Raw genomic sequence first — 57124 nt, 5'->3', positions numbered from 1 at the left:
GTGTTCACCATCGAGGTGATCAACCCCAACCCGGTGAGCATTGACAACGTTGTGGTGGGGGATGCGATCTCGCCGCTGGTGGATTATCTGAGCGCCAGCGTGCCGCGCGGGAATTTCAGCTTCGACGCCGGCTCGCGCACTTGGACGCTGGCCCTGGGGACGATGGGGCCGGGCGAGCGGGTGGTTTTCACCATCACCACGCGGGTGAACGAGCGCGCCCAGCCGCCGGCGAACGTGCTGAACACCGCGGTGCTCACCAGCAGCCAGGGCGTGACACAATCGAACACGGTCGCGGTTTTGATTGTGCCGGCCGAGTTGCCGGGCACCGGGCGGCGATGAGGCCGGTCAGCAGGCGTGAGGCATTGCGCGCGCTGGCTGGGCTGATGCTGGCATGGCCAGGGGTGGGCGCTGTTGCTCCATCGCCGCCGGCGGCGTTGAGCATCCCGGCGTTGGGGCTGCGCGATGCGCCGGTAGTACTGCTGCCCATCGTCAATGGGGCGTGGGATGAGAGCCGGCTTGGCGCGCGCGAAGTGGGCCTGTTGCAGACCACCGGTCGCTGGCCGGGAGATGCGCTGGCCATGGTGCTTGCGGCGCACGTCACGCTGGAGGGCGGCGCGCATGGCCCATTCTACGGATTGGCGGCGTTGCCTGTCGGCGCGCGCGTGATATTGCAGACGCGCAGTGGTCAGGTGTGGCGCTATCGCACCGTGAGCCATCAATTGTTGCAGCCGAGCGATGTAAAAGCCATCTATCGTCGCGATGGCCGTCGCCTCTTCCTGCTCACTTGCGCCACCTGGAGCCAGAGCAAGCAGGCGTATGTGCGTCGGTTACTTGTAGAGGCCAGGTTGGACACTAGGCCGGCCGAGCAACCCCGGTTAATCCTCGCTTTAAGTGGAATCTGAGCGTAATCTAGCCATCTTCGTAGGTCACAAGGGGGCTAGCTCGCGTTTATCTGCTAATAAGCGAGGATCACGGTGAAATGACCAGCGAAGGACGACTGAATAAACCCAGCATACACCAACCGGTCATTAATCATGCGACATTAGGTTGGCTCAAAGTGAAGTTCGAAGTGAGAGAAAAGTGGGATGCGGTAAACGGCCATAACCGATATCGCGTGGCGATTAAAAAGAGGTGCTGAATAGCGCACTGGTGGTTTACCCATCCTGCGATGCGCTTCGTCGCAGTAGGTTGGTCATCTCTCGCAAATACTCCCAAGAGTAAATGCCGAACCGACAACCGCCTTTCCACATGATATTGATGGCGTAGTTGCCCACCGGGTTGATCGCCTCCAACTCGTATGATCGGGGACGGATGATCTTAAGCGGGTCGGGATTGTTGCGTTCCTCATTGCAGGTGGCGCAAGGGCATAAATCGCTCAGCAGCGCGAAAGGTAGCTCAGATATCTCCCCGTCGTCCCAAGTGATTGTGAGGACGGCTTTTGTCTTGTCGGCGGTAATCTGGGTCGGTCGCATACGCGGCGTGAATTCTACGCGACCTCAGATTTCGGCGCAGCAGTTCCGCTAAGTGCTTCGCGCCGACAGCTTAGTCACATACCGGCAGCGCGGGTTCCAGACGCGCGTGCGCCGTTGGCCCTTCTTTGACTTCACTCAAGCGCATCGCGCAGACGCGCCCGCGCCTTATTTCCCCGCCTACTTTTCCGCCCGGGAAGCTGTTGCCACAGTGCGAACAGCCTGTCATCCGCACAGCGACTCTGCGCAGCGCTGGTAACGACTGCCTGACCGTTTCCAATGCGTGCGGCGATCGGGCCGGGCGTTCAGGCGACGGTTGAGCTTTGCAACTGTCATGCCGGCGGCGCGCCGGAAGCCTAGCGCGATGCTCGTCTGGGGGTCTATCCCAGCGGAGTGGCATAATGGCGCGGCATGAAATCGAAAGCACCGTCCGATCGGTCTGGTGCTGCAGATGAATGGTGGGCAAAGCCCGAACTAGGTAGCCGGCGCGAATCCGATGGACTTCAAGCTGACCGAAGAGGCCGTGCAGCGTAATCCGAATCGGGTGTCCTATCCTGGCGGGGTGAAGCGATGGCCGACTAGCGCGCCATCCGCGGCTATCGCGCGCGGGCGCTGGGTGGCGGAGCGGACGGGTTCTTGGATCAACCGCTTCCGACATTTGCCGACCGGTTGGGAGAGGGCAAGCGGCCTGGAGTCCCGGGCGTTTGGTATCTTTCAGATTGAAACAGATGTGAAACGAAGAGGAGAGACGATCTAATGCACTACGACGTCAAAGACACAGACCTGGCGACTTCGGGTCGCTACAAGATCGAATGGGCCGAGCAAGAGATGCCCGTGCTCCAGCTTATCCGCGCGCGCTTCGCAAAGGAGCAGCCGCTGAGGGGTGTGCGCGTGGCGGCCTGCCTGCACGTCACCAGCGAGACGGCAGCGTTGGTGCGCACCTTGCAAGCCGGCGGCGCGGATATTGTGCTGTGCGCCAGCAATCCGCTCAGCACACAGGATGAAGTCGCTGCTTCGCTCGTCGTCCATGACGAGATCCCCGTCTTTGCCATCAAGGGCGAAGATAATGCCACGTATTACCGCCATCTGAACGCGGCGCTCGACCATCACCCGCACATGACGATGGATGACGGCTGTGACCTGGTGAGCGTGCTGCACAAAGAGCGTCCGCAGCAAGTGGGCGAGGTGCGCGTCGGCACGGAGGAGACGACGACCGGCGTCATCCGGCTGCGCGCGATGGCCAAGGACGGCGCGCTGCGCTTCCCGGTGCTGGCGGTGAACGACAGCATGACCAAGCACTACTTCGACAATCGCTACGGCACCGGCCAGAGCACGATAGACGGCGTGATCCGCGCGACCAACATCTTGCTGGCCGGCCGCACGGTCGTCGTGAGCGGGTATGGCTGGTGTGGGCGCGGCGTGGCCGCGCGCGCGCGCGGCTTGGGCGCGCATGTGATCGTGACCGAAGTGGATCCGCTGAAGGCGCTCGAGGCGCTGATGGATGGCTATCAGGTGATGCCGTTGCTCGAAGCCGCCAAGAAGGGGGACGTGTTCATCACCGTGACGGGCGACAAGAATGTGATTGATGAGCAGCACATCGCCGTGATGAAAGACGGCGCGATCCTTTCGAACTCCGGCCATTTCAACGCCGAGATCAACATCCCTGCGCTAAAGAAGCTGAGCGACGGTCGCCCGCCGCGTCAGGTGCGCCCCTTCGTCGAGCAATACACGCTCAAGGATGGCCGACGAATCAACCTGCTGGGCGATGGCCGGCTGATCAACCTGGCGGCGGCGGAAGGCCATCCGGCAGCAGTGATGGACATGAGCTTCGCCAACCAGGCGCTCGGCGCGGAATACATGCTCAAGCACGGCGCTGGCCTCAAGCCCGACGTTTACACCATCCCCGAAGAGATTGACCGTGAAATCGCCCGCCTCAAGCTGCGCAGCATGGGCGTGGAGATTGACACACTCACCGAAGAGCAGGCGCGCTACTTGGCGAGCTGGGAGGAAGGGACTTAGCCGACGCCGAGGGAACAGGCGGGGCAGCATCGAAATCGCGCGCTGCCCCGCGCCTGTGCATCCGGCCGGACGATGGGCTCAACGGCCGGCTCGGGTGAGCGCGCCGGCGGATGAGCGATCGACAGAGTAGACCAGGCCCTGGGCGTCTGCATCTACCAAGACGTGCGTCGGCGGCGCGCGCAAGGTGAGCAGATATTCGGCCAACTTCTCGCGCAATTGGCGCTGCAGAATGCGCCGCAACGGCCGCGCGCCCAAGCCCGGCTCGGTGTTCTGGGCCAGGAGCCATGCCCGCGCTTCTGGCGTCACTTCCAACACAACACCTTGCGCCCTGGCCAGCTTCGCTTCGCGAGCGATCATCAGGTCGAGTATCTTCGCCATCGCGTCCGGCGTGAGCGGCTTGAACATGACGATCTCATCGAGGCGATTGAGGAACTCCGGCCGGAAGAATGCCCGCACATCCCGCATGGCCAGCTCATGCGCCTGCTCACCTAGCGTCAGATCGTTCAAGTAAGGCGCACCAAGGTTGCTGGTGAGGATGATCACCGTCTCGGCGAAGTTTGCTACGCGCCCCTGCCCGTCGGTCAGCCGGCCCTCCTCCATCACCTGCAACAGGATGTCGAGGATGCGCGGATGGGCTTTCTCCACCTCGTCGAACAACACCACAGCGTAAGGCGACTTGAGGATCTTTTCGGTGAGCTGGCCACCGCTCTCGTAGCCTACGTAGCCCGGCGGCGAGCCGATCAGCCGGTTGATGGTGTCGTCTTTCTGATACTCGGTCATGTCCAGCGCGATCAGGTGGTCTTCGTTGCCGAAGAGGAATTCCGCCAGCGCCTTGGCGAGCTCGGTCTTGCCCACACCGCTGGGGCCGAGGAAGAGGAACGAGCCGATCGGCCGCTTGGGGTCTTTCAAACCGACGCGCGCGCTCTTCACCGCCCGGCTGATGGCGAGGATGGCATCGTCCTGTCCGATCACGCGCTGTTGCAGCGCCTGCACCATTTGCGCGTATTTGGCGCGCTCGTCCTTGCTCAGTTTGGTCACCGGGATGCCGGTCATCATGCTGACGGCGTAGGTCACATCTTCGGCGTCTATGATCGACGTCGTAAGTTGGGCGTGGGGGGCAGGAGCGCGCGACTCCCGACGCCCGACGCCCGGACCTTTCACGATGGCACACGCGCGGTGCAACACTTGCACAGCCGCGCCCGGCAACGGCATTGCGCCGATGTAGCGTGCGGCCAGCGTTGTCGCCGCTTTAATCGCGCTGTCATCCACGACAAAGCCATAGTCGCGCTCGAACTCCGGCTTGTGCAGCGACAATATCTGGAGGCACTCGTCGGGCGTCGCCGGCGGCACATGCAGCACATGCGCATGCTCGACGACCGGCGCGTTGGCGCGAATGCGCTCGTTGTATTCAACCTCGGTGGTCGCGCCGATCACAGCGCACGCGCCTTCGATCATCGCCTTGTGCAAGTCCTTCATCGCGCTCATCTGCGCGCCGGTTTCGGCGCGGCCGAAGAAACGATGAATGTTGGCGATGAACAACGCCCCCCCTTCCGCCTGGCGCAGCGCCACCTGCATGGCCAACTGCGGGTTATCTAACCATGCGCTCTCGCTCACCTCGATGATGCGCTCGAGTCCGGGTGGTCCCTTCCCCTCGGCGACCAGGAAGGCCAACGACTGGGCTAAACTGCGGCGGCCGCTGCCCGGCATGCCGACCAGGAAGGCGTTGCGCCCGCGCGCCAGCGACAGCACGCTGACCAATTCCTGCAACAGCCTCTCACGTGGGAAGAGCGGCGCAAGCCGGCCGCGTTTCACCTCCGCCACCCAGTCCACCGTTGTGGTGCGCTTGCTGACAACCCCCTCCAACATGAGCGCCGCAAGGGCGCTGGGCGTCACCCCTTTGCGCTGCAACAATCCGGCGGTGCTGACGCCGGTCTGAGAGAGCGCGCCGAGCAAGTGCTCTGTGCCGATGTAGATCTCGCCGTGGGCCAGCGCGATAGCGCGCGCCTCGTCCAGCGCAATCAACATCTCGTCGCTGAGCGTCGCCGCTGCGTTCTGGTCGGTGATGTAGTCGAACTTGGCCGAACGGCCTTCGCGCGCTCGGGCCTGCGCCTCGGTTTCGCGTTCGAGGTCGGCCGGTTTGAAACCACGACTTTCGGCCAGCTTTTGGATGGCCCGGTAGGCCGTAGATTCAGGCATACGCAGCAGCGCCAGCAAGGCGATCTCGGGCATCAGCAGCGTTTTGCCCATCTGACGCATGATGTCGCTCGCGCGGTTTAGGGCGCGGCGTGTGGTGGCGTCGAGCAAGTCCTTGTTCAACGTGGCCATGAGCAGAGATTATCGCCCATGCGGGGTATGCCGGGCCGCTTCGATGCGCGTGCGTTGCGCCCACCCATCCCCCTGACGGGCCAGCGTGCCGGCGCGCGATCCCGACCGGTAGTTGACTTTTGGCGTGCGATGTGTAAAATCCTGATTGTCTGAATAATCGGAACTATTATATTGTTTGGACTGACCACCACTCACCACCATGCTGCGCGGCATTGAATCAGACCTTTTGGAATACATCATCGCGAACGGCTTGCAGGCGGGAGATCGGCTGCCGCCGCTGGAAGAGCTGAGCGCCGAGCTGCGGATCAGCATCGGCAAACTCCGCGAACAGCTCGAAGTGGCGCGCGTGCTTGGCTTAGTTGAGGTAAAACCGCGCACCGGCATCCGCGTCAGCCCTTTCAGCTTCCTCCCCGCCGTTCGCTTTAGCCTGCTCTATGCGCTGGCTCAGAACCGCAAACTCTTCGACGCTTTCAGCGAACTGCGCAACCACATCGAATTTGCCTTCTTCCATGAAGCCGTTGCGCTGCTGACGAATGAGGACACGGCTCGCTTGAAATTACTGATTGAGCGGGCCTTTGCCAAGCTGGAGGAACATCCGCCGCGCATCCCCCATGAAGAACACCGCGAGCTGCACCTGACGATCTATCGCCGCCTCGACAACCCCTTCGTCAAAGGCTTGCTAGAGGCCTACTGGGATGGCTACGAAGCCGAGGGACTGAGCGTGTTCTCCGACTACGACTATCTGCACGAAGTGTGGACCTATCACGCGGGGATCGTCAACGCGATCGTTGCCGGCAACGCGGACGAAGCCTATCGGCTGTTGGTTCAGCATACCAGGCTGTTGCAAAAGCGACCCAAGGCGCGCGCGTTGCACGGCCGAGTGAACGACGACGCCCTAACCTCGGAGGACAAAACCATCGCCCGACCGACGATTGCCGCATGATGAATTTCAACGCCCGGCGGCGAGTTTGCCGGGCGTAGGTATCGCAAATGAGTTTGAACGAACCCAAGACGGTTCAGGAGATGAAAATGCTGAGAGACCTTACCGCGCTGACCAGCGCAGCGCCCGAAACGCCCCAACCTGCGCGTGATACGAGTCCATTGCGCTTACCCCATGAATCCATCGTGAACGACTTCGCCATCACCGTTGCCACGAAGAACGGCTCCGGCAGCCAGACATCCAATGCGATCCTGCTGCGCGCCCTCTTCAAGATGGGCATCCCGGTCAGCGGCAAGAACATCTTCCCATCCAACATCCAAGGCCGGCCGACCTGGTACACCATCCGGCTGAGCAAGGACGGCTACGTGGCCCGCCGCGAAACGACCGAGATCATGATCGTGCTGAACCCAGATACGATCCTGGAAGACCACCAGAACACCGCGCCGGGCGGCGTGTTCATGTATGCCGACGACATCAAGCTGCCGGTGCGGCGCAGCGACCTGCACTACTATGCCATTCCGGTCAAGGAGATGGCGCGCCAGCACGAGCCCGATCCTAAGCTGCGCACCTACGTGGCCAACATGGTGTATGTCGGCGCGATCGCCCAGTTGCTCGGCATTGACCTGGATGAGATCGAAGCCGCGCTGATGTTCCATTTCAGAGGCAAGACCAAGCCGGTGCAGAGCAACATGCAGGTGGTACGCGCTGCAGCCGCGTGGGCTGCCGAGCACTTGATCAAGACCGACCCCTATCGCGTGGCGCGCATGGATAAGACCAAGGGCCAGATCATGATTGATGGCAACACTGCCGCGGCGCTTGGCGCGATCTATGGCGGCGTGGGGTTCGTCGCTTGGTATCCCATCACGCCGGCCACCAGTCTGGCCGACGCGCTGAACGAATATCTGCCCAAACTGCGCATTGATCCTGAAACCCAAGCGCCGACCTACGCGGTCATCCAGGCCGAAGATGAACTGGCGGCATTGGGCATGGTCATGGGCGCCGGATGGGCCGGCGCGCGAGCGATGACATCCACCAGCGGCCCCGGCATCTCGCTGATGGCGGAGTTCGCCGGCCTGGGCTACTTCGCTGAGATCCCGGCGGTGATTTGGGACGTGCAGCGCATGGGGCCGGCCACCGGCCTGCCCACCCGCGTCTCGCAAGGCGACATCATCGCGGCCTACTGGCTCGGCCACGGCGATACCAAGCATCCGGTGTTGCTGCCCGGCTCGGTCTACGAGTGTTTCGAGTTCGGCTGGCGCGCTTTCGACCTGGCTGAGCGCCTGCAGACGCCGATCTTCGTGCTGAGCGACTTAGACCTGGGTATGAACCAGTGGATGAGCAAGCCGTTCGATTACCCGGAGGAGCCAATGGATCGCGGCAAGGTGCTTACCGAGGAACAGGTGAATGCCATGCGCGGCTTCGCCCGCTACAAGGACGTGGACGGCGACGGCATCGGCTGGCGTACGCTGCCGGGCAATGAAAGCCCGTTCGCCGCCTATTTCACGCGCGGTTCCGGCCACAACGAGCGCGCCATGCTCTCGGAGCGCGCCGACGACTGGGAGAACAACATGGATCGCCTGGCGCGCAAGTTCGAGACGGCCCGCAAGTTGATGCCGCCTCCCGTGATTGACATGGTCGAAGGCGCGGAGATTGGGATCGTCGGCTTCGGCTCCACCGACCCGGCCATCCAGGAGGCGCGCGCCATGCTCGAGGCCAAGGGCATTCGCGCTTCGTATCTGCGCCTGCGCGCGCTGCCCATGAACGACGACGTGACGATGTTCCTGGCGTCGCATCAGCGCATCTACGTGGTCGAAATGAACAGCGATGCGCAACTGTGCCAACTGTTGCGCCTGCACTCACCCAAGGACGCCGAGAAAGTGCATCCGGCCAATCACAACGATGGCTTGCCGCTAACGGCGCACTGGATCACCGAGGAGATTCTGTATCAGGAGACGCGACATTGAATCTGGCTTGCGCGCTGGGGTCTACCGCAGCGCGCAAGCCAGCAAGCAGGAGAGATCACCATGACCCTGGTCAAGAACGGAAGCGTCGCCACGAACGGCGCTCAAGCAACCACCGCGCACGGCGCTCAACCCAAGGCGCCGGTTGCAAGCGCACCTGGTGTGAACATCATCGGCCTGGTGAAGGCCGACTACAAAGGCCTGGAGTCCACGCTGTGCAACGGCTGCGGGCACGACTCGATCTCATCGCAGATCATTACCGCATGCTACGAGCTGGGCGTGAAGCCCGAGCACATCGTCAAATTCAGCGGCATCGGCTGCAGCAGCAAATCGCCGGCCTACTTCATGAGCCGGTCGTTTGGTTTCAACGCGCTGCATGGCCGCATGCCGTCGGTGGCGCAGGGCGCGCTCATGGCGAACCATACGCTGCGTGGCCTGGGCGTCAGCGGCGACGGCGACACCGGCAGCATTGGCCTCGGGCAATTCATGCACCTCATCCGCCGCAACCTGCGCATGGTCTACATCATCGAGAACAACGGCGTCTACGGCCTGACCAAAGGTCAGTTCTCGGCCACCGCCGACGTAGGGCAAGAGCTGAAACACGCCGGACGCAACGAGTTCCCGCCGATCGACCTGTGCCGCGCCGCGATCGTGGCCGACTGCGGCTTCGTCGCCCGGTCATTCGCCGGCGATCCCAAGCAAGTCGTGATGTTGCTCAAGGCCGCGCTCAGCCATCGCGGCACCGCCGTGCTCGACATCATCAGCCCCTGCGTCACGTTCAACAACCGCGACGACAGCACCAAGAGCTATACCTGGGGCAAGGCGCACGATGAACGCATTAACGATTTCGGCTTCGTCATGTCGCAGGAAGAGATTCGCGTGGACTACGCCGAGGGCGAGACGAAAGAGGTCGAGCTATTCGACGGCTCAAAGATCGTCCTGAAGAAGCTGGACGGCAGCCACGATCCGACGGACAAACAAGCGGCGCTGCGCTTGCTCACCGAGGCCCATGAGCGTCAACTGTTCATCACCGGCCTGCTCTACATCAACAACGAACGGCCCAACTTGGCCGAGACCTATCATCTGGTCAAGCCGATCGCCTCGTACCAGCAGGACAAGCTGCGGCCTTCCCGCGAGAGCTTACAAAAGATCATCAGCGCCATGTACTGATTGCGCTCCCGCGACGTATTGCACTCAATCGCCCTCCCATGCAACAGGTCAGATCTGCTGGAGCGGTCTGACCTGTTTTTGCATCATCCCGCCCCAGGGCTAACCACAGGTGAGGCAAAGCACATGCAGCGCCGAGCCGGCGCCGGGCAACCCGAAGCGCGTGGGACGTCCAAAATGCCGACAACACCCCTCCGCGGGCTTCAGCCTGCAGGGGGCGGTGAATGGATCGGGCATGTTGCGCAGATGCTGAGTAGCGGCGTTACGCCCCGCGAATCACTTTGCGCACCTCTCGCACAACCGTTTCGGTCGGCGTCTTCATCCCGTAGGCGAAGCGCCAGCGTCCCTGAGCGTCAAGCACAAACGTATCGGCGGTGTGATCCACGGTGTAGGTCGTGGAATTGCCGACGCGATTAGATCGGAAGTGCGCGCCGTATTCCAGCGCGATCAGCCGCACTTGGCTTTCCGGTCCGGTCAAGCCGATGAAGTCCGGGTCAAAGATGCGCACGTAGCGCCGCAGCACTTCCGGCGTATCGCGTGTTCCGTCCACGCTGACGAACACGAACGCGACCCGCTCCGCATCTTTGCCGAGCGCCGCCTTCACCTTGCGCATCTCGCTCAGCGCAAGCGGGCAAACGTCCGGGCAATGGGTGTAGCCGAAGAACAGCATCACCGTCTTGCCACGCAGGTCGCTCAGCCGGGTGACGCTGCCGTCGCTGTTCGTCAGGGCGAAATCCGGCATCGGCCGCGGCGGGGTCAGATAGGCGATGGCCTGTGGCGCCTGAACGGCAGCTCGATTAGCCGCGCCGAAGAGGTAGCCGCTGCCGGCGGCGGCCAGCGCGCCGAACACCACCAGGCCCGCAGTTGCTGCGCGCAGCCGGGTCACTGGGCGCAGGAGTAACGCGCCGGCCAAAATCGCGCTTAGTTCGCCTGCGATCAAGGCCAGTGGCGCGACCATTGCGTCGGCGAGCGGCTGACCGCAGATGAAGGCCCAGAAGGCCGCCGGCGCCTCAGCCAGGAGCTTCACATCCTGCAGGTAAGCGGCGCCCAGGAACGACATCACGGTGCCGAATCCGATGAGCGCCGACGTCACCATCAGCCGCGCCAACGAGGCGGAGGCAGGGGGGAATGTGGGGCGGCGGATCGGCCGATTAGAGAAGATCATGACAACTTTTCGTTCCGAGAGACTGGGGCGTCCACGGAGAGCGTGGCGACATGGGCGCCCCAGCGGACGGTCAGGGCATAGGGGCGTTGCTGGTTGGCATGTAGCGGAGGATGTTCCAGCCGAGCTGGAAGTCCAACACTTCGGCGATCACCGGGCCATAAGCGATCAACAACAGGATGCCCAGAAGGCCCAGCCAGATGCCCCACCGCTCAAACCATAGAGGTGAGGTGCGGTCACCGCTCACCGTCTCAATCGGCACCTCACCTTCTGGCATCGGTCGGCGTGAGAAGAATAGCGTGCCGATGATGTTGGCGTAGAGCAGGATGGAGCTAATCAACAAGATGACGCCTGAGACGGCCGTCACGTCAAGCCAAAAGGCGCCGGCCGGGCTGAGATACGGTGATTGGCTGGTGAGCGCGCGGCGTGGGACGCCCTGCAGGCCGGCTTCGCCCATCGCCAAGCCGAACAGGGTCATGCCGATTAACCAGGTGAACACCTGGGCGAGGGCCATGTTCTTGCTGAACAAGGCGCGGCCGCGAATGGCCGGCAGCAGCCAATACAGGATGCCGATGTACGTCAGCATCACTGCGCCGCCAAGGGTCTGATGGAAATGTGCCGGCACCCACGAGGTGTTGTGGATCGTTGCGTTGAGCTGGGCCGAAGCGTTGATCAGACCGCTGAACCCTCCGGCGATGAAAAGCAACATACCCGATAGCTGCGCCGCGACGACCGGATCGTTCCACTTCTGCTTGAATGGCCAGTCGAACAATGTCTTCGCTCCGCGGTTGCGCGCCGCGTTCTCCAGCGCTGCGCCGACGTTGAACGCAGTCATGAAGCTGGGGATGCTCACGATGAGCGTGAGGAGCGTCTGCACGCCCTTCGACGATGCGCTGATGCCCGGGTCGCTGAATTGGTGATGCACGCCGACGGGCACAGAGAACACTACGAACAAGATGAACGCCACGCGCGCCAGCGGTTCGCTGAACAGCTTGCCGCCGGCTTGGCGCGGCAACATGGTGTACCAAGACACGTAGGCCGGGAGCAGCCAGAAATACACCAGCGGGTGACCGAAGAACCAGAACAGCGTGCGCGCCAACTGTGGATCGGTCACCTTCAAGATGCCCAGCGAAGCCGGCAGCAGCATAAACACGATCTCGATGGCCACGCCGATTGTCGCGACACACCACACGATGAAGTTCACGATGAGGGCGAAGACAGCCAACGGCACGCGCTCGTTGGGATGTTCCCGCTTCCAGTCGCGGTAGGTCAGGAAGATATTCGCCGACGCCAGCCATGAACCCAGCGCCAGCAACACCAGGCCGATGTAAAACAGCGCCGGCGCGATCATCGGCGGGTAGAACGTGTAGAGCACTGCCGACTGCTGCGGCATGGTGAGCAGGACAAACAGCATCATCCCCAAGCCGACGGCCATGGCGACAAATGCGGCCCAGCCCATTGCGGTGGACTTGATCGGCCGTTGCAGCGTGCGCTCGGTGACGAAGTAGCTGAATCCGATGATGAAGAACGTGGTGAAGAACAAGGCGTTCATCACGCCATGTGCTGTCACCGCTTGGTAGTAGAACGTGAAGATCGGGATCGTCGGGAAATACTGCACGAACGTCGGCGACCGGTGGAACGTTTGGAACGGCCCCATGAAGATGCCGAACATCAGCGCGATGAGCGCCGCGATGATATGCGCGCCGATCATCATTTGCTCGCGCTTCGCCAGTTTCAGCGTGGTCGGCGTTGCCGGCGCCTCGAACGTTTGGGGAAGAGTAACGCTTGCCATAACAGTCTTCCTCATCAATGGCTTACTCAACGATGATGACGCCGTACATCACCTGATGACCGGCGCCGCAGTAGTGGTTGCAGATGATGTGGTATGTGCCCGGGCGGTTGAAGGTGGCGCTGGCGCGCGCTACCTGGCCGGGGACTAGCTCCAGGTTCAAGGTGTGCTTCTCGATCTGAAAACCATGCATCACGTCCTTGCTGGTCACGTAGAAGGTGACCTGGGAACCGCGCGGGAAGCGCAGCACGGCGGGATTGCCGGCCTCCGGCCCGGCATCGAACGCCCATGACTTTGCGACGATGACTGCCTCGTAGCGGTTGTCGGCGATCTTGCGCACACCTGGCTTGGCGAAAATGGTTTGGTCTAGCCGCTGCGGGTCTATCCGCTCCACCGGCGCCGGCAGGCGAATGCCAAACACGGTGACGGCCACGATCGTCGCAGCCACAAATGCGCCCAGCGTGATCCCCACAGCGATCAGCCAATACCGCTCAAGTTTGTTGATCTCCATACATGGATGCTCCTGAGTAGTCAGATCAACTGCCTGCCCCACGCTCGATTACGGTGAGGAACCACAGATACGCCCAATACAAGCTGTATCCAAGCAGCATGAGAAAGACGAAGAGGACGATGCCTCGCGGTTGGAAGCCGGAGTGCTCGCCATTCGGCTCGGGCGGTTGGGGGAGATTCACCGACTTTTCTTCCATAAGCGTTAACAGCCCTTTGAAAAGGTTACACCTGGCATAGCCGTTGCTACAGTGTAAAGGGAACCGGGTTAGATTGCACTCGGCGATTGGACGGGCTTGTAGGCTGGTCAGTCGGCTAGTCTTGCCGTAATGGCTCTCAGTTGGGCAGAAGCACCGGCTGTGGCGCGCGAGGGGTAATCGTCGCCGCCCGGTCGAAGCCGCGCGCGCGCAGGGCCGCCATGATTTGCGACGCGGCCGGATGCGGCGCGCGTCCGTCGCGCTGGGTGAGCACGGCGACCCTGGCAGCGCCAGGCGGGATGCCTTTCAGCCCACCGATGGGATGCGCGAGGAGTGCGATGACCAACGCCGGCGTGATGATGCTGCCCGCCGGCGTCTGCGTAAGTTGGGCGATGTGCTCCACGCGATGTGCTACACGCGCGTCAAGCGGCTGACCGATGGCGTCGAGGTTGGCCAGGACGCATACAACGTCGGCGCAAGGAGGGATCACGGGTTCGCCATCGCCCGGCGCTTTAATGCGCAGATTGCGCGCGCCGTCGGCTTCCACCAGGATCGAAACCGGTCTTTCGCGTGTCGTGGCAGCTTTCAGCTCACAGATGGCGTCCGGCGCGAAGCCGATGAGCTTGGTCTGTATAGTAGGCATACCGGCTTCGCGGGCGGGTGTTGGGTCGGGCGTGCCCTCAATCTCTGAGGCTAGGCAGGCTGCACGCCATGTGGCTGAAGCGTCGAGCGCCGGCGCAAAGTCTGCCATCGGCCCGATGTGGAGCAGATCGAACGCGCCTGATGCCGGCTGCCAAATCTTCGTCGTGGTGGTGAAGATGACGCGCGCGCTGTGTGTCACGAGCGCCTGCGACAGGCGCCAGCATAGCGCGGTTTTGCCGCCTGCGCCGACGACCGCGACGCAGTCGCCGGGGCGGATCGCCAGCGTGGTCAACAGATCCATAGGGCTTGACTAGGCCGCGCCGGGGGAGACCGCTTCTTCCCCCTCTGCTGCAAGTTTGGTCGTTGGCCACTGAGCGGGCTTGACGATAGCGCGCGCAAAGATGAGAAAACCGGTGTGGGCGACCATGCGATCCTGGGGACGTAGCCGGTCGGCCACCGGCTTGTAGCGCCGGGTCAGAATCTCCTCCACGTCAATCAGCCCAAAAGCCGCGTCTTCTAACGCGCGCAATAGGTTCACCACCTGATTGGTAGTCGGCACGAGTGCGCCGAAGAAACCGCCGTCCTTCAACACCTCGCGCGCCTGCGGCACACAGGTCTCCGGCTCCGGCATGTCCAGGAAGACGGCGTCCACTTTGCCCTCCACTCTGAAGCCTTGTGTGCTGTCGGCGTGGATGAACGTGACGTACGGATCCAGTCCGACGCGCTCCATGTTGTGTCGTGCCAGCTCGATGAAGTCCTGGCGAATCTCCTGCGAATATACGTGGCCGGTGGGCATGACCGCAGTGGCCAGCGCCAGAGTCAGCCCGCCGCTGCCGCAGCCGCTCTCCAGGATGCGTGCGCCGGGCTTGGCGTTCATCCGCATCAGGATGTAGGCGCTGTCCTTCGGAAAGATCACTTGCGAGCTGCGCTTGATGTGCTTGATGAGGTCAGCTGTGCTGGGCGGGACGATGACATAGGGGTGGCCCAGCGACGAATGAAGGACGCTGCCCCAAGGCTGGCCAATCATGGCGTCGTAGGCGATGAAGCCGTGGTGCGTCTCGAACTTGTGTCCGGCGCGCACTCGCACCAGGTGCGCTTTGTCGCGCGTGTCCACGAGCAGCGCGAGGTCTTGGTCTTGAATGGTGTCCACAGCGATCAGGATGCTATTCTATTGCACGCTAAAATCGTGTGTCGTCATGAGAGCCATCCTCGCCTGGAGAAGCCATAAACCAAACTGTGTGATCGCGTGCATTGCTGCTATCGGGCTGGTGGCATGTGGCGCGCCGGCGCCGGCGGCGCCGCTGTCTGCGCTGCGCATCGTCGAGCCAGCACAAGGCGCGCGCCTGACGATCAACACAGAGGTGCCGGTGCGCGTCGAATATCGCGGCGCGGACTACGTGCAGGTTCATGTCTGGGTCAACGGCCGGCGCGTGGGTGCGCTGCCGATGCAGCCTGGCCGCACGGACGCGTCGCTGTTGTGGACGCCGCAAACGCTTGGTAATCACGTGCTGTACCTGGAAGCGCGCGACGCAGGGGACAAGCTCATCGCGCTTTCGGATGTGATTGCAGTGCGCGTCGAAGCGCCTGAGCCGACCGCGGTGCCGACCGCAGTCCCGACGTTGGAGCCGACCTTGGCACCTACGCCGGAGCCATCACCCGCACCAGCGGAAGCAGCAGCCATGACTGCCACGCCAGTGCCTTCCCCTACGGCGACGCCTGGAGTGACTGTGTCGAACGACTTCGTCAACCTACGCGCCGGCCCTGGCACTCGCTATGACTTACTGGGCCGGCTGAGCCGCGGTCAAACAGCCCGCGTGACGGGCAAGAGCAGCGATGGGCAGTGGTGGCAAATCAGCGTAGAGGGCAGGACGGCCTGGGTATTGGGGCAATATGTGCAGGCGAACGATGCGGCGCAAACGGTAAGCCCGGTGGAGGCTCCGCCGCTACCTACGCCTGCGCTGCTAAAAGTCGCAGTGGCCCCGACCGCGGCGCCCACTGAGGCGCCGCCGATGCCTACGCCTACCGTCCTGGCTGAGCCGGAGTGCAATCCCTCGAACCCCTATTGGGCGGCTACGCTCAACAACGCGCCCGATTACACCTTTTGCACGCCGGTGCCGTTTGAGTTCGTGCCCAATGCCAGCCCAGACCCTGATGAACTGGTGATTCGCTGGCACATCTACGGCATCCAGTCGCTGGAGCTGCGCATTGATCCTAGCGGTGATGACTGCGGGATGGGATCGCGCGGCTTACGCCAGCCAGTGCCGTTCAAAGAGGATAACTTCCGGCTGAATCGTCGCGATTGGCCCCCTGGCGGCTACAAGATTGGCTTGTTTGCCACGCTTCACGATGGCCGCATCCAAGACTGGGGCGAACTACACTTCTGCGGCAAGGGATGAACGATCTCACGAGAGCGATTGTCCGGCCGCCTGCATGACAGTGTTCAAGTCCTTGTCGCCGCGGCCGCTCAGGTTGACCAGCAAGATGTGATCGCGGGGGAGCTGCGGGGCGCGCTTGAGCGCCTCGGCCACCGCATGCGACGATTCTAAAGCCGGGATGATGCCCTCAAACCGGCACAACGTGTGGAATGCGTTTAGCGCCTCGTCGTCGGTCGCCGAGGTGTATTCCGCGCGGCCGATGTCGCGCAGATAAACATGCTCCGGCCCAACGCCGGCGTAGTCCAGCCCCGCCGAGATGGAATGCGTTGCGGCGATTTGTCCATCGGCGTTTTGCAACACCACCGTCTTCATGCCTTGAAAGACGCCGACCTTGCCCTGAGGGAATTGAGAATGATTGCCATCGTCAGAGTTCTCAATTCTCAATTCTTCATTCTCAATTCGCGCGAAGCGCGCCGCGTGCTTGCCGGTCTCGACACCGTCGCCCCCGGCCTCGACGCCGATCAATTTCACTGATGTGTCGTTCAGGAAGCCGTAGAAGATGCCGATGGCGTTGCTGCCGCCGCCGACGCAAGCGATGACCTGGTCGGGCAGTCGGCCGGCTTGTTCTAGGATCTGTGTGCGCGCTTCCTTGCCGATCACGCTTTGGAAGTCGCGGCACATCAGCGGATACGGGTGCGGCCCGAGTGCACTGCCGATGATGTAGTAGGTGTCGTGCGGATGGGCGACCCAGTCACGGATCGCTTCGTTCACGGCGTCTTTGAGCGTCTTTGTGCCGCTCTCCACACCGCGCACCTCGGCGCCGAGCAGGCGCATGCGAAACACGTTCGGCTCTTGGCGGGCCATATCGACCACGCCCATGTAGATGACGCACTCCAGCCCCAGCAAGGCACACGCCGTTGCGGTGGCGACGCCGTGTTGGCCGGCGCCGGTCTCGGCGATGATGCGCCGCTTGCCCATGCGTTTGGCCAGCAGGGCCTGGCCCAGCGCGTTGTTGATCTTGTGCGCGCCGGTGTGCAGCAGATCCTCGCGCTTGAGGTAAATTTGTGCGCCGCCGAGGTGGGTGCTCAGCCGCTCGGCGTGTGTCAATGGCGAGGGACGGCCGACATAGGTCTTGAGCAGATGCGCGTATTCGGCGCGAAATCCGGGATCATCGCGCAGTTCCTCATACGCCTCGGCCACCTCGTCCAACACCGGCATTAGCGTCTCGGGCACAAAGCGCCCGCCGTAGGGGCCGAATTTGCCTTGAGCGTTGGGCACAGGAGGATAATCGGTTGCAGGTGTGAGATATGTGCTCATTGCTCCCGAATGTACACCGATTGCGCGGTTCGGTGAACGCGGCAGGCGATGGGGCCAGTTGCCCGTCATCCGCGCCTATCCGGCTGCGCCGCGGTGGCCTGTGCTGCGCGCGGCGCACATGGGCGCGGACCGACACATATCGGCGCTGCGCGAATTATCCCGGACAACGCACCTCTCATCCTAAATGCACACCATGGACGCTCACGCATTTCTTCTATCTCATCGCTTCCGACCGGCCCCTCGCTCCCGGCCTGATGATCCGGCGCCGCTGCTGATCTTGTTGCACGGCTACGGTAGCAACGAAGATGACCTGATGTCCTTGACGCCCTATCTGGATCCGCGCTTTAACGTCGTGAGCGCGCGGGCGCCATTAGCGCTTGGCGCGGCCAGCTACGCATGGTTCCCGCTCGCCTGGGACGAGACCGGCATTGCGTTTGAGCCGCGCGATGTCGTTGCTGCGGTTCAGCCGATGGTGGCCTTTATCGAACAGGTGATCACAGCCTACGGCGCGACGCCGCAGCGCACGCTGTTGTTGGGCTTTAGCCAGGGCGCGACGATGAGCGCAGCGGTGCTGCTGCATCGTCCCGCCCTTATCGCCGGCGCGGCATTGTTGAGCGGACTGGCGCCGCCCGAGGAGGTCGCTTCGGGCGAGGCGTTGAACGGCAAACCCGTGCTCATCACCCATGGGCTGTTGGATGCGGTCGTGCCGGTGCAGATGGGACGGGCGATGCGCGATGGGCTCATTGCCCGTGGCGCATCGGTGACGTATCGCGAGTATCCCATCGGTCATCAAATTGACGAGCGTTGCTTGGCGGATGTGGATGACTGGATGACCAAGTGGCTGGCCAGGCTGAGCTGAGCGGTGCATGCAGCAGGGCTGGCCGCCCGGCTAGGGCGCATTCCCTTCCTACGCCGGGTGTGGCGTGACGAGACAGCCCCTATCATCCCCTGCGTAACCCGATCTGGGTGAGGAGATTGCCATGGAAGCTCAGCACATCGCGCTGGTGCAGCAGACGTTTGCAAAGGTTGAGCCAATCGCACAAGAGGTCGGTGATCTGTTCTACAACCGGTTGTTTGAAATGGATCCGAGCGTGCGGCCGCTTTTCAAGGGCGATATGAAGAAGCAAGCCCTCATGTTGATGACGGTGATCGGCCTGGCCGTGCGCGGGCTGGATCGCCCGGAGGCTATCGCGCCCAGCATTCGGGCGTTAGGCGAGCGGCACTCCCGCTATGGGGTGAAGGGGTCGGACTATCACACCTTTGGCGCTGCGCTGATCTGGGCGTTGGAGCAGGTGCTCGGCGATGCCTTTACCCCAGAGGTGAAAGCAGCATGGATCGAGGCCTACGATGTGCTCGCCGGCGCAATGAAGAAAGCGACGCTGCCGGTCGAAGCAGCGACATGATCGCCTCAACGACGCCGCGTCTCCCAAATTTCCGGATTGAGCAGATGCGGTGGGCGCTCTCCTCGCAGCACCTGTAGCGCTTGCGTGAGCGTCGTCTCCCAGATGCGATGATGGCCGGCGACCGTGCGGCTGGCCACATGCGGCGTGACCACCACGTTGTCGAAAGCCAATAGAGGATGCGATGGGCTGATCGGCTCGCCGTCGAAGACATCCAAGCCTGCTCCACCGATCTGGCCACTGCGCAGCGCTTCGGCGAGCGCCTGCTCGTCCACCAACGCGCCGCGCGCGACGTTGATGAACAGCGCGCCGCGCTTCATCTGGGCGAAGCGTTCGGCGTTCATGAAGTGATGCGTCTCCGGCGTGGCCGGCGTATGTAGCGAGACGATGTCGGCTTCGCGCAGCACATCTTCCAATGCCGGCGCGAGCGCGATGCCCATCTCCTGTGCGCGGGCGGGTGGGATGTAAGGGTCGAACGCCAGCACGCGCATGTCGAAGGCGAGGCCGTAGCGCGCAACCCGACTGCCGATGCGGCCCAGTCCGATCAAGCCGAGCGTGCGCCCATGCAGCTCCAACCCCTTGCTTTCTTCGCGCCCCCAAAACGATTCCCAGCCGGTGATGCGCACAGCGCGGTTGGCCTGCGCGACCTTCTTGGCTACGGTCATGATCAGCGCCCAGGCGTGCTCGGCCGTGCTGATGGTCGGCGCGTCCGGTGCATAGACGACCGGGATATGCCGCGCGGTGGCTGCGGCCAGGTCAATGTTGTCGTAGCCCACGCCTAGCCGGGCGATCACTTTGAGCTTAGGCGCGCGATCCATGCGCGCGCCGTCGTAACGCACGTTGCCGGGGCAGATGAATGCCTCGGCTTCTTCGATACCTGCCAGGGTGGGGGAGGGGCCGATCGGCTCTGCGATCCCCTCGAGTAGATGCGCACACGAAGGCAACAGCGTGTCATCGAGCCAGATTTTGAACATGGTGTGTTGCGCTTTACGTTTTCGTCTGCGCCGACTCCTGACTCCCGACGCCCCATCTCAATAGATGCCGCCTGACTGCCGTTCGCTCGCCCGTCCACCGCGCAGCGCCTTCACCGCAGCAGAAGCCGCCGCCGCCAGTAAGTTGCCGTCGGAGGAGATGGTGACCAGCCGGAAGCCTTTGGCGACCATCTGGAGCGCGTAGTCTGTCGAGGCGCAGTGAATGCCGGCGATCACGCCATGCTTCTGACAGGCAGCCAAGATGACGTCCAGCGCTGCGACGACGTCCGGGTGCGAGGGGTCACTGCGCTCTGGGCGGCCCATGCTCAAGCTGAGGTCTGCCGGGCCGACATACACGCCGGTGAGGCCGGGCACGCTGACGATGGCTTCGACGTTGGCCAGCGCCTCGGCCGTTTCGACCATGGCGAAGGTGAGCACGTCGTCGGCGGCCGTTCGTTCGTAGTCGCTGCCATAGGCGACGCGGGCGCGGGTGGGGCCGAAGCTGCGATAGCCGCGCGGCGCGTAGCGACATGCACCGACGAAGCGTTCACACTCGTCCCGCGAGTTGACCATGGGGCAGATGATCCCAAGTGCGCCGGCGTCGAGCAGCTTCATGATGATGCCCGGCTCGTTCCATGGCGCGCGGGCCATCGGTACGGCGCCGGCCAGGTTGATCGCTTGCAACATCGGCAGGGTGTGTGTGTAGTCGAGCAGGCCATGTTGCAAATCCAGCGTAACGCTGTCCCAGCCGGCGCGCGCCATGAGTTCGGCGCTCCAACTGCTGGGGATGGCGCACCAGCCGTTCACGACGTAGTTGCCCTGCGCCCAAATCGTTCTCAAAGGATGAGGTTGCATGGAAGCTGTGAGCTGAGCTGTGAGTTGTGATTTCTGGCTTCTGGCTTCTGACTTCTGACTTCTGGCTTCTGGCTTCTTGGTCCCTGACCTCCATCATGCTACATGTCGCGCTTTGAAGATCAGTGAGGACATGCCGGCGTCTATATGGAAGATGCTGCCGGTTACCTGGGAGGACTCGTCGGAGATGAGATATACAACGGCGTAGGCGGCATCCTGTGGCGTCTGGTGACGGCCGAAGAGGAGCTGGGCGCCCTGCGCGCGCAGTTCGTTCACGTCCCCCCCGCGGCTTTCGGCCAACGCGATCTCGCCCTCACTCAGCACCCAGCCGGGGATGAGGTAGTTGCATCGAATGCGGTCGGCGCCGTAGGCGCCGGCCAGCGTGCGCGTCAGGTTGAGCAGCGCCCCCTTCGCGGCGCCATAGGCGACGAGGTTGGCCGAGGCCTGTAAGCCGTGGATCGAGCCGATGTTGACGATGCTGCCGCCGCCAGCGTGTTGCATGGCCGGGATGGCGTATTTACAGCAGTAGAACGCGCTGCGCACATTCACGTTCATGATGGCCTCCCAGAGTTCGGTGCTGGTTTCCTCAAGCGTGGCGCGCGGGAACCAACCGGCGTTGTTCACCAGGCCGTCGAGTTTGCCGAAGCGCTGGACGGCGATTTGCACGAGCGCGGCGCAGTCGGCTTCGCGGGTGACGTCGGCATACTGAAAGATGGCTGTGTGGCCGGCAGCGCAAATCTTTGCTGCGGCCGCTTCGCCTTTTTCTGCTTGTTTGTCGGCGATGACCACGCGCGCACCTTCTTGGGCTAGCATTTCGGCAATGCCGAAGCCGATGCCCTGCGCCGCGCCGGTGACGATGATCACTTTGTCTTGAACGCGGTGAGCCATGAGCGGGGTTCCGTGCTTAGCCTTTCAGGCTGCCGGCCATGTTCTGCACGGCTACGGTGACTGGTGCAAGGTGAGAGTTGCTCAACACGACCAGGCAACGATAAAGTCATTCCAGATGGAGGTGAACCGCCAAAGCAGCACCACGGCGAAAGCAGGCGCCGCGATCGGTAGCGGAGTGTTGAATAATCAAGCTGGGCATGGCTCGCGCTCCAACTTGGGTTTTCGTGAATCAAGTCTACGCGCAGCCATGCTTTTTTGCCCATGTCCGGTAATGTATTACAGCCCGCGCGCAAAGGCAAATAGCTCGCCGACGTCGTGAACGCAATCGTAGATCGCAAGTTCTATAATGCATTTGCCGCCTTTGCACAAGCCCGATGACAGAATTCAAGGTGCATTCCCCCTTCCAGCCGACCGGCGATCAACCGCAGGCCATTGAGGCACTTGTCGCCAGCCTGAACGCCGGCAATCGCTACACCACGCTGCTGGGGGCGACAGGCACAGGCAAAACCTTCACCATCGCCAAGGTGATCGAACGTGTGCAGCGCCCGACGTTGGTGATCGCGCACAACAAGACCCTGGCCGCGCAGCTCTACGCCGAGTTCAAGGAGTTCTTCCCGGAGAACGCAGTTGAATACTTCGTCAGCTATTACGACTACTATCAGCCCGAAGCCTACGTGCCGCGCTATGACCTCTACATCGAGAAAGATGCCTCGATCAACGATGAAATAGACCGGCTGCGCCTGGCTGCCACCAGCGCGCTGATGAGCCGGCGCGATGTGATTATCGTCGCCTCGGTGTCATGCATCTACGGCGTGGGCAATCCAGAGGACTACGGGCGGTTCGTCGTCAAGTTGGCGCAGGGGGAGGTGCGCCGTCGTGATGTGGTGCTGCGCATGCTGGTGGCGATCCAATACGAGCGCAACGACGCTAATCTCATGCGCGGGCGCTTCCGCGTGCGCGGCGACACCCTCGAGGTGCAGCCGGCCTACGCCGAGACCGCCTATCGTATCGAGTTCTTCGGCGACGAAGTCGAGCGCATCACCGAAATTGACACGCTCACCGGCGAAATCCTCAAAGTGCTGCCGGAGGTCGAAATCTACCCGGCCAAGCACTACATCACGCCTCAAGAGAAGCTGCAACGCGCCATCCGCGAGATCGAGCAGGAGCTGGAGGAACGCATCGCCTTCTTCAAGTCGCAGGGGAAGTATTTGGAGGCGCAGCGCATCGAGCAGCGCACGCGCTACGACATCGAGATGCTGCGCGAGGTGGGCTTCACCAGCGGCATCGAGAACTACTCGCGCCTGCTCGACGGCCGGCCGCCCGGCACGCCCCCCTTTACGCTGCTGGACTACTTCCCCGACGACTTCCTGCTGGTGATTGACGAAAGCCACATGACCATCCCGCAGATCCGCGGCATGTACAACGGCGATCGCGAGCGCAAGCAAGTGCTGGTGGATTACGGCTTTCGTTTGCCCAGCGCGCTCGACAACCGGCCGCTCAAGTTCGAGGAGTTCGAGCAACGCTTCCGCCAGGTCATCTTCACCAGCGCCACGCCTGGCCCATACGAGCTGCAACACAGCGCCGTGGTCGTGGATCAGGTCATCCGCCCGACCGGCATCTTAGACCCAGTCGTCGAGGTGCGGCCGGTGCGCGGGCAGGTGGACGACCTGATCGGCGAGATCCGCGCGCGCGTGGCGCGCGGCGAACGCACACTCGTCACTACGCTCACCAAGCGCATGGCCGAGGACCTGACGAGCTATCTCCAAGAGTTGGGGATCAAGGTGCAATACCTGCATAGCGAAGTTCAGACGGTGGAGCGCGTCGAGATCCTGCGCGATCTGCGCTTGGGCGAATACGATGTGGTCGTCGGCATCAACCTGCTGCGCGAGGGGCTGGATTTGCCGGAGGTATCGCTGGTGGCCATCCTCGACGCGGATAAAGAGGGCTTCCTGCGCAGCGCCACATCGCTCATCCAAACCATCGGCCGCGCTGCCCGTCACGTCAACGGCAAGGTCATCATGTATGCCGACACGGTGACCGACTCGATGCGTGCGGCGATCGAGGAGACCGAGCGCCGGCGCGCCAAGCAGATCGCCTACAACGAAGCGCATGGCATCCAGCCCCAATCCATCTATAAAGCGATTCGCGATCTGACCGACCGCGTCAAGGTGGCTGAGGGTAAAGCCGGCTACGAGACAAAACGCAAAGTGCGGGAATTGGGCGGAGCGCTTGCGGTGCGCCTGGCGTCGTTGCCCAAGGGCGAGCAGAAGCGCCTCATCGCCGAGCTGGAGGAGCAGATGCGCCAGGCAGCCAAAGACCTAGAATTCGAGAAGGCGGCCATGCTGCGCGACCAGATTCTGGAGCTGCGCCAGTTGCTCAACGACATGGACGACCAGACGCCGGAGTGGGAGAAGATCCGTCGCATACGCGATTACAGCGTAGATGGCGACGAGGAACGCCCGCTCGCCGGTGAGGCCGCCCAAACGCCTGCGCGCTACGCCATCAAGCAGCCGAAGAAAGCCGGCCCGCGCAAGCGACGTTGATGTCGGCGAAGACGACCGGGCGAGCAGCGGGCAGCGGATGCCCTAGAATCCCAGGCATGGTATCTGCACCTATCATCTTAGCCAATGCCGAGATCCGCGACGAATTCATCGCCGACGGCATGCGGCAACTGCGGCGCGGCGCGAGCGCCGGCGACGTGGCCGAATTGGTCGCCTGCGCCGTCGAGGATGATCCAGAAGAGCACACCGTCGGCTATGGCGGTTGGCCGAACATCCTGGGCGAAGTCGAGCTGGACGCTTCGTTCATGGACGGTGCGACGTTGCGCGCCGGCGCGGTTGCGGCGCTCAAAGGGTTTCGCCATCCGATCAGCGTCGCCCGGCAGGTGATGTTGCGTTTGCCGCATGTGTTGCTCGTAGGCGAGGGCGCGGCGCGTTTTGCAACTGAAATCGGCGCCGAACGGCGCGACATGCTCTCGCCCGAGGCGCAGGCAGCGTGGCGGCAGCGCATCGCCGAGGTGGCTCAGCACGAGGAGAAGGACGCGATCACCCTCACGATGCGCGCGTTGGTCGAACGCCGGGGCAGCGACACGATGAACGTGATCGTCCGCGACGCCGCCGGCAACATGTGCAGCGCCGTCAGCACCTCGGGCATCGCCTGGAAATATCCCGGTCGGGTGGGGGACTCGCCCATCATCGGCGCCGGCAACTATTGCGATAACCGCTACGGCGCGGCGGCCTGCATGGGGCTGGGCGAGGTGGCTATACGCATCGGCGCGGCGGCTCAGGCCGTGATGTTGATGCGCTTGGGCTGGTCTCTGGAGGCAGCCGGGCGCGAGGTGGCGTGTCAGTTATACGCATTGCTTGGCGAATCCAACGCGACCGATCCCATGCGTCGCGCCGACTGGGTGCGCATCTTAATCATGGACGCGGCCGGCAACGTCGGTGCGTTCGCCACGCGGCCCGGGCTGAGCTACAAAGTGCAGACCGCCGACGATCCCCGGCCCATCACGCGTGAGGCAGTGTGTCCGGTATAGAGGTTGCGCCGATCGAGTTGGCCGCGATTTGGGATGTCCCGGCCGGTTGCGTCGTTTGCCCACTTGGGCGCGGCTACAACAACTACCTGCATCGCCTATGCGACAGTGCCGGCGCGCCCTTGCCGTATGTGTTGCGCGTCTACGGCAATCACGCCAACCCGAAATACATTCAGCACGAGATCGCTGTGCTGGCGCAACTCGCCGGTCAAGGTTTGCCCTTCGCCGTGCCTGCACCCATCCCTACCCGCCGAGGCGAATTGTGGGCGCTGGTGGACAACGGGCAAAGCGTGCGGCTGATGATGCTCATCCCGTTCATCCACGGTGAGAACCCCGTCGTCCACGACCTGGGTCAGGCCGAAGGCGCCGGCGAGGCGATGGCGGTGCTGCATGCCGCGCTGGCGCGTGTGGAATCGCGCGGCGCCGGCGCGCCCCGGCCGTATATCGAGCTAGATCGTGTGCATCCGCTGGTGCCCGACCCTTTTGAGGCGATGCGCGCCGTCGGCTCGCTGGCCTCGCGGGTGGACGTGGCGCGCGTGGATGCTGTGCTCGAGCGCATCTATGCCCACGAAAGGCAGATCCGCGCCTTGCCCCAACAACTCATCCACGGCGACTACATCACCGGCAACCTTTTGATGGACGGCCCACGCGTCACAGCCGTGTTGGACTTTGAGAACTGCGCGTTCAACCCGCGCGGCATGGACTTCGCCATCGCTATGGATGCTTGGTGCTGGGACGCGATAGGCAGCGGTCGAGAGCAGGAGCGCATCGCTGCCCTGGCGCGCGGCTACGCGCGTGCGGGATACCTGAGCGACGCCGAGATTGCGCTGCTGCCGGTGATGGTGCTGCTGCGCAACGCCAATGTGCTCATGCACCTCATCGGCCGCTTCCTGAGCAACCTCAGTCCTTACGTGGACGTGGCGAGTTGGCTGGAGTCGCTCGCGCGCGTGGATGCCTGGCTCACGCTCTACGGTGAGCAGTTGACGTCGTGCGTGCGTCAGCACATGGGCCGGGGCTAGCTCTCTGCCGGCACCTCACAAGCTCTCGCCATTGTGGGCGGCAGTGCGCGCATGACGTCTCGCTCGGCGCAGCGAGCAAGTTGCGGTGAACTCCTCAGCTACGCGATTGCGCTGCTGTGGCTTGGCGCGCAGTAGGCGTCAGGGCCGGCGCGATAGCGCATACGCCTTCATCGCCTCCCACAGCGGCGTCGGCGTGAAGTCCGGCTCGAGCATGCGGAAGTAATACCACGACTGGTTCTTCTCGGCGTCGCTCGGACGCTTGAAGAACCACACGCTCAGCGTGCCAACCCATGGCCACTCCGCCCGCGCGCGCTCGAAGAGCATCGGCACATAGCGCGCCTGCTGCTCCGGCGTCACCATGCCGAAGCGGTGGAGATCGGCGATGGTCGGATCGTTGGGCACGGCATTCCAGTTCACTTCGCTCAGCCAGATCGGTTTGTGCGCGTCGCCGTTGCGCACCATGATGTCGCGCATGAGCACATGGCGCGCCACGTTGGTCTGCAACGGGTTCAGCCGCCGGTCGTAGGGCCCGCTGAACAGGCCGTAGCCTTGCGCCGCTGCCACGTCGAAACAACGGCCTGCGCCGGCCTGATACATGCGCTGGAAGAAGATCAAGTCGTCGAGGCCGCCGCCCGGATAGCCGCCGCCATCTTGCGCGATGGTCGGCGCCAGCGCTGCGGCGATCACCACGTTGTTCCGATCCACGCTTTTCAGACGCGCGTGCGCCATGCACAGCAGCCGGGCGTAGTCTTCCGGGTTGGCGCGCTGGTTGCCCCACTCCGGGAAGATGTTCGGCTCATTCCAGATCTGCCAATGCGTGATGCGGCCTTGGTAGCGTCGCGCGACGACCTCGACGAAGTCGGCGAAGTCCTCGAAGCGCGCCGGCGGGCCGAATTCGCCCAGGTCGGCGTAACCGGCGTGCGCCCACGCCGGCGGCGCGCCCAGCCGGGCGATGATCCGCAGCCCGTAGCTTTCCGCCAGCGCGACGATGTTGTCATACTTGTCCCACGCGCTGCGGTGAGGTGGGTTGCGCCGGTCCTCAAAGTCGCCCTTGCCGTGAATTTCGATATCCGACCAGACAAACGGCTGGCGGATCCAGGCGAAGCCGGCGTCGCGGATCATTTGCAGGCTGCGCGCGCGCTTGGCTTCTTCGACTTCCTGCTCCAAAAAGGTGTTCACGCCGAGGGGGTTGTCGGGCAGATGCTGAATGGACGCGTCGGGTGCCAGTTGCAGCGGCGGGCGCGTCTGGTCGAGCGCCAGGTTCCATAGTGCGCGCAGTTGGGCGCCGCGAGCCTCCTCGCCGGTCAAGTAGAAGAGCTGCTCGCTGGCGGCCGGCGAAGCCAATCCTGCGCCCACGCCGACGACCAGCGCGGCGAGCAACAGCGACTGAATCAACCGCGGCAGCCTCGCATGAGATGCTCGGCGCAGCCGGTCACGTTCCATCTGACCCATTCAAGTTGAGATATTTGCGCCATACGTCGTTGGTTGCCATGGTCAGCAGCGTCATGGCCCAGAAGCGCGGGCGATGCGGCTTACGCCGTAGCGTCATCCCCGCCTCTTCTGGGGTGCGGTTGCCTTTCTTGCGGTTGCATGCGCTGCAGGCGGCAACCACGTTCTCCCACTCCGTGCGCCCGCCCCGCGAACGGGGAATGACGTGATCAATCGTTAAATTTTCTCGGCCCGGCTGTGCGCCGCAGTACTGGCAGGTGTAGTCATCTCGCAAGAGCAGCGCGCGGCGTGAGAGGGGAAGCGGCAAGTTGTGCGGTACGTGGACGTAATGAAACAGCCGGATGACCTGCGGCACCGGCAGTTGCAGCCGTTCGCTGCGGATGACGGCGTCAGACGCCTCGATCAACTCGGCTCGCTGCATCATCAACAGGTGGATTGCGCGAGGCACGGGAACCACGCTCAGCGGTTCATACGTGACGTTGAGCACCAAAACCCGGCGCAGCGACGGCGCTGTGCTGTGATAGACAGTTGCGCTTTCTGGTTTCTCGTCTCCTTACTCGAAAGCCTGTGGACTACTCATAAAATTCTACACTTGTTGGATTAAGGTATGTTAAGGCACAGGCCAGATGTTGCTGCGAAGAGGTGTAGCCCATCGGCTACAATAAGCTTCCGACGTCGCGATTGATCGCGAAGATAAGCATACGCTGCGCGCCTTGCGCTATCACCGATGACCGATTCCCTCCACTATGCCCTCGTCGGCGCGGGCGCCGGCATCGCAGTCGGCGGCCCGTTCTTCACTGGACCTGTTGAGATGGTTGAGGCGACGCGGCCGGATGTTGTCATCGTCTGTGTGCTGCATCCTTACATCAGTCTGGGGTTGGACGAAGACCTGTCTGCACGCGATCGAACACAGCCGAGATGACCGGCGAACCGCTGCCTCGTCTAACCAGATCAGCCGAGCAGAGCCGATGAACACTCAGAAAGCGTTACCCGTTATCGCGTCTATCGCCATCATCCTGGGCGTGGCTATCCTGCGCGATCGCTCGAAGACCCTTGCCGCTATTCTCGCTACGATGCCGATCAATATCCCACTGGGGTTGTGGGTGGTGTTCGGGGGCGGCAATGATGACCCGGACGCCGTCGCGTCATTTGTGTGGGCGCTGGTGCCCGGCTTGCTCGCAACCATCGTGTGGGTGATCGTTGTCTATGGGCTGCTGCGGTTGGGCGTGACGCTATGGATGGCCATCTTGGGCGCCTACGCTGTGTGGGCGGTGCTGGTCTTCGCGTTCATTCGCGTTGACTGGTTGAAAGTTCCTGCCTAGGCCGCACAGGAACATTTCTCCGCAGGGGCAAGCCGACGTCGGCTTCGCAGTCATTGCTCGCCCAGGGGGTAAGCCGTCGGCGTAAACGGAAAGAGCGGGCGCGCATTACAGCGGCCCGCTCTTCGTGCAGCTTTGCGTCCGGTTATCGCAGCGCTGCTTTCACTGCATCCTCATAGGCCTGAAGCGTCTCGTCCACGTCTGCTTCGGAGAGCGCGTAGCACAGGAACCAGGGTTCGCCGTAGTCTGGGTCGGGCATGATCCCGCGCGCATATAAGCCCTCGAAGATCGCGTCCATCAGCGCGTCGTTGGCAAACCGTTCTGCCGAGCGATGGTCGGAGGGTTTGTCGGTGGACTCGTCATTGCCGATGATGAGGCCGAACATCGCCGGCACGCCCGTCAGCGAATGGGGGATGCCGAAGCGGTTGAGAATCTCCTGGATGCCGGCCATCAGCCGCAGGCCACGCGCATGGATGGTCTCGAACACCGGCTCTTCCTCCATCACGCGCAGCACCGCATCGCACGCTGCGACGGAAACCACGTTGCCGCAGTAGGTGCCGCCATGGCCCACGGCGCCCGGCTCGATGGTCATCATGAATTCTTCCTTGCCGCCGATGGCGCCGATTGGGAAGCCGTTGCCCATCGCCTTAGCGTAGGTGACGAGATCGGCGCGCACGCCGAAGAATTGCTGCGCGCCGCCAGGCGCGATGCGGAATCCCGTCTTCACCTCGTCCAAGATCATCACAATGCCGTAGTCGTCACACAATTTGCGAATGAATTCCAGCCAACCCTTGGCAGGCATGATCGAGGCCATGTTGCCCATCATCGGCTCGACCAAGATCGCCGCGATGCTATGGCCGTGATCGCGCACCGTGCGCTCTAACATCGCGAAGTCATTGAAAGGCAGGGTGATCACCCACTTGCGCACATCGCTGGGAATGCCGCTGCTGGTCGACACGGGGATGGGGCTGCGGCGCGAGCCCATTGCGCTGACCGGGCTGTCGGAGGTGCTCCACATCACATAGTCGTGCGCGCCATGGTAGCACCCCTCGAACTTGATAAATCGCTCGCGATTGGTGTGCGCCCTGGCGATGCGCAGCGCGTGCATGGTGCTTTCGCTGCCGCTGTTGGTGAAACGCACCTTATCTACGCCCGTCATGCGGCAGATGCGCTCCGCCGCGCGCACTTCGTATACGTTCGTGAAAGCAAATGTGTTGCCATCCTGCATGGCTTCGAAGACCGCCTGCGTCACAGCCTCGTAGGCGTGACCCAAGATAACCGGCCCGAAGCCGAGGCGATAGTCAATATATCTTTTGCCGTCCACATCCCAGATATATGCGCCTTTGCCGCGCGCGATGACCGGGGTATCGGCGTCGCTCCAATAACGGAAGTTGGACGAGACGCCCCATGGCATGACGGCGCGCGCGCGCGCATACCACAGATCGCGTTGTGTAGCCGGTCGAGCGCCGGCCGATACAACGCGTGGAGCTTCGCCTGCTGGTGCCATAGCGACCACGTCGGCCGCCATAGAGCCCATGGCAGGCTTCACTAAAGATTCCATCGGTAATTCGGTTAGGTATTTGTCTCTAAACATAGTTCTCCTTTCCCTCCCGCGCTGCGAAAGAAGCGCGGAAAAACAAGCGTGCCATCCCGCCGCGCGAGATGGCACGTTGCTCACACTCACACCAAGAGCCGATTCAGCCCGACTGAACGTTCGTCACTCAAATCAAGCGTCCATTTAGCATCAGCACCTAGCGCGGCGTTTCGCACGAGGCCAGCGTCCGCGGGCAGGCTGAGGGTTTGGACGCGCCGTCAGCCCTCGCCCGACGTCGCGGCGCGTTCGGCCGCTTCTTTAGCGTCTTGCGCGGCATGCTCGACGGACGCGCGCGCTTCCTGAATCATGCGCTCGGCGCGTTCACGCGCTTCTTCGACGATCCGCTCGGCGCGGCGGCGCGCGTCGGCGATGGTTGCCTCGGCGCGTTCGCGGGCGTCCTCGAGCGAATCATGGGCGCGGTCGCGGAATTCAAGGCCGGTGCGGCTGATTTGCTTGCGCGTTTCCTCGCCGCTTTGTGGCGCCATCAGCAGCGCCGTCGCAGCGCCAATCAGTCCGCCGATCAGCACCCCGGCGAAGAAGGCTCCCATCTCGGCGCCTGAATCGTTGTTAGCCATATGTCATCACCTCTTCTTCATTCGGATAAGGCTTGCGAGCTGTTGTATCACCGTCGCCCCGCGCCGCCTTTGGCTTTCATATTGACCGCTTGGGCCATTCGCTGCATTCGCGAGACGAACCCGGCAGCTTTGATGGCCGGTTTAGCGATGCTGTCGCTCATGAACAGCGTCGTCCCGTACACGGCTTTGGCGGCCTTCTGAGTCTCCGTCAGGATCGGCACCAGTTCGGCGCGCAGGAAGCGCGTCAGTTCTTGTAGACGATACAGCAGGAGCACGAGCAGCGCGCTGATCACCAAGCTTATGATGATCAGCACAACGGCGGTCAGAATGACCACAATGTCGCGGATGTTCGCCGTGAGCGCTGGGTTTTGTAACAAAAGATAGACGACCAGGGCCAACACACCAACGATGAGCGCGCCTGTTGCTGTGGCAGCAAAGATGGCCCTGCGATTCGCTCGCTTAACTCCGGGATCGTCGTACGCTGGCGGCGGTAGCTTCGCGGGCGCAGTCTGCGCCTCTGCCTTGCCGTCTGACCCCGCCGGCATCCCGAAGTTTTGCTCTCGCGGTCGCGAATCTTCACTCATGGGAACATCTGCATGGGATTATAGCAAATGCGATGTTGGAGGCGCATTATCAAACACACGAAGGCTGACTCCATGTATAATGCGCCCATCCCCCGGGGAATGGCGCAGATGGCAGCGCGCACGGTTTGGGACCGTGAGGTCCCGGGTTCAAATCCCGGTTCCCCGATCTTTCCGAATTGGGATCCCTCGAGTCCAACTTGCAAAAGGTATCCGTAAACCGGCGGAACTTTCATGCGCGTACTGGGCGCGCCTCCGCCCCCGACGTTTTGTCAACCGTTCTCGAGTTCTGAATTGCGCACGGTGGTAAACCGGACCTCTATAGCCGATCAACCGATGGCACATCACAGCGGCGACAGCAGCAAGCCGGATCGCAACCTGGCCTTGGAATTGGTGCGCGCGACCGAGGCGGCGGCGCTTGCGGCCAGCAAGTGGATGGGACGCGGCAATCCAAACGCCGGCGACCAGGCCGCCGTCGAGGCGATGCGGCTGATCCTGAGCGAAGTGGATATGGACGGCGTCGTCGTCATTGGAGAGGGTGAAAAGGACGCAGCGCCGATGCTCTACAACGGCGAAAGGCTGGGCAATGGGCTGGGAATTCAGGTGGACATCGCCGTGGATCCAATAGACGGCACCCGCCTGCTCAGCGTCGGCGGCGCCGGATCGATTTCGGTCGTCGGACTGGCCGAGCGCGGCAAAATGTTCAAGCCGTGCACCTTTTATATGGATAAGATCGTGGTTGGCCCGGAATGCGTCGGCGTCATTGACATCGAAGCGCCGCCGGCGGCGAACATCCGCGCCGTTGCGCGCGCCAAGGGGATGCCGATCAGCGCCGTCACGGTGTGCATATTGGATCGCCCGCGCCATCAAAAGCTCATCGAGAAAGTGCGCGCCACTGGCGCCCGCGTTAAGCTCATCTCCGACGGGGATATCTCCGGCGCGTTGCAAACCGCCATCCCCGATTCTGGCGTAGACATCCTCATGGGCATCGGCGGCACGCCGGAAGGCGTGATCACTGCCGCGGCGATGCGCTGTCTGGGCGGCGAAATTCAGGGCAAGCTTTGGCCGCGCGATGACGCCGAGCGTGAGCAGGCGCAGTCGCAGTGCAACTTGGACGAGATCCTGACGACGGAGAAATTGTGTGGCGGCGACAACGTCTTCTTCGCCGCAACGGGCATCACGACAGGAGAGTTGCTGGCGGGTGTACACTATAGCGGCAACATCGCCCGCACGTTCTCCCTGGTGATGCGGTCGAAATCCGGCACGGTTCGCTATATCGAATCACGCCACCGCTTAGACAAGCTGCGCACCTTCAGTCAAGTCACCTACGTTGATTGATGGCTATTGATGCGACTTGCTCCTTGCGGAGTTGGCAAAGCCGGGGTTCAAAAAGATTGCATGGGGATCAAGCGCAGTTGTGGCACTCGGCGGGGCGCTGCAACTGCATGTGAGCTGAGGGTTTGGCCACGCGCTGGAGGGGAACCTCCAAAATCAGGCCGAAACGCGTGGCTTAAAACAACGGCGAGGGAGATTCGCATGAGCAAGTCCATTAGAAAGCGACGGTTTGTGCAGATGCGCTTCGACGATAGCGCGACGGCCAGGCAGGCGCCGAAATCTGGGAAGCGCTGCCGCGCGCTCTCCTTGCGCTGGAAGAAAATCGCGGCCCACAAAACAGCAAGACCACTCGCATCTTTGCTGGCCGTCGCGCGTCGCCCGGCCCCAAACCCATGTCTGCACTTTAGCATGTGAGTAATCATGAGAAGACACACACAACCACAAGAAGAAACCATCTCCAGCCCTTCGCCTGAAGCGATGAACGGCGACGGCGCCGAGGAGGCGCCAACGACCGTCGAGGAGGCGGTGGCCGCGACGCCATCGCCGGCGCCGCAAGGCGGACGCCAGCAACGACGCAACATGTTCGACATGGCGCGTCTGGAACATGAGACGCTGAGTGAGCTGCGGGAGCGTGCCAAAGAGCTGGGCATCTCGGGCTACAGCCGGTTGAAGAAGGATGACTTGATCATTCAGCTCCTGCGCGCCCAGGCTGAGAAGAACGGCCTAGAGCTGCGCGGCGGCGTCATTGACATCGTGGACGACAACATCGGCTTTCTGCGGGCCGAGCACTATCTGCCGGGGCCGGAGGACATCTATGTGTCCCCGTCGCAGATCAAGCGTTTTGGGTTGCGCACCGGTGACATGGTGGTTGGGCAGGTGCGACCACCAAAAGAGAATGAGAAATACTTTAGCTTGCTGCGCGTGGAGGCTGTCAATGGCCAGGATCCCGAACAGGCGAAGAACCGCCCGCACTTTGAAAAGCTGACGCCGATCTTCCCCAACGAGATTTACAACCTCGAAGCGAGCGGCAAACTCAGCATGCGCTTGCTCAACATTGTTGCGCCCATCGGCAAAGGCCAGCGCGGCTTGATCGTTGCGCCGCCCAAGGTGGGCAAGACGACGCTGCTCAAAGACATCGCCAACGCCATCAGCAAGAGCTATCGCGACGTTCATCTCATGGTGGCCTTGATTGCCGAGCGCCCGGAAGAAGCGACCGACTTCGATCGCTCCGTGGATGCGGAGGTGATCTCATCCACGTTCGACGAGCCGGTGCAGAGCCACGTGCGCGTGGCGGAGATGGTGCTGAATCGCGCCAAACGCCTCGTCGAATGTGGCCGCGACGTGGTGATCCTGCTGGACTCGCTGACGCGCCTCAGCCGCGCCTATAACCTCACCGTCCCTTCCTCCGGCCGGACGCTCTCCGGCGGTGTGGACCCCGCGGCGCTCTATCCCCCCAAGGAGTTCTTCGGCGCGGCGCGCAACATCGAAGAGGGCGGCAGCCTAACCGTCATCGCCACCGTGCTGGTGGATACCGGCAGCCGGATGGACGATTTCATCTACGAGGAGTTCAAAGGCACCGGCAACATGGAGATCCATCTCTCGCGTCGCCTGGCCGAGCGCCGCATCTTCCCAGCCTTCGACATCCTCGCCAGCGGCACGCGCCGCGAAGAATTGTTGCTGGGCGAAAAGACAGCGCAGCGCACCTACCTGATGCGGCGCATGCTCAGCCAACTGATGGCGCCTCAGCCGCAAGGCGCCGGCTACGACATCACTACGGCGATGGAAGCCTTCCTGCAGCGATTCTCTAAGACGAAGACCAATGAAGAGTTTCTGGCCTCGTTAACGAAGGATTTGACGTAATCGCGCAGCGGGCGATGGAAGATTTCGATCTCGACAAGTCTGACCGGATCACCTGTCGGATTGCGCACGGCGTCTATCGCATCCTGCACAATCGCAGAGTGGTCGGCGAGGAGCTGTGGGGCATCTTTGGTTTGCGCGGTGGGGGCTATCGGTTGATGGCTGAGATTGACCTGATTTGGCCGATCCGGAACCAGCAACGGGCGCAGCTAGACTTGGATCACACCTGGTCGGCCCGCAAGTTCTGGGTGCAGTTGGACCTTGAAGGGAAGCGGCGCGTTGCGCGCTATATGCCGAGCGGCAGCGAGTTGGAGATCACCATCTATGAAGAGCCGCTGCGCTTCGGCGACCCCAACCGCGCGCCGCGCGAGCAGTCCTCAACGCCCTCGGTGATGACGAAGGCCAAATGCATCTACGCCACAAAGGTGGCTTACGGATCGCATACCTTCCTCGACTATGGCTCAACGCTGCTCAACTTTGCGCACCTACGCCGCTTGCCTCTAAGGCCAGGCGCGCAGGCGCAGATCGAGGCGATTGTGGTGACTCAACCCTCGCTCGAACCGTTGGTGCTATCGCAGACATACTGCTACGTGCGCGACGAGCAGATCACGTCTTTGGTGCAGCCGTTCATGGTCACGCGGCGGTATACCATCGAGGAGCATATCGCCGGCGATGGCAACAACGACGCGCCTTTCACGACCATCTGGGCCGACCCGCATGACGTGGTCGTCAAGCAAGAGGTGCTGCTCGGCAAAGAGACGCACGGGTGTGAGTTGGTGAGCTATCAGTGGGTGGGCGAGGAGGCTTAATCCTCGCCCACCGGGCGGATTGAATTCTCGCCTGAGTTAACGTATAGCGCTTTGCACGCCGGCGGTGATCATGCCGAGCAAGGGCGCCGGCAACAAGCCGAAGATGAACACCGCAGCCACGCTGATGGCGGCTGCGAGCGACCGCGGCGCGTGCGGGGGGATCGGCTCGCCCTCAGCTTGTGGCTCGCGCATGAACATCGTCATGACCAGCCGCAGGTAGAAGTACGACGACACGACGCTGGTCAACACGCCGATCACAGCCAGCCAGGTCAGCCCGGCTGCGACCGCTGCGCCGAACAGGAAGTATTTGCCGACGAAGCCGGCCGTCGGCGGGATGCCGATCAGCGAGAACATCGCGACGGCCATCCCGATCCCCAGCGCTGGTCGGCTCCGGCCGAGTCCGGCGTAGGCGTCAAAGGTCTGGTTCTCCTCCGCGCCGCTGCCCATCGCGGTCATTACGGCAAACGCCGCCAGCGTCGTGAACGCATAGGCGGCCAAGTAGAACAGCACGCTGGCCGCGCCGGCCTCGCTTCCGGCTGCGACGCCAGCCAGCGCGTAGCCGGCGTGGGCAATGCTGGAGTAGGCCAACATCCGCTTGACGTTGTGTTGTGCCAGCGCAGCAACGTTGCCCACGATCATGGTCAGCGCCGCGATCAGGGCGACGATCGGTTGCCACTCCGGCAGCAACGGCTGGAAGCCGAACATGAATACGCGCAGCACGGCCGCAAAGCCGGCGGCCTTGGTGGCCGTGGCCATGAACGCGGTCACCGTCGTCGGCGCGCCCTCGTAGACGTCGGGCGTCCACATGTGGAACGGCGCGGCAGCGACCTTGAACCCCAGTCCGACCAGGATGAGCGCGGCGCCGGCGAAAAGCAGCGCCGGATCGTAGGCGGGGCGCGCGCCCTCTGCGCTGAGGATGGCCGAGAGGGCCGGCAGCGACGTTGTGCCGGCGGCGCCATACACCAGCGCGATGCCGTACACCAGGAATCCCGAGGCGAACGCGCCCATTAAGAAGTATTTCATCGCCGACTCCTCGCTCTCCAAGCGTGGTCGGGCGATGCCGCACAAGGTGTAGAGTGGGATCGAGAGCAGCTCGACCGCCACAAATACCATCAGCAGGTTCACGGCGTGGCCCATCAGCATCATGCCGCCGATGGAGAACAGCATCAGCGCATAGAACTCGCCGCGCATGATGCCGCGCGCTTCGTTGTAGCGCAGCGCCATCAGCACCGCCAGGAAGCCGATCGCCGCGATCAGCGCGTCTAGGAAGAACGCGTAGCCGTCGGCCCGCACCATGGCTTGAAACGCGTCGAACGGTGCAACACCCATCAGGAGCAACGCGGCCAGGCCGGCGACACCCAATGTGCCGGCGGATAGCCAGGCCGTCACGGATTTCTGCTCGGCCGGCAGCGCCAGGTCTATCAACAGCAGTGCGATGCCGCCTACAGCGACGATGAGGAAGGGAAGGACTGCGATCAAATCGTTAGCAGGCATGGCGTAGTTTTGACAATCCGTTGAATTGTAGCCGCTTCGTCAACAAGGCGGCGTGCGCGTGCGATCGGCTCGCGCGCGACATCGTCATACGTTTATCGCCGTCAACTGGAAGCGGGAGCCATCGGCGGCGATGAAATCGTAGATCACGCCGTCGCTGTCGCACCAGAACTGCGCGGCGTAGTTCGTTTGCCCATCCCGTTCGGTGATGAGTTCGTAGTGTTGCAGGGTCATCGTCCCGAAGCGGGTCGCGTAGTCTACGTCCGGCCGACGGCGGTAGGTCTGTCGAGCGGCGGTCGGTTTGAACGTCACCGCGTCGAGCAGGAAGGCGTCGCGCGTTCGCGACTCGCCCGGTTGCAGCCGGCCACGCCAAACGCCGACCATGACGCACAGCGGCGTCGTCCAGACGATCGCGATATCTTCTCGCCAGGCGATCCGTTTCTCGTGGATTTCGGCTTTGTGCCGCCAGCAGATCGTCGCCTGGTCGCGGCGCTCGCCGAGCACGCAGATGCGACTCTCGCGTGTGCCGAACAGCCCATGAATCGTGAACTCGATCAGTCGGAGTTGCGAGTCGAGCAGGATTGTCATCGAATCGCTGCGTGGCTCGTCAAACGGTGCGACGCGCACAGTTTCGTTGTCTATTTGGATCGAGCCGTCGGGCAGGCGGATGGCCTGCCATCGCTCATCCGCGATCACATCACCGGATGGCGCGAAAGCCTGGTAAATGCCTTTGCGATTGGCGCTGAGCATGGGATGTCGTGCGCAAGACGGCGAACGCCGCCGTTGAGCCACGCGCGATGAAAGATACAATATGCGCGCGGCACAGCGCGCATTATAGATGGATGCGAGTATCGTCCTTGGCGTTGTCAGCCTGTTCGTGCTGATCCTGGTCAACGCCTTCTTCGTCTTTGCGGAATACAGCGTGGCAGTCTCACGTAAGACGCGCGTCGCCGAGTGGGCGGATAAAGGGCACGCCCAGGCGAAGCTGGTGCTGAGCGTGATGCAGGATCCGGACCAATTCTTTGCCGCGACGCAGGTGGGTGTGACGATCACCTCGTTGGCCGTCGGCGCGTTGAGCGAGCCAGCGTTTAGCCGCTTGTTGGTCAGCTTTTTTGCCGGCTTGGAGATGGCTGTTCCGTTTATGCGTGGTGCAGCGGCTTTCCTGGGCGCGGTCGGCGGCTTGTTGATTGCCTCATACTTTCAAATTGTGCTGGCCGAACTCGTGCCGCGCTCGATCACGCTGCGCGTGGCGGAGCGCGTCGCACTGATCGTCGTCCCACCGATGAATGCGCTGGCGACGCTCTTTCGCCCCTTCGTCTGGCTGCTTAGGGAATCGTCGCGCAGGGTATTGCGCGCGTTGGGCTTCCGGCCCGGCGCCGAGACCGAAAGGCTGCATACGCTTGAGGAGCTGCGCATGCTCATCGAAGCAAGCGAGCGGGGCGGCGCGATTGAGTCTGAGCGGGGCGAGATGCTCAGCAAAGTGTTCACGTTTGGCGACACGACCGTGCGTGAGGTAATGATCCCGCGCACCGAGATGATCTGCGTCAACGTCGAGGCGTCGCTGCAGGAGGTCGGCCACCTCTTCTCCACCCATGCCTATAGCCGGCTGCCGGTGTACGAGGAATCGCTCGATCACATCGTCGGGGTCTTGCACATCAAAGACCTGTTGCGCGCGCTGCTGTCGTCCACGCGCATGCCCTCCGTCCGCCAGCTCATGCGCGAGCCGTTCTTTGTGCCCGACACGCAGCGCGCCGACGAACTGCTGCAGCAGTTCCGCGCTCGGCACGAATATATGGCCGTCGTCTTGGATGAATACGGCGGCACGGCTGGCTTGGTCACGCTCAGCGACCTGGTTGCGCGCATCATCGGCGAGATTGGGGATGCCGTCGCGCCCGCGTTGCCGGACATTCAACCCGCCGGCGATGGCAGCGTGCTGATCAACGGCCTGATGACGATCGGCGATGTGAACGATGCCTTCGGGTTGAAGCTGGAAGATCCCAACTACGACACGATCGGCGGCTTTGTGATGGGTCAGCTCGGCCGCATCCCCGTAGTGGGCGACTCTGTCGAACTCAAGTCGCAAGGCGTGGCGCTCTTCGTGGAAGAGATGGACAAGCTGCGCGTGGCCCGGCTGCGCCTGCGCCGCATTGCCGATCAGGGACATGCCGGCAATGCGCCTGAACGTGCCGGCAAGCCAGCGCCGTGATGCGCATCACGGCGCAACACCAGCGGCAACGCCGGCCGACTCGTCCCGGAAAACGACGTTTGGGCGCAGGATTTTGCCGCGCCGGTCGGCAGGGTCGTGCGCTGCACAAAATGGATCGCCGCCCCCCCCGCCGTCACCGACGGCGGGCGTATAGGTTGTTGTCTGGACCAAAGCCCAACCCGTCGTTGCAGGGTTCGGCTTGAAAGCCAAGCCGAGCAGCCCTTCCTCGCCACAGCACTGCACCCGCGTCGTCAGGCTCGCGGTGATGCCGTTTTGCTCGACGACGAACAGGCGCGCGTCGCCGGCGCGGGTGACGAACACCGGCCGGTTTCAGCCGCCCGCCGCCATCTCGAAATTCATGTTGACGTTCGGCGAGTTGGGCGGATGGCCGAGGGCGATGCGCCCACATGGCCGAGCGCTGCGGCGGCGCGGGGCAATGTTGTGTGAAGGACGAGCGCGCAAACAGCCAACGTATATATCTGCCGGCATGAGTTGGCCGTCGTCTTCGCGTTTGCTGGATGTGCGCTGGCTATAATCTCGCCGTTTGAACATCGCACCAGCACACCCACGAAATCCACGAACGAGAATCACCCTATGAGCAATTACACTTCCTTCGATCAAGCCTGCGCCAACGTGATCCGCACGCTGACGCTTGATGCCGTGCAGACGGCGAATTCCGGCCATCCCGGCATGCCGTTGGGCATGGCCGACGTGGCCTACGTGCTATACGCCAAATTCATGCGCTTCAATCCGCGCAATCCGAAATGGTTCAACCGCGACCGCTTCATCGTCTCCGCCGGCCACGGCTCGATGCTACCCTACGCCATCTTGCACTTGACCGGCTACGAGGCGATGACGCTGGACGAAATCAAGCGCTTCCGACAGTATGGCAGCATCACGCCCGGTCATCCGGAGAATCATCTGACGCCGGGCATCGAAGTGACCACCGGCCCGCTCGGCAGCGGCACAGCCAACAGCGTCGGTATGGCGCTGGCCGAGGCGTGGCTGGCGGCAAAGTACAACCGCGATGGATTCAACGTCATTGACCATTACACCTATGCCATAGTCAGCGATGGCGACCTGATGGAGGGTGTGAGCCATGAGGCGGCCTCGCTGGCGGGCCATCTTGGCCTGGGCAAGCTGATCTGGTTCTACGACGACAATGCCATCACCATTGACGGCCCGACCGCGTTGACCTACAGCGATGACGTGCCGAAGCGGTTCGAGGCTTACGGCTGGCACACGATCACCATTGACGCACACAATATGGCTGAGGTCGAAGCCGCCATCCATGAGGCGCGGGCAGTGACCGATAGGCCGACGCTCATCTCGTGCAAGAGCATCATCGGCAAAGGCATGCCGCATCGCCAGGGCACGCGCGAGGCGCACAGCGACGCCCCGGGCTGGGAAGAGGTGCGGGCAGCCAAGCTGGCCTATGGCGCCGATCCCGACAAGACGTTCCACATCCCCGATGACGTGCTGCGGGCATGGCGCGCGATCGGCGAACGTGCAGCACAGGCCGAGGCTGAATGGCAGGCGACGTTTGAGGCCTATCGCCGCGCCCATCCCGACTGCGCCCGTGAATTAGAGGAGGCGATGGCCGGCCGGCTGCCCAAGGGCTGGGCCGAGGCTATGCCGAACTTCGACCCCTCGGCGAAACCGATGGCGACGCGCGCAGCCAGCGGCGCGGTGATCAACGCGATCATCAGCAAGCTGCCGACGTTGCTCGGCGGCTCGGCCGACCTGACGCCGTCGAACAATACCCTGCCCAAAGACGCAGCGTCTCTGCGGAAGGGCGACTTCAGCGGCCGTTACATTCATTACGGCGTGCGCGAGCACGCCATGGCCGGCATCATGAACGGCATGGCGCTGCACGGCGCGGTCATCCCCTACGGTGGCACGTTCTTCTGCTTCAGCGACTTCATGCGCCCGGCCATCCGCCTGGCGGCGTTGAGTCACGCGCACGTGATCTTCGTCTTCACGCACGACAGCATCGGCCTGGGCGAGGATGGGCCGACGCATCAGCCGATTGAGCAACTGGCCAGCCTGCGCGCTATGCCGAACTTGCTCACCTTGCGCCCTGCCGACGCCAACGAGACAGTTGCCGCCTGGAAGGTGGCCATCGAATGGAAGCACGGGCCGGTGGCCTTGCTGCTCACCCGCCAAGCCGTGCCGATCCTGCCGAAGCCATCCGGTTTCGAGCGCGGCGCATACGTCGTGCATGACGTAGCCGACCCGCAAATCGCGCTGGTGGCCAGCGGATCTGAGGTGAGCCTGGCGCTCGACGCCGCGAAGGCGCTGGCCGAGCAGGGCGTGCGCGCGCGCGTGGTGTCTTTCCCCTCCTGGGAGCTGTTTGACCGCCAGGATGACGCCTATCGCCAGTCGGTGTTGCCCTTCGATTTGCCGAAGGTCGTGGTCGAAGCCGGTGTGTCGCAGGGTTGGGAGCGCTATACCGGCCCCATCGTGCGTTTTGTCGCGCTCGACAATCGCTTCGGTGCGTCAGCGCCTTTCAAAGATGTCTACAGGCAGCTCGGCTTCACCGTCGAGCGCGTTGTGGAAGAAGCTATGAAACTGTTGAGCTGACGCGCGTGCGCCCAAGGGAAGGGATACGGCGGTCCTCCAGGTATGGAGATCCTCTCGGTCGCGGAGATGCGCGAGGTTGAGCGCATCGCCGACGCGCATGGGTTGAGCTATGCGCAGATGATGCAGAATGCCGGCCACGGCGCGGCGGCGCTGATCTTGCGCCGTCTGAGCGCGCTGCCAATGGCTCACCCCCGTGCGCTAGTGCTGGTTGGCCCGGGCAACAACGGCGGCGATGGCCTGGTATGCGCGACGGCGCTGGCGAAAGCCGGCGTGACTGTGCAGTGTTACCTGCTTAAGCCGCGCGACGACGACGATCCGGTTTATGCCGCTGCGCGCGCGCAGGGGCTCTGCATCGCCGATGCGCAGAACGACGTCGGACTGCGCGCGCTGCGCCAGATGATCGCGCAGGCCGACGTCGTCGTAGACGCTCTGCTCGGCACGGGCGTCTCGCGGCCGATCGAGGGCGCCCTGCGGGAGGTGTTGCGCGCGGTGGATGCGCGGCGCCCGCGTCCGCTGATGATTGCGCTCGATGGGCCGACCGGTATGAACTACGATACCGGCGCGCTGGACCCGGTGACCGTGCCCGTTGATCTCACGATCACCTTCCACGCGCCGAAGCGCGGGCACTATTGCTTCCCGGCAGCAGGCGCATGCGGCGAGTTGGAAGTTGCGCCGATTGGCATCGAGCAATTGGCGATGCAAGATTGGAGATTGACGAGCCAGCTTCAACCTCCGATACCCCATCTTCAACTCGCCGATGATGCGCTGATTCGCGCGCTGTTGCCCGTCCGGCGCCCCGATGCTCACAAAGGCACATTTGGGCGCGTGGCCGTCATCGGCGGCTGTAGCGATTACATCGGCGCGCCGGGGTTGACCGCGCGCGCCGCCTACCGCGCCGGCGCGGGGCTGGTCGCGCTGGCCGCGCCGGAAGCGATCAAGCCGAGCCTGGCCGTCGCGTGCAGCGAGGCGACTTTCATCTCGTTGCCCGAAACGCAAGATCGGCATACGCCGGCGGCGTTGCCTCATCTCGTCGCATGGCTTGCTGCGGTCAAAGACGGCGCGGCGGTGGCGCTCGGGCCGGGCCTGGGGCAGGCGCCGGAGACGGCGGCTTTCGTCGCCGATCTGCTTGAGGTGTTGGCGTCGCGCCCCGTCGAATTGAAAGGGTTAGTGTGCGACGCCGATGCCCTCAATCTGCTGGCGCGGCTGCCCGATTGGCCGGCGCGCCTGCCGGCGCCGGCCATCCTCACGCCGCACGCCGGCGAGATGGCGCGCCTGGCCGGGGCAACGGTTGACGCAATTCAGTCCGATCGGATCGGCAACGCGCTGAAATATGCCGATGCCTGGGGGCATATCCTTGTGCTGAAGGGGGCATACACCGTGATCGCTGCGCCGGGTTGCCGCGGCATTGTCTTGCCGTTTGCCAACTCGGCCATGGCGACGGCCGGGACGGGCGACGTGTTGGCCGGCTGCATCGCCGGCTTGCTGGCGCAGGGCTTGGCGCCGTTCGACGCCGCGGTGTGCGGCGCTTACTTGCATGGCGCAGCGGGTGAGCGTTGGCGCAAGGCGCACGGCGACACGGGCATGCTGGCCGGCGACCTCCTCCCGATCCTGCCTGAAGTGCGCCATCACATCATGAAAGGGGATTAACGATGGGTGTTGTGGTATCGGACCTGGAAGGCACGCTGACGACAGGGGAGACCTGGCGCATCGTGGGCGAGTATCTCAAGACGCATGGGCGTGGTGGGCGCTACCGCCTGTTCTTTTATTTGCATTTGCCGGGCGTGCTGGCTGCGCGCGCCGGATTAATCAACGCGCAGCGCTATCGCGAGCGCTGGTTTGAGGATATGACGAGGCTGCTGGCCGGCCTCTCCCGCGCGCAGATCGAAGACCTGGCGCGCGCGATCGCCGATGAACTTTGGCGCGCGCGGCGCGCGGATGTCATCGCCGAACTGGAGGAATACCGCGCCGCCGGCGCGCGCCTGCTCATCGCATCGGGCACGTATAGCCAGGCTGCCGAAGCCTTCGCCGGCCGCATCGGTGCGCAGGCCATAGCCACGCCGATCCAGTTCGACGACGCAGGCCGCGCCACCGGCCGACTGGATGGCGTCGTCTCTACCGGCGAAGTGAAGGCGGCGCGCGTGCGCGCGTGGCTGGGCGACGATGTGCTGCTGGCCGCCTATGGCGACACCGAAGGCGATATCCCGATGCTGCGCCTGGCCCAGCAGCCGGTCGCGGTATTTCCCGATGCGACGTTGCGCGCCGAGGCGGTCAAGCGCGGCTGGCGCATCATCGAGGGTCTCTCCGGCCAGCCTGGTGAGTGACCCGGCGGCAGCGCCGTGCTTATTCCCACGCCGTCGCGTCGTTCAGCGCGTGCATCTCTTCGGCGTTCAGGCGATAGCCGGCTGCGCCCAAACTCTCTTGTAGTTGCTGCACGGTATTCGCGCCGATGATGGGCGCGGTGATGACCGGGTTGCTCAGCAGCCAAGCCAGCGCAGTCTGCGCGATGGTCTTGCCGCGCGCTCGGCTGATCGCCTCTAATTTTTCAAGCGCGCGCTGTCCCCTCTCGCTCTCGGCGTATTGTCGGATGCGCTCGCTGCCCTCGCCGCGCGAGCCGGCGGGGATGGGCTGCCCCTTGCGATACTTGCCGGTGAGGAAGCCGCCGGCCAGCGGGCTGTATGGGATCACGCCGATCTGCTGGTCCTTGCACAGCGGCATCAACTCGCGCTCGAACTCGGCGCGGTGCATCAGGTTGTAATGGGGTTGGAGCGACTCGAAGCGCACCAGGTTGCGCACGTCGCTGACCCACAGCGACTTCATCAGCCACCAGGCCGGATAGTTGCTGGCGCCGATGTAGCGCACCTTGCCCGCCGACACGAAGTCGTCCAGCGCGCGCAGCGTCTCTTCGTGCGGCGTGTCGTAGTCCGGCCAGTGAATCTGATACAGGTCCACATAGTCCGTCTGTAGGCGGATCAGGCTATCTTCGAGCGCCTTGGTCAAGTGCGCGCGCGATGCGCCCTGGTCGTTCGGCGCGTTGCCCGTGGGCGAGCGACCCTTTGTGGCAATGATGACCTGGTCGCGCGGGATGTTGTTGGACTTAAGCCACTTGCCGATCACCATTTCGGCTGTGCCGCCGGGGTTGCCGGGGGCCCAGCGCGAGTAAATGTCGGCGGTGTCGAGGAAGTTGCCGCCGGCGTCGCGAAAGGCCGAGAGCACATCGAACGAGGTGCGCTCGTCCGAAGTCCATAGGAAGGTCATCGTGCCCAGGCATAGTTCGCTCACTTTGAGGCCGGTTCGGCCGAGTTTACGGTATTCCATGTTGCGATTATCGGCCCAGTCTCCCCCGGCTGCTGATTCATCGGGAATCGGGAGTAGGGCGTTGGATAAAACCCTCATGCCTCGAACTGGATGCCCTGCGCCAGCGGCAGGTCGCGCGAGTAGTTGATGGTGTTGGTCTGCCGACGCATGTAGGCCTTCCAAGCGTCCGATCCGGATTCGCGCCCGCCGCCGGTGTCCTTCTCGCCGCCGAACGCTCCGCCGATCTCGGCGCCGGATGTGCCGATGTTGACGTTGGCGATGCCGCAGTCCGATCCGGCAGCCGAGAGGAATTGCTCGGCGGCGCGCAGGTTGTCGGTGAAGATGGCCGACGATAACCCCTGCGGCACTTCGTTGTTCAGGTAAATCGCGTGATCGAGCGTCTCGTACTCGATCAGGTATAGGATAGGCGCAAAGGTTTCGCGCTGCACGACCGGTGTCTGCCAGGGCATCTTGATGAGGGTGGGCTCGACAAAGTGGGGGCCGATGTCGGGTCGCGCGCGCCCGCCGGCGAGAATCTCACCCCCTTGGGCTATTGCCTCTTGTAGCGCCTCGCAGTAACGCTGCACGGCCTGCGGTGTGACCAGTGGGCCGACCAGCGTGCCCGGCGCGAGCGGGTCGCCGAGGCGCTGGGCCGCTTGCGCGTAGGCGCGTTGCAGTCGGCGGATCAGCTCCGGCGCGATGGCCTTGTGGACGATCAATCGGCGGGTAGTCGTGCAGCGCTGGCCGGCGGTGCCGATTGCGCCGAACACGATCGCTCGCACGGCCAGGTCCAGGTCGGCGTCCTCGGTCACGATGACGGCGTTGTTGCCGCCCAGCTCTAGGATGGTGCGCCCCAGGCGGCGCGCCACGGCCACCGCCACGTGCCGGCCGACCTCGGTGGAGCCGGTGAAGGAGATCAGCGGCAGCCGCGCATCGTTGAGCATCGCCTCGCCGATTGTTTCGTTTGGCCCGATGACCAGGTTGAAGACGCCGTGTGCGTGGTGATCGGCGGCCACGCGGTTGCAGATGTGTTGCACGGCGATGGCGCATAGCGGCGTGAGCAACGATGGCTTCCACACCACCGGGTCGCCGCAGACCGCGGCGATAGCGGCGTTCCACGACCACACCGCCACAGGAAAATTGAACGCGGTGATCACGCCGACCGGCCCAAGCGGATGCCACTGCTCGTACATGCGGTGCGCCGGCCGCTCCGAGTGCATCGTCAGGCCGTAGAGCTGGCGCGAGAGTCCGACGGCGAAGTCGCAGATATCAATCATCTCTTGCACCTCACCGTGCCCTTCGACGCGGATCTTGCCCATCTCTCGCGAGACCAGATCGCCCAACGGCTCCTTCAGCTCGCGCAGCGCGTTGCCCAGGTCGCGGATGAGCTCGCCGCGTTTGGGGGCCGGGCGCAGCCGCCATTCCATGAAGGCGTTTTGTGCCTGACGGACGATCACGTCGTAGCTGGCCGGCGTGGCCTGGATCACGCGGGCGAGCGGCTCGTGGGTGGTCGGGTCGTCAGAGATCAGCTCGCTGCCGTCGCGGTCGTTGATCCAATGGCCGTTGCCGCACGCGCCGCAGTTCACCTCGCGCAGCCCCAGCTTTTCGAGGAGAGAAGCAGGTCTAACTGTCACGGCTGGGTGAAAAGTGTACTGCTTGCGTGGGCGCGCGCCAGTTATACCCGCGCCCGGCGCAGGCGCAGGCTGTTGCCGATGACGAAGAGCGAGCTGAAGGCCATGGCCCCCGCGGCCAGGATCGGCCCATATTGCTGAAAGATGCCAAGCGCCGCCGCTGGGATGAGCAAGGCGTTGTAGAAGAACGCCCAGAACAGATTTTGGCGGATGCCGCGCGCGGTCAGTCGGGCCAGGTCAATGGCTTGGACTACGCCGCGCAGGTCGCTGCGCATAAGGGTGATGTCGGCGGCCTCGATCGCCACGTCGGCACCGGCGCCGATGGCGATGCCGATGTCGGCTTGCGCCAGCGCCGGGGCGTCGTTGATCCCATCGCCGACCATGGCGACCGCGCCGCGCCCGGACGTTTGCAGCGCGGCAACCTGCGTGGCTTTGTCGGCCGGCAGCACTTCGGCGACGACTTCATCCACGCCGAGGTCGTGCGCCACTGCCTGAGCCGCCCGCGCGTTGTCGCCGGTCAGCATAGCGGTGAAGATGCCGCGCCGCTTGAGTTCGGCGATGCACGCCTGGGCTTCCGGCCGAAGTGTATCCATCAGCCCGATCGCGCCAATCAGCCTGCCGTCCATCGCCACCAGCATCACTGTTCGCCCCTTCGCCTGCAACTGCGCGATGCCCTGGCTGGCTTGCGCATCCACGGCGACGCCCTGCGTCTGCATCAACTTGAGGTTGCCCGCGGCGACGAGATGCTGCGCTGCGCCCGATGCCGAACCATTCGTCGTGGTCGCCGTGACGCCGCGGCCGGGCAACGCCTGGAAGCGACCCACCGGCGCGATAGGGAGCCGGCGCGCCTCGGCAGTCTCGACCACGGTCCGCGCTAACGGGTGCTCGCTGTTCCACTCGGCGCTCGCGGCGAGCGCGAGCACGGATTCGGCCTTCACATCGCCGAAGGAGAGCACCTCGGTTACTGCGGGCTTGCCCTGGGTGAGTGTGCCGGTTTTATCGAACGCGACGACGCCGACCCGCGCGGCTTGCTCCAGCGCCGCGCTGTTCCTGAACAAGATGCCGAGTTCGGCGCCCTTGCCCATGCCGACCATGATTGCGGTGGGCGTCGCTAGGCCGAGCGCGCAGGGGCAGGCGATGACCAGCACGGCCACCGCGTTGATCACGGCGCGCTCGAAGTCGCTGCTCAGCAACAGCCATGCTGCGAGGGTAAGGACGGCGATCGCCAACACCGTCGGCACGAAGACGGCCGAGATGCGGTCGGCCAGTGTTTGGATGGGTGCTTTGCTGCCTTGCGCCTGTTCGACCAGCCGGATGACCTGCGCCAGGGTGGTGTCCTTGCCGACGCGCGCTGCTTCGTAGCGTAATACCCCTTCTTTGTTCAGCGTGCCGGCGGTCACCGGGTCGCCCGGCTGTTTGTCGCGCGGCACGCTCTCGCCCGTGATCGGGCTCTCGTCCACTGCAGAACGGCCGGCGACCACCACGCCGTCCGCCGCGATGCGCTCGCCGGGCCGGGCGACGATCACGTCGCCGATGGCGATGTGCTCGATCGGCGTTTCGATCTCTTCGTAGGTATCGTTCTGGGCGGAATCCCGGCGGCGCAGCACGCGCGCCGTCTTCGGCGTCAGGCCGATCAGACGCTCGATGGCGGCGCCGGCGCGCCCCTTGGCGCGCGCTTCCAGATACTTGCCCACGCTGATCAGCGCCAGGATCATGGCCGCAGTCTCGAAATAGACGTGCCCATCGCCCCCGCCGAGCAGGACGAGGGCGGAGTATCCGAACGCGACGCTGGAGCCGAGCGCGATCAGCACATCCATGTTGGGCGCGCCGTTGCGCAGCGCCCGATAGCCGTGCCGATAATACGGCCAGCCCGTATAGACCTGCACCGGTAGGGTGAGCGCGAATAGGATCCAATCGACTGCGATATGCTCCGGCATCCGATGCCCGGCCATCGGGGCGAAGTGCGGCCCGAACAGCGCTGCCAGCAGCCCCAGGTCGCGGCTCATGCTGAGCGTGAAGGCCGGCAGGGCGAAGATCAAGCCCACGACCATGCGCCGCCGGCGGTCGGCGATCTCGGCGCGGTGCGCGGTGCGCACCACCTCCGATGGCGATGCGCGATCGGCCGTGGTAGCTTGCGTTGGCACGTCATAGCCGGCCCGGCGGATCGCGGCGACAACCTCGGCGATGCTCGCTGCGCCGGGCAGATAGCCCACGGATAGTCGCTCGCTGGCGAGGTTGACGCTGGCTTCGGCGACGCCGGGCAATTGCTTCACGATGCGCTCAATCGTATGGGCGCAGTTGGCGCAGGTCATGCCCACGACCGGCAGCTCGACGCGCGCCAGCGGCACATCATAGCCTGCAGCGCGCACGCGCTCGATGAGCTGGGCTGCTGAGGTCTGTGCCGGGTCGAACGTCACCGAGGCGCGTTCGCCAGCTAAGTTCACCGACGCGTCGGTTACGCCGGGCGTTTTGCGCAGAACGCGCTCGATGGTGTTGGCGCAGTTGGCGCAGGTCATGCCCGTGATGGGCAGTTCGATCGCGCTCATCGAATATAAAGCGCGATCCGCTACTCAGGCGGGTAGTGAATCGCGATCAGCTTCTCGCGAATGGCGTCCCAGCGCGCCGGTTCGTCCCACGTCACGGTGACCATCTTGGTCGCTGGGTCGGCTTGAACCGAGGTCACGCCGGGCAGGTCCTTCAGTTCATTCTGGATGGTGCGGGCGCAGCCATCGCACCCGATGTTGGGGATGCGAAAGGTCTTGGTGTTCATGGTTCCGCGGTCCGTCGGTGATATACTTTGCGCCTACCCCATCCCCCAGGGGACGGGGTAGGCGTAAAGGATTATACACCATGCCCAGCCAGACGACGAAGAAAGACTTGCTCGCCCGTCTGAGGACGATCGAGGGACACGTGCGCGGCATCCAGCGCATGGTTGAGGACGACGCATATTGCATTGACGTCATCCACCAGGTGAAAGCCATCCAGCAGGCGTTGGAGCGCTTTAACGCGGTGCTGCTCTCGGAGCATTTGAACACCTGCGTCGCCACCGCGATCCGCAGCGACGACCCACGCGAGCGTGAGCGCGTCGTCTCGGAACTGCTCCAAGTGTTTGGCGCTGCCGGAGAAGCCCGAAGCGCAAGACGTGCGTGGGGGCGCGGTGCCGGCCGGCGGCCGGGTCGGACATGACGGCAATTTGCAAACTTCCGGCGACGTGCTATATTTCTGCTGTCCGGCGCTGAAGCCGGGCGAGGTTTAGATCAGGTGCAGGCATCGTTTCATCGCATGATCCCCTTCGCTCACGAGTCTCCTCTCGTCCTGTCCGCTTTTGCCCTTTGCTATTCGCCCCTCAGTCTCTGACCTTTGCGGTGCATTGCGCGTCGAGGACTCATCGGTGACAAACGAGCCACACCCCAGTGTGCGCGTTCGCCGCGCTTGTAGGAGAGAGCTACGCGAAAGAAGGAAGAACATTCAACCCAATTATCCGCCATCCCATCTACTTTTCGGCTCCGGTCCGGAGCGTTCCGTTGTTCGTTGAGTTTGAGTGAGAGATCAGCACGTTTGAACAGGAGAAAAAGGCATACACGCTATGACCAGCAGACTGTATGTGGGTAACCTTGCATACTCCACGACCGACGAGGGGCTGCGCAACTTCTTTGCGGCAGCCGGCGAGGTGAAATCTGCGGAGATTGTGCTTGAGCGCGTCAGCAGGCGTTCCAAGGGCTTCGGCTTTGTTGAGATGGCTACCGACGAGGGCGCGCAGAACGCCATCAACACGCTCAACGGGAAGCTGCTTGACCAGCGTCCGATTCGCATCGATTTTGCTCGACCCAAAGAAGAACGACCGCGCAATGTGAGCAGCAATGCGCCGGAGCGGACGAGTCGTCTCGGCAGCAGCAGCGGGAATCGCGGCAATCGCGATCGCCGCGACGCAGCGCGCGGGCGCGACCGCGAACGCAATCGCGATTGGCGGCGAGACGTCTACGACGACTTCTAGGCGCATCGCATGAACGATGTGTAAGGGGCAGCCTGCGGGCTGTCTCTTGCTTTTCCCGCGGTTAAAATCGTGGCCATGACCAGCGAGCCTACGCTCGGCGACGTACTGTCGGAGGTCGAAGCTGCAATTGCGGCTGGCGATCACGACCGCGCGATCGCGCTCACCGATGATTTGCTGCAGTCTTACCCGGATGCGATCGGCGTTTGGCGCGCGCGGGCCGAAGCGTTCGACGCGTCGGGACGGCCATTCCAGGCGTCGGAGGCATACCGGCGCGTGCTCGACATCGCGCCGGCCGATGTCAACGCGATGCGGCGCCTGGCGCTGGCGCTGAGCCACGCCGGCCAAGGCGCTGAGGCGAAACTCGTCGCTCGGCAAGCGCTCGACTACGCGCCGGAGGATGAGGCGCTTCTGCGCATCGTCGCAGCTCGCGACGCCGAAGACGCCGAGTGGCCGGAGGTGGGCGCGGCGCTGCGAGAAGGCTTGAACGACGTGCGCGCTGGCCTGTTTGACCGAGGCATCACGCGGCTGCATAGCGTCGTCGCGCAATGCCCGGACCGCGCCGACGCGCTGGTGGCGCTGGCCCATGCGCTCTGGGAGGCCGGGTTGCGCGTTGCGGCCGCCGAAGCGTGTCAGTTCATCCTGGACATCCAGCCGGATTGCCTAAACGCGCATGCGCTGCTTTTGGCGCTCTGGCGGCGGATCGGCCCGCCCGGCCTGGAGCAGGCGCACCTGAATGCCATCGAGCGCCTCGATCCCGATCACCGCCACGTCAAGGCGCTGCTCGGCGATGATTCGCCGCTTGAAGTGGTGAGCGTCCCGGCGGTTCGTCAACCCTCTGCCCAGTCGGCTGCCGAGGAAGCCGAGGCGTTGGATCGTGCGGCGTGGGTGAGCGATTTGGTGGCCGCGGCTTCATCTGCGCCGAAGCCGTTGGAGCGCATCGCGCAGCCGTTTTCGGCTAACGACGCGACGTATCCGTTGGAGCGCGACGACGCGCTGATCGCCGCCGCCTCGGGTGATGAGGTCGCAGCGGCGGTCGCTGGCGACGTTGTGCACCTCCACGACGCCGCGGGCGCCGACGACGATGGGATGCCTGTCGAATCGCTCATCCCACTAGAGTGGGAAGAATCTGACGACGTGTCCGGCGAAAGCGGCGCAGCGGCCTCGGTATGGCTGACCGATGCAGTGGACGCTGAGCCAGGCGGCTCCGTCCCGATGCCGCCGCAACCCACGAGGCCGAATGTATCCGCGGGTGGGGCGTCGCCGGAATGGGTGGCGAACGAAGCGACGATGCCTACGTGGATCGCCCAGCCGAAGCCGCACACGCCCAGGCGAGGCGCATCGCGTGCGTCATTGGCCGGCCTGATGGCAACGAGCCGAGCGGCGGCCGCGCGCGAGGCGATCAATCGGGGCCGCTGGCAGGAGGCGATGAGCCTCTACGAGAAAGCCATTGCGCTGGGGCGGGGGAAGGCGCTGGATGAGGTCATCGCTGACCTAGCAGCCCTGAGCACCGTGCAGCCCTTGGCGCGCGCGGCGCACGAATTGCTCGGCATGGCCTACGCTCGCAAGGGCGATATGAATGCTGCGCTACAAGCCTACCGCCGTGCCATGATACTGGCGACAGAAGCTTAATTCAGCATAGCATCTTGTTAAAAGCAATAGGACATTTCAACGTCATGGAACGCACATTGATCATTATCAAGCCCGACGGCGTGCAGCGCGCGCTGGTCGGCGAAGTCATTCGACGGTTTGAAGCGCGCGGCTTGCGCATTGCCGGCTTGAAGTTGATGCAGATTTCGCGCGAGCTGGCTGAGGCTCACTATGCAGAGCATCGCGGCAAGCCGTTCTTCGAGGGCACGGTGAAGTTCATCACCTCCGGGCCGGTGGTGGTGATGTGCCTGGAAGGGCCGAACGCCATCGCTGCTGCACGCCAGACCATGGGCGCCACCCGTCCCCACGAAGCAGCGCCCGGCAGCATCCGCGCCGACTTCGGCCTGGATGTCTCGCGCAACATCGTGCACGGTAGCGATGGCCCCGAGACTGCCGCGCGCGAGCTCGCGCTCTACTTCAAGCCGGAAGAGTTGATCAGCTATCAGCGCGCCGGAGACGTCTGGTTGAAGGAATGAGTGTCAGGGCGCGCACACGCTTTGCCCCCTCCCCAACAGGCGACTTGCACATCGGCGGGGTGCGCACTGCGATCTTCAGTTGGTTGCTGGCCCGGCATACCGGCGGTGAGTTTTACCTGCGCGTTGAGGACACCGACCAGGAGCGCTACGTCCCCGGCGCGACGCGGCGCATCCTGGAGGCGTTCGATTGGCTGGGCCTGACCCTCGATGGCGGCCCGGATCACGATGAGCTACGGGCCATGCGCACCAATGAGGACTACCCCGGCGCGCTCGACGATGGCGAATACAAGGGCATCCCTGGCCCGTTTGTGCAATCGCATCGCCTGCACCTTTACAAGCAGTGGGCCGAGTGGTTGGTGGCGCACGGCTACGCCTATCGCGCCAACGAAACGCCCGAGGAGCTTCAGCGCATGCGCGCCGAGGCGCAGGCGCGCAAGCAGACCTTCATCTTTCGCGAGGAGATGCGGCTGCGCACCGATGTGCGCGCCGATGAGCCGCACGTGATCCGCATGCGCGTTCTGCCGCGCTCGGGGCGGACCGAATTCGACGACTTAATCAAAGGCCGCCTGAGCTTTGATAACGCCCAGGTGGACGATCAGGTGCTCTTGAAGATGGACGGCTTCCCAACGTATCACCTGGCTGTGGTGGTGGATGACCATCTTCAGGGGGTCACCCACGTGCTGCGCGGCGACGATTGGCTGCCCAGCGCGCCTAAGCACGTGCTGCTGTATCGCTACTTCGGCTGGCCGGAGCCGCAGTGGGCGCACGTGCCTAACGTGTTGGGCACCGACGGCAAAAAGCTGAGCAAGCGCCATGGGGCGCAGAGCGTGTTTGAGTTCCGCGACCAGGGCTACATCCCCGAAGCGCTGATCAACTTCTTGGCCCTCTTGGGTTGGGCGCCGGGCGGCGGCGACGAGCAGAACGTCTTCACCCGCGAGGAGCTGATCGCCAAGTTTTCGATGGAGGGCATCGGCAGCTCGCCGGCCGTGTTCGACTACAACAAGCTCGACTGGCTGAACGGCGTGCACATCCGGCGCCTGCCGGCAGAGGATTTGGCGGCGCGCCTGGTCCCCTTTCTGGCCCGCGCCGGCATCCTCGTGGACACGCCGGAGCAGCGCGCCCGGCTGCTGCGCATCGTGCCGCACGTCCAGGAGCGCATCAAAAAGCTCACCGATGCCGCGCCGCTGGTGGATTTCTTCTTCAGCGATATTCACCCCCCGCCGGCAGAGATGTTGGTCGGCCCGAAGATGGATCGGCTGCAATCGCTGGAGGCGCTGCGCGAGACGCGTCGCGTGGTCGCCGAGGTCGAGCCGTTTGAGGATGCGCTGCTGGAACAGGCCCTGCGCGCGCTGTGCCAGGCCCTGGGCTTAAAGCCGACGCAGCTCTTCACGGTGGTGCGCAACGCGGTGACTGGCAAATCTGTCACGCCACCGCTGTTCGCCACCATGGCCATCCTCGGCCGCAAGACCTGCTTGATCCGTCTCGATCGCGCCATCGCGCGCTTGCAGTCGGGCATGTGAGAAGAGAACCCCGGTTTCTCCGAGAAGCCGGGGTTCTGCATGTGGCACTGCGGTATTACGGCCCTGCCTGGAACGCCAAGTCATCCACCAGCCAACTGCTGACAATCGAGCTGTCGGTCTTGACGTGCAGCTCGAGCATGACGGTCTGGCCGGCGTAGGCGCTCAGGTTCACCGAGGTCGCTGTCCAGGTGGTGTTGTTGGGGGTGCACAACTGGAACTTCTTCACTTCGGCGCCGTTCACCTTGACGCGCGCAACATCGTAGGCATCGTTGCACCAATCGGATGAAGAAATGGCATGCCAAAAGCCGAGGTAGGGCGCGCCGGCGGGGACGGTGACAGTCTGCTTTAGCGAGGCATTCTCGTTGTTGATGCCGCCGAACCGCGCTGCCCAGTTGCCGCCGTGCGGGCCGATTGATGGGAGATCGCTCTGATCACAGATCAGGCAGAAAGTGTAGTTTGAGCTGGTCGTCCAGCCCACATTCGGACCCTGCTCGAAGTTGCCGTTTACTATCCCGCCGACCGAAGCCACCTGCCGCCGCGCAATCGGCAGGTAGGCGCGCTTCGTCATGGGGGCGCTGTTCTGTGCTGCTTGGACGGCTGCCGCAGCGTTCACGATGCCGGCGCCGCAATTGGTGGTGTTGCACGTGCTGCCGGAGGGGAAGGGCGTGGCAGTGCTCTGCAAGAGGGCGAGCACCTGCGCCGGCGTGAGCGCGGGTTTGACCGACAGCATGAGCGAGGCGATCCCCGCCACGTGCGGCGCAGCCATGCTCGTGCCCTGGTAGAACTTGTAGCTGTGTGCGCCGGGGGCGGTGGCGCCGTTGTTCAATGTCGAGAGCACGCCGTCACTCGTGTTGGAGCACGTTTCACCGCCGGGAGCGCTGATCTCAACCGCAGGGCCGTAATTGCTGTAGTATGCCTTGCTGCCGTTGCGTTGTGTCGCAGCCACGGTGATCACGTTGGCGCAACCGGCCGGTGTGAAGTTGCCGGCCGGCGCGTTGAGATTGCCGGCAGCGACCACCACGACAGCGCCGTTGCTTACCACTTGGTTGATTGCGTTTTGCCACGCCGACGAGCAGGCGCTGATGCCGCCCAGGCTGAGGTTGATGACGCGGGCCGGGTTAGCGTTGGCCGGCACGCCGGGCACGGACAAGCCGGCCGCCCAGCGTACTCCATCAATGATGTCAGAGGAGGTCCCGCCGCACTTGCCCAGCACGCGCACCGGCAGGATTTTCGAGACCCAGTTGATCCCTGCTACGCCCGTGGCGTTGTTTGTGCCCGCTCCGATCGTCCCGGCAACATGCGTGCCGTGCCAGCTACTGCTTAAAGCAGGAGACCCAGGGTAGCATTCGTCCGCGCTCGCCCAATCCCCCGGATCGCTGGCATTGGCATCTCGCCCGTCGCCGTCGTTAGCCTTGGTGACGTCGCTGACGAAATCATAGCCGCTCACGGTGCGCCCGGACAAGTCGGGATGCCCAAAGAGGATGCCGGTGTCCACTACGGCGACCACGATGCTGGTCGAGCCGGTGGTGATGTTCCAGGCGTTGGGAAGATTGGCTCCATAGTTGCCCGGCGCAGGGGCGGAGTAATGCCACTGTTGGGAATAGAGCGGGTCGTTGGGCGTGAGCGCGATGAACATCCGCTCTGACGGGGAGGCATACTCGACCTCGGCGAGCTGTTCGAGTTGCTTGGCGATAAGCGCCACGGCTTCGTAAGGCATGGGCTCGGGCAAGCGCAACACGTGAGCTTCGCCCGACATCTCGCGCACGTGGGTCAGTGCCATGCCGGCTTGCGCGCTGAGGGCCTGCATCGCTTCGTCGCTCAAGCGGTGCATCGGAGGCACCGGCTGACCGGCCGCCTGAGCCGCCATGGCGCTGGCGTCGGCATCCAGCAGGCGGAACTTCTCCGGTGTGCGATATTTCACGATGATCTCATCGGTGAAAGGGGGTGGGGGAGATAGGGAGTGTCGCTGGGTCACGACATCACCGCTTTGAGCCAGGACGCTCGGCGCCGGCGCCCAAACGCCACCAGTGAGCGTCACGACGATCGTCGAGATCAAAAGATAAGCCTGCTTCATCGGTATTGCCCTCCTGCTTGCACGACGCTAAGAACCTATCTCTAAACTTACGGAACGAGCCATAATAGGGATATGGATAATACCAGTGGGACGCGATACGCCGACGTTGCAAGTTGGGAGCTGTCTGATAGTCTGTGGGCGCGCATTGAACCGTTGT

At 63.5% G+C, this 57124-nt stretch carries 50 protein-coding genes, 1 tRNA gene and 1 pseudogene (1 of these 52 cut by a window edge); 27 read left to right on the top strand and 25 right to left on the bottom strand.

The window, feature by feature from the left end:
• Both GXH28_RS06005 and GXH28_RS06000 read left to right on the top strand, forming a co-directional pair.
• Window positions 1-339: the end of a DUF11 domain-containing protein gene (locus tag GXH28_RS06005; protein ID WP_169238117.1), read on the top strand. It extends 360 nt beyond the left edge of the window; only the last 339 of its 699 coding nucleotides appear in the window; its start codon lies off the left edge, out of view; its stop codon occupies window positions 337-339.
• A complete protein-coding gene (locus GXH28_RS06000; RefSeq protein ID WP_169238116.1) occupies window positions 336-902 on the top strand; it encodes a sortase in 567 nt (188 codons plus the stop codon). Before GXH28_RS06005 ends, GXH28_RS06000 begins: the two co-directional genes overlap by 4 nt.
• A gap of 252 nt (window positions 903-1154) precedes the next feature.
• Here GXH28_RS06000 and GXH28_RS05995 read toward each other — a convergent pair whose 3' ends face one another.
• Window positions 1155-1472, bottom strand: a complete 318-nt coding sequence (locus tag GXH28_RS05995) for a gamma-butyrobetaine hydroxylase-like domain-containing protein (RefSeq protein ID WP_169238115.1) — start codon at window positions 1470-1472, stop codon at window positions 1155-1157.
• Between the two features lie 753 nt (window positions 1473-2225).
• Here GXH28_RS05995 and ahcY point away from each other — a divergent pair.
• Window positions 2226-3488, top strand: coding sequence for an adenosylhomocysteinase (ahcY, locus tag GXH28_RS05990; protein ID WP_169238114.1), 1263 nt, complete (start codon window positions 2226-2228; stop codon window positions 3486-3488).
• 78 nt (window positions 3489-3566) lie between these two features.
• Here the strand turns inward: ahcY and GXH28_RS05985 are convergent, their stop codons facing one another.
• Window positions 3567-5813 carry an AAA family ATPase gene (locus GXH28_RS05985; protein ID WP_169238113.1) on the bottom strand — a complete coding sequence of 749 codons (2247 nt, stop codon included), beginning with the start codon at window positions 5811-5813 and terminating at the stop codon, window positions 3567-3569.
• A 199-nt stretch (window positions 5814-6012) separates the two neighbouring features.
• Between GXH28_RS05985 and GXH28_RS05980 the strand changes: the two genes are divergently transcribed.
• The 3 genes from GXH28_RS05980 to GXH28_RS05970 are packed head-to-tail and all read left to right on the top strand — an operon-like array spanning window position 6013 to window position 9884.
• On the top strand, window positions 6013-6756 hold the full coding sequence (locus GXH28_RS05980; RefSeq protein WP_255464534.1) for a FadR/GntR family transcriptional regulator: 744 nt from the start codon (window positions 6013-6015) through the stop codon (window positions 6754-6756).
• Window positions 6757-6803: 47 nt separating this feature from the next.
• Window positions 6804-8717, top strand: coding sequence for a 2-oxoacid:acceptor oxidoreductase subunit alpha (locus GXH28_RS05975; protein ID WP_240550220.1), 1914 nt, complete (start codon window positions 6804-6806; stop codon window positions 8715-8717).
• A gap of 60 nt (window positions 8718-8777) precedes the next feature.
• Entirely contained in the window at window positions 8778-9884 is a 1107-nt protein-coding gene (locus GXH28_RS05970) for a 2-oxoacid:ferredoxin oxidoreductase subunit beta (RefSeq protein WP_169238111.1), read from the top strand.
• A gap of 259 nt (window positions 9885-10143) precedes the next feature.
• Here the strand turns inward: GXH28_RS05970 and GXH28_RS05965 are convergent, their stop codons facing one another.
• From GXH28_RS05965 to GXH28_RS05940, 6 genes are all read right to left on the bottom strand, one after another.
• On the bottom strand, window positions 10144-11046 hold the full coding sequence (locus GXH28_RS05965; RefSeq protein ID WP_169238110.1) for an SCO family protein: 903 nt from the start codon (window positions 11044-11046) through the stop codon (window positions 10144-10146).
• Window positions 11047-11116: 70 nt separating this feature from the next.
• Window positions 11117-12835: a cbb3-type cytochrome c oxidase subunit I gene (locus tag GXH28_RS05960; RefSeq protein WP_169238109.1), complete on the bottom strand. Its 1719-nt coding sequence runs from the start codon at window positions 12833-12835 to the stop codon at window positions 11117-11119.
• Window positions 12836-12857: 22 nt separating this feature from the next.
• The gene (locus GXH28_RS05955) at window positions 12858-13343 is read right to left on the bottom strand and encodes a cytochrome c oxidase subunit II (RefSeq protein WP_169238108.1); all 486 of its coding nucleotides are present in this window, start codon (window positions 13341-13343) and stop codon (window positions 12858-12860) included.
• Window positions 13344-13368: 25 nt separating this feature from the next.
• A complete protein-coding gene (locus GXH28_RS05950) occupies window positions 13369-13539 on the bottom strand; it encodes a hypothetical protein (protein ID WP_169238107.1) in 171 nt (56 codons plus the stop codon).
• A 136-nt stretch (window positions 13540-13675) separates the two neighbouring features.
• Window positions 13676-14479, bottom strand: coding sequence for a selenium cofactor biosynthesis protein YqeC (yqeC, locus tag GXH28_RS05945; RefSeq protein ID WP_169238106.1), 804 nt, complete (start codon window positions 14477-14479; stop codon window positions 13676-13678).
• 9 nt (window positions 14480-14488) lie between these two features.
• Window positions 14489-15328 (bottom strand): tRNA (adenine-N1)-methyltransferase, encoded by an 840-nt coding sequence (locus GXH28_RS05940; RefSeq protein ID WP_169238105.1) that lies wholly within the window; start codon window positions 15326-15328, stop codon window positions 14489-14491.
• A 46-nt stretch (window positions 15329-15374) separates the two neighbouring features.
• Between GXH28_RS05940 and GXH28_RS16730 the strand changes: the two genes are divergently transcribed.
• Complete coding sequence (locus GXH28_RS16730; protein WP_169238104.1) at window positions 15375-16574, top strand: SH3 domain-containing protein; 1200 nt, start codon at window positions 15375-15377, stop codon at window positions 16572-16574.
• Window positions 16575-16580: 6 nt separating this feature from the next.
• Here GXH28_RS16730 and trpB read toward each other — a convergent pair whose 3' ends face one another.
• Entirely contained in the window at window positions 16581-17870 is a 1290-nt protein-coding gene (gene trpB, locus GXH28_RS05930) for a tryptophan synthase subunit beta (protein ID WP_169238103.1), read from the bottom strand.
• Window positions 17871-18063: 193 nt separating this feature from the next.
• On the opposite strand from trpB, the gene GXH28_RS05925 reads away from it, so the two are divergent.
• On the top strand, window positions 18064-18729 hold the full coding sequence (locus GXH28_RS05925) for an alpha/beta hydrolase (RefSeq protein WP_169238102.1): 666 nt from the start codon (window positions 18064-18066) through the stop codon (window positions 18727-18729).
• 121 nt (window positions 18730-18850) lie between these two features.
• Window positions 18851-19273, top strand: coding sequence for a globin family protein (locus tag GXH28_RS05920; RefSeq protein ID WP_169238101.1), 423 nt, complete (start codon window positions 18851-18853; stop codon window positions 19271-19273).
• 5 nt (window positions 19274-19278) lie between these two features.
• On the opposite strand, the gene GXH28_RS05915 is transcribed toward GXH28_RS05920, so the two are convergent.
• The 3 genes from GXH28_RS05915 to GXH28_RS05905 form a co-directional block, all read right to left on the bottom strand.
• Complete coding sequence (locus tag GXH28_RS05915) at window positions 19279-20244, bottom strand: hydroxyacid dehydrogenase (RefSeq protein ID WP_169238100.1); 966 nt, start codon at window positions 20242-20244, stop codon at window positions 19279-19281.
• 57 nt (window positions 20245-20301) lie between these two features.
• Window positions 20302-21081: an HpcH/HpaI aldolase family protein gene (locus tag GXH28_RS05910; RefSeq protein ID WP_240550219.1), complete on the bottom strand. Its 780-nt coding sequence runs from the start codon at window positions 21079-21081 to the stop codon at window positions 20302-20304.
• Between the two features lie 108 nt (window positions 21082-21189).
• Window positions 21190-21981, bottom strand: coding sequence for an SDR family NAD(P)-dependent oxidoreductase (locus GXH28_RS05905; protein WP_169238098.1), 792 nt, complete (start codon window positions 21979-21981; stop codon window positions 21190-21192).
• Window positions 21982-22355: 374 nt separating this feature from the next.
• Between GXH28_RS05905 and uvrB the strand changes: the two genes are divergently transcribed.
• Genes uvrB through GXH28_RS05890 form a run of 3 tightly spaced genes read left to right on the top strand, consistent with a single transcriptional unit; the run spans window position 22356 to window position 26532 of the window.
• Window positions 22356-24524, top strand: coding sequence for an excinuclease ABC subunit UvrB (uvrB, locus tag GXH28_RS05900; RefSeq protein ID WP_169238097.1), 2169 nt, complete (start codon window positions 22356-22358; stop codon window positions 24522-24524).
• A 56-nt stretch (window positions 24525-24580) separates the two neighbouring features.
• Window positions 24581-25516 (top strand): isoaspartyl peptidase/L-asparaginase, encoded by a 936-nt coding sequence (locus tag GXH28_RS05895; protein WP_169238096.1) that lies wholly within the window; start codon window positions 24581-24583, stop codon window positions 25514-25516.
• The gene (locus GXH28_RS05890; protein ID WP_169238095.1) at window positions 25504-26532 is read left to right on the top strand and encodes a phosphotransferase; all 1029 of its coding nucleotides are present in this window, start codon (window positions 25504-25506) and stop codon (window positions 26530-26532) included. Before GXH28_RS05895 ends, GXH28_RS05890 begins: the two co-directional genes overlap by 13 nt.
• A 138-nt stretch (window positions 26533-26670) precedes the next feature.
• Here GXH28_RS05890 and GXH28_RS05885 read toward each other — a convergent pair whose 3' ends face one another.
• On the bottom strand, window positions 26671-27975 hold the full coding sequence (locus GXH28_RS05885) for a cellulase family glycosylhydrolase (protein WP_169238094.1): 1305 nt from the start codon (window positions 27973-27975) through the stop codon (window positions 26671-26673).
• The gene (locus GXH28_RS05880) at window positions 27965-28438 is read right to left on the bottom strand and encodes an HNH endonuclease (RefSeq protein ID WP_320447923.1); all 474 of its coding nucleotides are present in this window, start codon (window positions 28436-28438) and stop codon (window positions 27965-27967) included. The genes GXH28_RS05885 and GXH28_RS05880 overlap by 11 nt, the downstream gene beginning before the upstream one ends.
• Window positions 28439-28708: 270 nt before the next feature.
• On the opposite strand from GXH28_RS05880, the gene GXH28_RS05875 reads away from it, so the two are divergent.
• Together GXH28_RS05875 and GXH28_RS05870 are read left to right on the top strand one after the other, a co-directional pair.
• Window positions 28709-28903 carry a hypothetical protein gene (locus GXH28_RS05875; protein ID WP_169238093.1) on the top strand — a complete coding sequence of 65 codons (195 nt, stop codon included), beginning with the start codon at window positions 28709-28711 and terminating at the stop codon, window positions 28901-28903.
• A gap of 46 nt (window positions 28904-28949) precedes the next feature.
• Complete coding sequence (locus GXH28_RS05870; RefSeq protein ID WP_169238092.1) at window positions 28950-29303, top strand: hypothetical protein; 354 nt, start codon at window positions 28950-28952, stop codon at window positions 29301-29303.
• A gap of 142 nt (window positions 29304-29445) precedes the next feature.
• Here GXH28_RS05870 and gntE read toward each other — a convergent pair whose 3' ends face one another.
• The 3 genes from gntE to GXH28_RS05855 form a co-directional block, all read right to left on the bottom strand.
• On the bottom strand, window positions 29446-30828 hold the full coding sequence (gene gntE / locus GXH28_RS05865) for a guanitoxin biosynthesis PLP-dependent transaminase GntE (RefSeq protein WP_169238091.1): 1383 nt from the start codon (window positions 30826-30828) through the stop codon (window positions 29446-29448).
• Window positions 30829-31112: 284 nt separating this feature from the next.
• A complete protein-coding gene (locus GXH28_RS05860; RefSeq protein WP_169238090.1) occupies window positions 31113-31469 on the bottom strand; it encodes a YtxH domain-containing protein in 357 nt (118 codons plus the stop codon).
• A 47-nt stretch (window positions 31470-31516) separates the two neighbouring features.
• The gene (locus tag GXH28_RS05855; RefSeq protein WP_169238089.1) at window positions 31517-31870 is read right to left on the bottom strand and encodes a hypothetical protein; all 354 of its coding nucleotides are present in this window, start codon (window positions 31868-31870) and stop codon (window positions 31517-31519) included.
• Window positions 31871-32146: 276 nt separating this feature from the next.
• On the opposite strand from GXH28_RS05855, the gene GXH28_RS05850 reads away from it, so the two are divergent.
• From GXH28_RS05850 to GXH28_RS05835, 4 genes are all read left to right on the top strand, one after another.
• A tRNA-Pro gene (locus GXH28_RS05850) sits at window positions 32147-32219 on the top strand.
• Window positions 32220-32386: 167 nt separating this feature from the next.
• Entirely contained in the window at window positions 32387-33388 is a 1002-nt protein-coding gene (glpX, locus tag GXH28_RS05845) for a class II fructose-bisphosphatase (RefSeq protein WP_169238088.1), read from the top strand.
• A 576-nt stretch (window positions 33389-33964) separates the two neighbouring features.
• Window positions 33965-35245, top strand: coding sequence for a transcription termination factor Rho (gene rho, locus GXH28_RS05840; RefSeq protein ID WP_206156736.1), 1281 nt, complete (start codon window positions 33965-33967; stop codon window positions 35243-35245).
• Between the two features lie 14 nt (window positions 35246-35259).
• Window positions 35260-36051 (top strand): hypothetical protein, encoded by a 792-nt coding sequence (locus tag GXH28_RS05835; RefSeq protein WP_169238086.1) that lies wholly within the window; start codon window positions 35260-35262, stop codon window positions 36049-36051.
• A gap of 36 nt (window positions 36052-36087) precedes the next feature.
• Here GXH28_RS05835 and GXH28_RS05830 read toward each other — a convergent pair whose 3' ends face one another.
• Both GXH28_RS05830 and GXH28_RS05825 read right to left on the bottom strand, forming a co-directional pair.
• Window positions 36088-37545: an NADH-quinone oxidoreductase subunit N gene (locus tag GXH28_RS05830; RefSeq protein ID WP_169238085.1), complete on the bottom strand. Its 1458-nt coding sequence runs from the start codon at window positions 37543-37545 to the stop codon at window positions 36088-36090.
• 84 nt (window positions 37546-37629) lie between these two features.
• Window positions 37630-38292, bottom strand: a complete 663-nt coding sequence (locus tag GXH28_RS05825; RefSeq protein ID WP_169238084.1) for a putative glycolipid-binding domain-containing protein — start codon at window positions 38290-38292, stop codon at window positions 37630-37632.
• Between the two features lie 88 nt (window positions 38293-38380).
• Here GXH28_RS05825 and GXH28_RS05820 point away from each other — a divergent pair, with 88 nt between their 5' ends.
• A complete protein-coding gene (locus GXH28_RS05820) occupies window positions 38381-39748 on the top strand; it encodes a hemolysin family protein (RefSeq protein WP_169238083.1) in 1368 nt (455 codons plus the stop codon).
• Between the two features lie 6 nt (window positions 39749-39754).
• On the opposite strand, the gene GXH28_RS05815 is transcribed toward GXH28_RS05820, so the two are convergent.
• A complete protein-coding gene (locus tag GXH28_RS05815; protein ID WP_169238082.1) occupies window positions 39755-40069 on the bottom strand; it encodes a hypothetical protein in 315 nt (104 codons plus the stop codon).
• 273 nt (window positions 40070-40342) lie between these two features.
• Between GXH28_RS05815 and tkt the strand changes: the two genes are divergently transcribed.
• Genes tkt through GXH28_RS05800 form a run of 3 tightly spaced genes read left to right on the top strand, consistent with a single transcriptional unit; the run spans window position 40343 to window position 44652 of the window.
• A complete protein-coding gene (tkt, locus tag GXH28_RS05810) occupies window positions 40343-42331 on the top strand; it encodes a transketolase (RefSeq protein WP_169238081.1) in 1989 nt (662 codons plus the stop codon).
• A gap of 42 nt (window positions 42332-42373) precedes the next feature.
• Window positions 42374-43978 (top strand): NAD(P)H-hydrate dehydratase, encoded by a 1605-nt coding sequence (locus GXH28_RS05805; RefSeq protein ID WP_169238080.1) that lies wholly within the window; start codon window positions 42374-42376, stop codon window positions 43976-43978.
• Between the two features lie 11 nt (window positions 43979-43989).
• On the top strand, window positions 43990-44652 hold the full coding sequence (locus GXH28_RS05800; protein ID WP_169238079.1) for an HAD-IB family phosphatase: 663 nt from the start codon (window positions 43990-43992) through the stop codon (window positions 44650-44652).
• 19 nt (window positions 44653-44671) lie between these two features.
• Here GXH28_RS05800 and GXH28_RS05795 read toward each other — a convergent pair whose 3' ends face one another.
• The 4 genes from GXH28_RS05795 to GXH28_RS05780 all read right to left on the bottom strand — a co-directional run bounded on the left by GXH28_RS05795 (window position 44672) and on the right by GXH28_RS05780 (window position 50026).
• A complete protein-coding gene (locus GXH28_RS05795; RefSeq protein WP_169238078.1) occupies window positions 44672-45646 on the bottom strand; it encodes an aldo/keto reductase in 975 nt (324 codons plus the stop codon).
• 74 nt (window positions 45647-45720) lie between these two features.
• Entirely contained in the window at window positions 45721-47259 is a 1539-nt protein-coding gene (gene amaB / locus GXH28_RS05790; RefSeq protein WP_169238077.1) for an L-piperidine-6-carboxylate dehydrogenase, read from the bottom strand.
• Window positions 47260-47300: 41 nt separating this feature from the next.
• The gene (locus tag GXH28_RS05785; protein WP_169238076.1) at window positions 47301-49802 is read right to left on the bottom strand and encodes a heavy metal translocating P-type ATPase; all 2502 of its coding nucleotides are present in this window, start codon (window positions 49800-49802) and stop codon (window positions 47301-47303) included.
• A gap of 20 nt (window positions 49803-49822) precedes the next feature.
• Window positions 49823-50026, bottom strand: coding sequence for a heavy-metal-associated domain-containing protein (locus tag GXH28_RS05780; RefSeq protein ID WP_169238075.1), 204 nt, complete (start codon window positions 50024-50026; stop codon window positions 49823-49825).
• An 80-nt stretch (window positions 50027-50106) separates the two neighbouring features.
• Between GXH28_RS05780 and GXH28_RS05775 the strand changes: the two genes are divergently transcribed.
• The 5 genes from GXH28_RS05775 to gltX all read left to right on the top strand — a co-directional run bounded on the left by GXH28_RS05775 (window position 50107) and on the right by gltX (window position 54893).
• Complete coding sequence (locus GXH28_RS05775) at window positions 50107-50442, top strand: metal-sensitive transcriptional regulator (protein ID WP_169238074.1); 336 nt, start codon at window positions 50107-50109, stop codon at window positions 50440-50442.
• A gap of 400 nt (window positions 50443-50842) precedes the next feature.
• Window positions 50843-51250 carry an RNA recognition motif domain-containing protein gene (locus GXH28_RS05770; RefSeq protein ID WP_169238073.1) on the top strand — a complete coding sequence of 136 codons (408 nt, stop codon included), beginning with the start codon at window positions 50843-50845 and terminating at the stop codon, window positions 51248-51250.
• A gap of 75 nt (window positions 51251-51325) precedes the next feature.
• Window positions 51326-52879 carry a tetratricopeptide repeat protein gene (locus tag GXH28_RS05765; protein WP_169238072.1) on the top strand — a complete coding sequence of 518 codons (1554 nt, stop codon included), beginning with the start codon at window positions 51326-51328 and terminating at the stop codon, window positions 52877-52879.
• Between the two features lie 44 nt (window positions 52880-52923).
• Window positions 52924-53373, top strand: coding sequence for a nucleoside-diphosphate kinase (gene ndk / locus GXH28_RS05760; RefSeq protein WP_169238071.1), 450 nt, complete (start codon window positions 52924-52926; stop codon window positions 53371-53373).
• On the top strand, window positions 53370-54893 hold the full coding sequence (gene gltX / locus GXH28_RS05755; RefSeq protein WP_169238070.1) for a glutamate--tRNA ligase: 1524 nt from the start codon (window positions 53370-53372) through the stop codon (window positions 54891-54893). Before ndk ends, gltX begins: the two co-directional genes overlap by 4 nt.
• A gap of 583 nt (window positions 54894-55476) precedes the next feature.
• Here gltX and GXH28_RS05750 read toward each other — a convergent pair.
• Window positions 55477-56967, bottom strand: a pseudogene (locus GXH28_RS05750) (S8 family peptidase); the annotation flags it as partial.
• Window positions 56968-57124: the final 157 nt, after the last annotated feature.

The organism is Candidatus Roseilinea sp. NK_OTU-006 (assembly GCF_012931985.1).
Lineage (GTDB): Bacteria > Chloroflexota > Anaerolineae > J036 > Brachytrichaceae > JAAFGM01.
Note: the sequence above shows the minus strand (reverse complement) of the source record. Positions and strands in the feature narration are given on the sequence as shown.

Bases quoted from the DNA above. Each gene is read 5' to 3' on its own strand.
- glpX (WP_169238088.1), top strand. From the start codon at position 32,387: ATGGCACATCACAGCGGCGACAGCAGCAAGCCGGATCGCAACCTGGCC.
- ahcY (WP_169238114.1), top strand. From the start codon at position 2,226: ATGCACTACGACGTCAAAGACACAGACCTGGCGACTTCGGGTCGCTAC.
- GXH28_RS05980 (WP_255464534.1), top strand. From the start codon at position 6,013: ATGCTGCGCGGCATTGAATCAGACCTTTTGGAATACATCATCGCGAAC.
- yqeC (WP_169238106.1), bottom strand. From the start codon at position 14,479: ATGGATCTGTTGACCACGCTGGCGATCCGCCCCGGCGACTGCGTCGCG.
- GXH28_RS05830 (WP_169238085.1), bottom strand. From the start codon at position 37,545: ATGCCTGCTAACGATTTGATCGCAGTCCTTCCCTTCCTCATCGTCGCT.
- GXH28_RS05870 (WP_169238092.1), top strand. From the start codon at position 28,950: ATGAACACTCAGAAAGCGTTACCCGTTATCGCGTCTATCGCCATCATC.
- ndk (WP_169238071.1), top strand. From the start codon at position 52,924: ATGGAACGCACATTGATCATTATCAAGCCCGACGGCGTGCAGCGCGCG.
- GXH28_RS05875 (WP_169238093.1), top strand. From the start codon at position 28,709: ATGACCGATTCCCTCCACTATGCCCTCGTCGGCGCGGGCGCCGGCATC.
- GXH28_RS05785 (WP_169238076.1), bottom strand. From the start codon at position 49,802: ATGAGCGCGATCGAACTGCCCATCACGGGCATGACCTGCGCCAACTGC.
- GXH28_RS05820 (WP_169238083.1), top strand. From the start codon at position 38,381: ATGGATGCGAGTATCGTCCTTGGCGTTGTCAGCCTGTTCGTGCTGATC.
- uvrB (WP_169238097.1), top strand. From the start codon at position 22,356: ATGACAGAATTCAAGGTGCATTCCCCCTTCCAGCCGACCGGCGATCAA.
- GXH28_RS05925 (WP_169238102.1), top strand. From the start codon at position 18,064: ATGGACGCTCACGCATTTCTTCTATCTCATCGCTTCCGACCGGCCCCT.
- GXH28_RS05895 (WP_169238096.1), top strand. From the start codon at position 24,581: ATGGTATCTGCACCTATCATCTTAGCCAATGCCGAGATCCGCGACGAA.
- GXH28_RS05950 (WP_169238107.1), bottom strand. From the start codon at position 13,539: ATGGAAGAAAAGTCGGTGAATCTCCCCCAACCGCCCGAGCCGAATGGC.
- GXH28_RS05770 (WP_169238073.1), top strand. From the start codon at position 50,843: ATGACCAGCAGACTGTATGTGGGTAACCTTGCATACTCCACGACCGAC.
- GXH28_RS05995 (WP_169238115.1), bottom strand. From the start codon at position 1,472: ATGCGACCGACCCAGATTACCGCCGACAAGACAAAAGCCGTCCTCACA.
- GXH28_RS16730 (WP_169238104.1), top strand. From the start codon at position 15,375: ATGAGAGCCATCCTCGCCTGGAGAAGCCATAAACCAAACTGTGTGATC.
- GXH28_RS05965 (WP_169238110.1), bottom strand. From the start codon at position 11,046: ATGATCTTCTCTAATCGGCCGATCCGCCGCCCCACATTCCCCCCTGCC.
- rho (WP_206156736.1), top strand. From the start codon at position 33,965: ATGTTCGACATGGCGCGTCTGGAACATGAGACGCTGAGTGAGCTGCGG.
- GXH28_RS05905 (WP_169238098.1), bottom strand. From the start codon at position 21,981: ATGGCTCACCGCGTTCAAGACAAAGTGATCATCGTCACCGGCGCGGCG.
- trpB (WP_169238103.1), bottom strand. From the start codon at position 17,870: ATGAGCACATATCTCACACCTGCAACCGATTATCCTCCTGTGCCCAAC.
- tkt (WP_169238081.1), top strand. From the start codon at position 40,343: ATGAGCAATTACACTTCCTTCGATCAAGCCTGCGCCAACGTGATCCGC.
- GXH28_RS05970 (WP_169238111.1), top strand. From the start codon at position 8,778: ATGACCCTGGTCAAGAACGGAAGCGTCGCCACGAACGGCGCTCAAGCA.
- GXH28_RS05960 (WP_169238109.1), bottom strand. From the start codon at position 12,835: ATGGCAAGCGTTACTCTTCCCCAAACGTTCGAGGCGCCGGCAACGCCG.
- GXH28_RS05920 (WP_169238101.1), top strand. From the start codon at position 18,851: ATGGAAGCTCAGCACATCGCGCTGGTGCAGCAGACGTTTGCAAAGGTT.
- GXH28_RS05825 (WP_169238084.1), bottom strand. From the start codon at position 38,292: ATGCTCAGCGCCAATCGCAAAGGCATTTACCAGGCTTTCGCGCCATCC.
- GXH28_RS05885 (WP_169238094.1), bottom strand. From the start codon at position 27,975: ATGGAACGTGACCGGCTGCGCCGAGCATCTCATGCGAGGCTGCCGCGG.
- GXH28_RS06000 (WP_169238116.1), top strand. From the start codon at position 336: ATGAGGCCGGTCAGCAGGCGTGAGGCATTGCGCGCGCTGGCTGGGCTG.
- GXH28_RS05765 (WP_169238072.1), top strand. From the start codon at position 51,326: ATGACCAGCGAGCCTACGCTCGGCGACGTACTGTCGGAGGTCGAAGCT.
- GXH28_RS05975 (WP_240550220.1), top strand. From the start codon at position 6,804: ATGAGTTTGAACGAACCCAAGACGGTTCAGGAGATGAAAATGCTGAGA.
- GXH28_RS05860 (WP_169238090.1), bottom strand. From the start codon at position 31,469: ATGGCTAACAACGATTCAGGCGCCGAGATGGGAGCCTTCTTCGCCGGG.
- GXH28_RS05835 (WP_169238086.1), top strand. From the start codon at position 35,260: ATGGAAGATTTCGATCTCGACAAGTCTGACCGGATCACCTGTCGGATT.
- GXH28_RS05775 (WP_169238074.1), top strand. From the start codon at position 50,107: ATGCCCAGCCAGACGACGAAGAAAGACTTGCTCGCCCGTCTGAGGACG.
- GXH28_RS05780 (WP_169238075.1), bottom strand. From the start codon at position 50,026: ATGAACACCAAGACCTTTCGCATCCCCAACATCGGGTGCGATGGCTGC.
- gltX (WP_169238070.1), top strand. From the start codon at position 53,370: ATGAGTGTCAGGGCGCGCACACGCTTTGCCCCCTCCCCAACAGGCGAC.
- GXH28_RS05985 (WP_169238113.1), bottom strand. From the start codon at position 5,813: ATGGCCACGTTGAACAAGGACTTGCTCGACGCCACCACACGCCGCGCC.
- gntE (WP_169238091.1), bottom strand. From the start codon at position 30,828: ATGGCGGCCGACGTGGTCGCTATGGCACCAGCAGGCGAAGCTCCACGC.
- GXH28_RS05795 (WP_169238078.1), bottom strand. From the start codon at position 45,646: ATGGAATACCGTAAACTCGGCCGAACCGGCCTCAAAGTGAGCGAACTA.
- GXH28_RS05955 (WP_169238108.1), bottom strand. From the start codon at position 13,343: ATGGAGATCAACAAACTTGAGCGGTATTGGCTGATCGCTGTGGGGATC.
- GXH28_RS05915 (WP_169238100.1), bottom strand. From the start codon at position 20,244: ATGTTCAAAATCTGGCTCGATGACACGCTGTTGCCTTCGTGTGCGCAT.
- GXH28_RS05805 (WP_169238080.1), top strand. From the start codon at position 42,374: ATGGAGATCCTCTCGGTCGCGGAGATGCGCGAGGTTGAGCGCATCGCC.